The following is a 56598-nucleotide window of genomic DNA, read 5'->3' on the forward strand; positions in this document are numbered from 1 at the left end:
GGGATGTCGCCCAGCTTGCGGATGCGCTCCAGAAGTCCATCGCCCGGCCGATCCGGATCGGCGATCACGTCGCATCCGTGGATGCGAGCATCGGCATCGCCTTCGGCGTTGGCCACGACGACCCCGAGTCGTTGCTGCGGAACGCGGACCAGGCCATGTACCTGGCGAAGGACCGCGGGCGCGCTCGGTTCGAGGTTTTCGACGACGATCTGCGTGGTCGGATCGACCGGCGGCTGGACACCGAGATCGCCCTGCGCAGTGCGGTCGAACTGGGGCAGATCGAGACCTGGTACCAGCCGATCGTGGACCTGCGGGAGCGGANGACCTGCGGGAGCGGAGGGTTGTGGCCACCGAAGCGCTGGCGCGTTGGCGTCGGCCCGATCGCGGGCTGGTGATGCCGGGCGAATTCATCCCGATCGCCGAGGAGGTTGGCCTGATCAAGCAGATCGGGAGCACGGTCCTGGGCCAGGCGTGCCTGGCGGCCACCGTGCTGGAGCGCGGTATGGCTGTCAGCGTCAACGTGTCTCCGCACCAGTTCGTGCGCGACGACTTCGGTGCGGTGGTCAAGCGGGCGCTCAGCAGCTCCGGGCTGGCTCCGAACCAACTCTGGCTGGAGCTGACCGAAAGCGCCGTGATGGACGCGATCGGCTCGGCCGCCCGGACGTTCCAGGAACTCCGCGGCATCGGTGTGCGCCTGGCCATCGACGACTTCGGCACGGGCTACTCGTCGTTCACCCACCTCCGGGAATTCGATGTCGACCTGTTGAAGATCGATCTGACGTTCGTGCGCGATATCGAAACCTCCGCGCACGATCGGGCGATCGTGGAGGGCGTCGTGCGGTTGGCGGACTCCTTGAAGCTGGACGTCGTCGCCGAGGGCATCGAAACGACCGGCCAACTGGAGCTGTTGCAGGCCATGGGTTGCCGCTTCGGCCAGGGGTACCTCTTCTCGAGGCCCGCTCCCGACGCGTCACCGGTCGTGCACTTCGAGGATTTCCTGGCGCCGTCGGCCACAGGTTAGGCGCCGGCGGCCCGGCTGCACCAGCATCGGCCGCTTTCGCCAGCAGGGGCTGGATGGCGAAAGCGGCCGACATGTCCGGATCAGGTCCCGGGCTACCCGGTGGGACCGGCCCACAGGTCGTCATAGGAAACGACGACGGGGGTGGGGAGAGCGGTCCGGCTGAGGTAGCTGTACAGGCCGACCGAGCCGGCTGCCTGGAGTGCGGCGGTCGCGTCGGTCGCCGCAACCTGCCACGTCGAGGGCTCTGTCGTTCCCACCTTCCAGACCTTTGCCCGGAGGGTGGTCGGCGAGGTGCCCACCACCTGCAGGCGGAACTGGAGGGTGTCGCCTGAGGCGAAGGTGAGCCCGGAAACCGTCGCTGCGTTCAGGATCGTGTCGGTGTCGCGCTGCAGTTGCAGCACCACGCTCCCGCTCGACCCGATGACGACGCGGGCCCCGTACTCCGAGGTTCCCACGCGGCGACCGACGAGGCCGACATAGATGCTGCTGGTCGTCGGCCGGGCGAAGCTCGCCGTCGCGCGGAGCTCGGTGTCACTCGAGGACACGCCGCTGAGGTAGGCGTTCCGCTTGCTCCCCGCGGACGAGGTCACCCGAGCGGCGCCGCTGGAAACCGCGTAGGCGGGTCCGCTGGTCGTCGTCCAGGCCCCACCGACCTCGGCCGAGCCGAGGCCGCCGGTGACGGTTCGGGTGAACGAATCCTGGGCCAGGACGTCGCCTGCCGGCGGCGGTGGCGGAGGCGAGGTGGCGACGGTGACGGTGTTGCTGGTTGTGCCGATCGCGCCGGCGTTGTCCGTCACCGTCAGGGTCACCGTGTACGTTCCGGCGGCGGCGTAGGTGTGGCTGGCGCTCACGCCGGCCGCAGTCGCGCCATCGCCGAAATTCCAGGCGTACGAGGCAATGGTGCCGTCCGGATCTGAGGAACCCGACCCACTGACGCTGACCGTGAGCAGGTTGGCCGTGGTCGTGAACGCCGCGGTCGGAGCGGCGTTGACCGGCCCTCCGCCCGTGGTGTTGGCCAGGCCGGGCGTGCCGCCTGTGGTCGAGAGTGCCCGCCAGTTGGACGGTACCGAGTTGTCGGCCGTGGGCGACGCCAGCTCGAGCGACGGCCCGGTGCCGTCGGCCGCGGTCGGCCACGGCGCCACGTTCGAGTAACTGACGGAGTCGACTACGCGGGTACCCTGCTCCAACACGACGGCTTCGCCGGAGTCGTCGAGCGTTCCGGTGAACTCACCGCCGACGAACCGGTTGGCGGCGGTGTAGCGCTGGCGGAACGCCGCGTCATTGGCCACGAAGACCACGCGGCCGCCGGCCGGGATGACGGTGCCGGCCTGAATCGTGAGGCCGACGGCGTTGATCGTCCAGCCCGAGATATCGACCGCCGTCGTGCCCGGGTTGGCGAGTTCGATGTACTCCCCGCCGGTGCCGGTCGGGTGGTACTGGATCTCATTGATCACGACGTTGGCGGTGCTGGACTGGGACGTGGGCACGGGCTTGCCGGAGCCGGAGCCGGTGTTGTTGTTGATGGCGTTGCGCCGGTCTGCCAGGCCCGCGATGAACGCGCTCCGGGCCGAGGACGGGGTATATCCGCCCCACTTGGTCCTGTCCAGGTTCCAGTCCGGCGTCGTGCGGGACGAGATCGCGTCCCACTGGGCTTCGTATTTCCCGGTCGTCAGGAACTGGTCGGACAGGGTGCGAAGCCGCCGGAAGAACATGGCGCGGATCTCCGGGTACTTGAGCATGGCCTGGGTGAACCTGTTGCTCGTGTCCGGCGTGAGGAAGAGACCCTTGCCGTCCCTCGCCGGAGTGGTGAAGATCCAGTTCAGGTCCCAGTGCCACATCTCCCAGCGCCCGGTCCCTTCGGTGTCCCTGGCGATGAACCAGTTGTACCAGCCGCTGTCCGAGTGGCGGATGATCGAGTTGATCGCCATGTAGTTGACGAGTTCGGGGATGTTGACGTTTTGGTAGATCCACGCCTGTTGCGCGGCGGAGGCCGACGCATCCACTGCATTGGTCAGCGCCCAGGCGTCGGAGAAGTCCTCGTCCTTGCGGGCCTTCTTGTCGAGCCAGAGGGACGCCTCGAGGGCCGCCGGAGACGACGTCCGGGAGAGGCTGCCGCCGTCACCCTTGTAGATGGCCCAATTGTCGACGCCCTGGGCGTCGCGCCACGAGCCGTCTTCGGTCTCCATGATCCGTCCGAGGCTCCAGAAGGAGCCGTTGCGCTGCGTGCGCACCGGGATGATGTTCAGGCCGCGCGCTCCGGCCGCGTTGACGGTGGCCCAGCCGACATCGGCGAAGTTGTCGGAGTAGTTCTGCAGCGCGAACTCGTCGAGGGGATAGGGCAGCTGACCGCCGAGGTTGAAGTCGTAACCCTTGGGCAGCTCGACCTTCCAGTTGACCTTCGCCGCGGTGCGCGAGGAGTTGCCGCGGATGTTCATCAGCACGCCGTCGATGACCTGGCCGTTGTAGGCCCAGACGGCCGCGCCCTGGAAATCGTCCTGGCGGTGGTTGGCGAGGATGTTGTCGTAAACGGAATCCTCCATGAACCACTCGATCACCGGCAGCTGGCTGGTCACGCCCGAGTTCAGGACGACCACCCCGCGGTAGCGGACGGAGTCACCCGTCGCCGGGGCCGAGTAGGCCTTGCCTCCGGAGGCGGCGTCGACGCGGTAGCGGATCAGCTTGCCGGCGGTCTGGCCGGGGATCGTGGCCGTGTAGACGCCGTCGCCGGCGCCCCCGGGGCTCGCCGCGTTGTCCAGGAAGTCGACGGCGACGTCGCTCCCGAACATGACCTTGTAGGTGAGCGAGGCTGTGGAGCCGACCTGGAGCCGGGCCGAGACGACGACTGCCTGGTTCGCGGCGGGCCGGGCCGGGTTGGCCGCCAGCTCCGTCACGACCGGTGCCGGTCCGGTGCCGTTGATCGAGTTGAGGGCGCCGGGCGTGCCGCCGGCGACCAGGCTTGCGCCCCAGGCTGCGGCGATGGTGTTCTCAGAGAGGAGGTCCCGCAGCTCGAGCGAAGGGCCGGTGCCGTCCGGGGTCGAGGGCCAGGGGGCCACATCGGCGTAGGTAACGGTGTCGATCGTGGCCAGTGCGCCGTCGACGAGGGTGACCGTTTCACCGCCGTTGCTCAGGTTGCCGCCATACACAGCGTCGGGGGCGAAGCCGTAGGTGGCCTGGAACTGCACCGCATCCTTGGCCAGGACGTAGCGCCCGCCGGCCGGGACGGTGCTGCCCGCAGCGAGTATCGCCGTGATGCCGGCGCTGAAGGACCAGCCCGACAGGTCGATTCCGGTGGTCGACGTGTTAGTCAACTCCAGGTAGTCGTCGGTGTCGAGGTCGGAGCCGGCGTGATAGTTGAGCTCAGAGACTACGATGCCGCCGGGGTCTGCGCTGGCCGGTGGCGCCTCGGCGACCGTCAGGACGCCGGTCACCGCCACCACCAATGCCGTGACGGACGCAATGCGTCGGTTGTGTGCAGAGGCCAATTTCGGGTTCGCAAAAGTCACAATTTTTCCTTCGAAGAAGGTGAGCGCCTGGGATGGGTGGCCGGGGCGCTCGCGCCGTTCGGGTACGACGCAACGCAAGGCTAGCCGGATGTGCGGAAGGCGCGCACCCCCAAACAGGGGGCAAAATATTGGGCCCGATTGGCACCTTGACAGGCCCCTGCATGGGGCCAATGTGGTCACTACGTGAAGTCCCTCATTCGCCTCGTGCGCTGCGCGTGACGAGAGATCGGGACGGTGTGCCGGGATCCATGCGTGTGCGATCCAGGCGTGTGTGATCCAGGCCTGTGTGATCCAGGCGTGTGTGATCCACATGTGGGAGATCCGTGCTGAGCCCCAGGCATCCTGCTGAGGCTCAGGCCGGGAGGCATGAGGAGAGCCCCGGGTCACACAGAGTCGATTCTCATCTCCTTTGCCGCCGGGGCTCTCGCTATCATTTTAATCCCGACTGTCGGTCTTCGCTAGGGCCCGCGGAACCAGACCTATCGACCCCGCGGCGCCGGGTTTAATATCGGGCACACGGGGTTCAGCGCAGAGGAGTGATGCCGTGCTTGCGGTCAAGGTCGACAGGCTTCGAAAGCAGTATGCGGGGTGACGGTGGTCGATGACCTGTCGTTCACGATCGAACAGGGAGAGATCTTCGCTCTTCTCGGCCCGAACGGTGCCGGCAAGACCACAGCCATGGAAATCATGGAGGGACACCACCGCCCCGACGGCGGCACCGTTCGCGTGCTGGGCTTCGATCCGCAGACCGGCGGGCGAGATTTCCGGGAACGGATCGGAATCGTGCTCCAGGAGGCGGGATTCGACGAGGATTTCACGGTGCGGGAGCTCGTGAGCCTGTACCGAGGCATGTATCCCCGGCGCCTGGGAGTGGAGACGGTGATCGCACAGGTCGGCTTGACCGACAAGCAGAACGCGCGCGTCAAGACGCTGTCCGGTGGGCAGCGCCGACGACTGGATCTCGCCCTGGGACTCGTGGGGGACCCGGAAATGCTGTTCCTGGACGAACCGACGACCGGCTTCGATCCGTCGGCGCGTCGACGTGCCTGGGGCCTCGTCGAAGGGCTGCGAGACCTGGGCAAGACGGTGTTGCTGACCACGCACAACCTGGACGAGGCCGAACACCTCGCCGACCGAGTTGCCGTGATCGTGCGGACGGCTGGTGGCGCTGGGCACGCCCGACGAACTCGCCGCCGAGCATCACGCCGCCGTGGTCTCCTTCCGACTGCCGGATGACGTGGGCATCGGGGAACTCCCGCCGCTGGGGGCGGCCCCCGCCGCGGATGGCGCAGGATGGGCCATGGAAACAAACCGTCCGGCCTTCGTGCTCCACACCCTGACGGGGTGGGCCCTGGACCGCGGGGTGGAACTGCCCGCGCTGAGCGTGCGCCGCCCGTCCCTTGAGGACGCCTACCTGGCGCTGATCGGGGGCGAGGGCACCGGGGAGGACGTCTCAGCACCGGCTTCGTCGCGGCAGCCATGACCGGGCCGGCCGCGACGGCCCAGGCGATCCAGGCGGGGCGTCCGGCCGCGGCTCGACTGGCCCTGGACCAGATCGGTTATGCGGTCAGGGCTCTCTGGCGAACCAGGATGGTTCTCATCTTCACGTTCGCGATGCCCATCGTGTGGCTTGTGGTCATCGGCATCGTGGCCGGGAATGAGACCGTCGACGCGGTATCCGGCGTTCGCGTGATGCAGTTCGCCACGCCGGTTGCGGTGGCGATGGGCACCTTTTTCGCCACCTTTCCCACCCTGGCGACCTCGCTGTCCGAGGCCAGGGAGGGCGGCGTGCTCAAGCGCCTGCGCGGAACACCGCTGCCCGCCTGGGCCTACCTGGTCGGGCAGATCGGCGCCGCCCTCATCTTCGCCTTGGCCTCCCTCGCGGTCACCCTGACGGTCGCCGTCGTCGCCTACGGCGTGGAGGTGCGGGCGGAGACCGCACCGGCCCTGCTGGTAACCGTCCTGGTGGGCCTCGCGTCCTTCTCCGCGCTCGGCCTGGCCGTCGCCACCGTGTCCGCCACGGCCGCCATGGCACAAGCGATCGCTATCGGCGCATCCATCGTGCTGGCCTTCATCTCCGGCATGTTCGTCATCGGCGGCGAGCTTCCCGACTGGCTGTCGCGCGTCGCCTCCGTGTTCCCGCTCAAGCCCTACACGGATGCCTTGAAGGCACAGTTCGACCCGTTCGAGGACGGCTTCGGCTGGGACCTGGGCGCGTTGGCGATCATCGCGGGCTGGGGGGGTTGCCGGCACCCTCGTCGCAGCGTGGGCGTTTCGCCGGCAGCCGGGCGCCGTGCGCACGCGCGAACCGGGCGCCGCCCGAACCGTGCCGACCGGGCGTGGGAACGCCGGCGACACCAGCCCGCCCCGCACGGTCCGGCGACCTTCGGCGTCGCGGCTGGTCTTCGACCAGGCGCGTGCAGCGAACCGGGCAACCTGGCGCGATCCGGGATCCCTCCTCTTCGTCGTCATCCCGGTCGGGCAATACGCGCTGCTGCCGGGCGGGATGCCGTTCGCCACCTTCTTCGCCGCCAGCATGATCACCTGGGGGGCCGGCACGGCCGTGTTCATGAACCTGCCAGAGGCGGTCGCCCGCGCGCGCGACCGGGGCGGGCTCAAGCGCCTGCGCGGCACGCCGCTGTCGGCGAGCCAGTACCTCGTCGAGGTCACCGCCGCTGGGCTGGCCCTGACCTTCCTGATCGCCGTGCTCGTCGCGGCCACCGGGTACGTCTTCTTCGGACTGCGGATCCCGGCGGCGGGCCTGGCTCTCGGGGCGCTGGTCATCCTGATCGGGACGCTCGCACTGGCCGCCTGCGGATTCCTGCTGGCGGCACTGGTGCCCAACGCTCGCGCCGTCGGAGCGGTGGGACTGATGTTCCTGTTCGTGCTCTCCTTCGCCTCCGACGTGTTCATCGGCGGCGGAGGACCGGACTGGCTCGGCACCTTCGGCTCGCTGTTCCCGCTCAAGCACCTCCAGAACGCCCTGGCCGACGCCTGGGATCCGGGCGGGCCGGTGCTGGACTGGGTCCACTACGCGGTGCTCCTCGCCTGGGCGGCCGGCGCCGCTGCGCTGGCGGTGCGATTCTTCCGCTGGGAGCCGCGCCGGGGATGAGCGGTGGGCCAGGCCCCGGTGGGCTAAGTCCCGGTCGGTGCAGACGCCAGTTCCCGGGCGATGCCTGCCGCCCACGCGTCGATCGCCGGCCAGTCCCGGAAGTCTCCGTCTGGAAGGATCTTCTCGACCGCCGGAATCTTGCTGACCAGGCGGTCGCGCCCCCGGAGCTTCGAGAGGTCCATCGCGCCAGAGAACACCTGCACGTTGCGGGGCTCGATGCTCTCCGCGAATTCCGCGAACTGCTTCGGTTGTGACTCCACGAGCATGTCCCGGCCCTCGGAATCCGTATGATCCGTGCCGAGCGGGCCGCTGCTGAACAGCCACACCGCGCGGGCGGCGAGCAGGTCGCGGTGTCGCCGCACGAACCTGGTCGCGTCCTTGCGCCACGAGCCCATGTAGGCCGCCGCGCCGATCACGAAGGCATCGTAGGCGCCGGGGTCGCCCACGGTCGCCAGCGGACGCGCATCCGCTTCCAGGCCGGCGGCCCGCAGCGTGGCCGCGATTCGTTCGGCGATGCCCTCGGTGGCGCCGTATTTGCTCGAGTACCCGACGAGTACCGTCATGGGGGCTCCTCCCTGTCTCTTCGCGACAGTACACTCGGTCCCCGTCCGAGCATCAGTCAGGTGTCATCAGTCAGGGGTCATGAGTCAGGTGTCCTGCTCGGCGTAGAGCGCCACGAGCAGGTGCACGTCGACGGGTTCCGTGCGCCCCTTCACCGGGATCCGTCCGAGCGGGGTCGTTTCGGCGCCGGACAGGCCGGCCAGGGTTTCGCTGCTCACCACGGCGCCGCCGACCGGGGCGAGCGCCTCGAGCCGGGAGGCCACGTTCACGACGTCGCCGATCGCCGTGTAGGTGCGTCCGCCTGCGGCTCCGACGACTCCCACTGTCGCAACCCCCGTGTTGACCCCCGCACGGAACCGAGGCCAGCCCGGGTGCGCCTCCGCGACGGCCGAGGCCGCGGCCTGCAGGGCCAGCGCCGCGCCGGATGCCCGCTGGGCGTGGTCGGGCTGGTCCCCGTGGGTGTTGAACGTCACCATGATCGCGTCGCCGATGATCCGGTCGATCTGGCCGCCGAACCGCGCCACGATCGGCGGGATCGCCACGGTGAAGTACTGGTTGAGCATCTCGGTGACCTGCGCCGGCGAGTGCTTCTCGGAGAACGTCGTGAAGCCCTGCAGGTCGGCGAAGACTACCGATATGGGTCGTTCGGAGGAGGCTGTCTCGGCGCGGTACAGTCCGGCCCACCGTTCCTCGCGCCAGGACCGCTGCGCGGCAATGGCGATCACGACGAAGGCGGCCAGCATGAGCAGATGCCATTCCCACCAGGACGCATGCCAGTTCGGGCCCCAGATGATGGCGATCTCCGCCTCGGCCAGCAGCGTGAACGCCGCAGCCATGGCCAGGGGAAGTGGTGATCCCGCGGAACGGAGCAGGCGCAGGTAGTTGTAGACCGCCGTGGCGTACAGGGCGAAGCCCGCCACGGCAAGCCAGACCAGCGGCCCGGATGCACTCTCGGCGACGGCCTGGCCTTGCGGACCGACGCCGGCCAGCGAGGCGACGCCCCAGACAAGCATCAGGGCCACGAGCCCCCAGAGCAGCCAGGGACCCCGCCGCACGATGGCGAGGGCGCGATCATTGCCGAGGCGCAGGCTCGAGGCGGCGGCGAACCCGGCCGCGACGAGCAGGCCGACGGGCGTCGCGAGCACGAACCCGGGGTTGGGCGCGTCGAGAAGCACCCCGGGTGTGGCGAGGGCGTGCAAGGCGAGGAAGCCCGCGGCGGCGAGGAACGCGAGCGACACGAGCAGCAGCCGGGCGTCACCGCGCAGCCGGGCCGCGGATCCGGTCGCGTAGGCCAGCGCCGCGTTGATTCCGCCGATCCCCAGGACGAGCCAGAAGTGTGCCGGGTGGTGCTCCCAGGTGCCGTCCAGGTCGGGCCGGAAGACGAGCAGGGCGAGCCCGCCCAGGGGCGCGAGCAGGAGGGCCGCCGTCGGGACGGCCCGTGCCAGGGGCGGGGCGCCCGTGCCGCGGCTCATGTGTGTCGTGGTGGGTCGCCGGCGCCGGCGCGCGCCAGGTACTCGTGCACGGCGGACACGACGACCGAACCTTCGCCGACCGCGGACGCGACCCGTTTGACCGAGCCTCGGCGAACATCCCCGACCGCGAACACGCCCGGCAGCGAGGACTCCAGGGCGCCGGGCTCTCGTTCGTGCGGCCAGGCCCGGCGGCCGCCTTCGGCCAGCACGTCGTCGCCGGTGAGGATGTACCCCCAGCGGTCGCGGACGACGCTCTCCGGCAGCCACTCCGTGTGGGGCGCGGCCCCGATCAGCACGAAGAGGGCGTCGCTGGGCACGACGCGGTCGACGCCGGTCGCGCGGTCGCGCAGCACCAGGTGATCGAGGCGGCCGGACGGGCCGCCGCCGACGACCTCCACATTCGTCTCCACCCGGACGCCGGCGGCCTCGAGCTGGTCGATGAGGTACCGGGACATGCTCTCGGCAAGGGTCAGGCCTCGCACGAGCAGGGTGACCGACCTGGCATAGCGCGCCAGGTGAAGCGCGGCCTGGCCGGCGGAGTTGCCTCCGCCGACGACGTGTACGGCCTTCCCGGCCTGCGCCCGGGCCTCGACCGCCGACGCCCCGTAGAAAACCGAGACGCCGACGTGCTCGGCCAGCTCGGGCACCGCCAGCCGGCGGTACGACACCCCGGCGGCGATCACGACCGACCGCGCGCGAAGAACCTCCCCTGGTGCGACGGTGATCCGGAATGCGACGTCGTCGGCCTGGAGGCCGACGACGTCGCGCGAGTGGGCGAAGCCGGCGCCGAATACCCACGCCTGCTGGTAGGCGCGCGCGGCCAGCTCCGAGCCCGAGATGCCGCGGGCGAAGCCGAGGTAATTGCGAATGAGCGAGCTGGAACCGGCCTGGCCGCCGATCGATTCGCGTTCAATCACGAAGGTCCGGAGTCCCTCGGATGCCGCGTAGACGGCCGCCGCCAGTCCGGCCGGCCCGGCGCCGACAATCGCGACGTCGACCTCGGCGGCCTCCGGCAGCTCGGTGGTCAGCCCGTAAGCCTGCGCCAATTCCGCGTAGCTCGGGTCGCTCAGGATCCGACCGCCCCGCACCCACACCAGGGGGACTCCGGCGTACTGCGCTCCGGATTCGGCCAGCATCCTCCTGCCGTCGTCGGAGTCGGGGGCAGCGTAGGCGTGCGGGACGCCTCCGCGGGCGAGGACACTGCGCAGGTCGTGGACTCGCGGTTGCGCGTCGTCTCCGATCACGGTGACCTCGCGGGGCCGCAGGCCGATCGCCCGCTCCCACTCGAGGAGGAACTCGGTGACGGTGCGGTGGAAGTATTCGTCGGGCGATTGCCACGGCCTGATGACGTAGTAGTCGATCTGGCCCGTCGCCATGAGCTGGAGGACACTCTCCGCCGTTTCCCGATCCGCCCAGGCGCCCCAATTGATCAGGAGCCCGCGCCGGATGTCCGGGAACAGGCGTCGCGCCTCGGCGAAAACCGTCTCGCCGCCGGGCAGGAGCCTCGGGTCGTCCGCCAGCAGCAGAGCCACCTGTTCGCCGCGGTTGGCGGCCTCGCGCAAGGCCTCGCCGGCCCGGGCGGCGGTGCTAGACTCCGTGATCCGGTAATCGGCTGAGTAGCGGCGTTCCAGCTCGCCACGCACGCTGGCCCTGGCGCCGGCCTCCCCGATGGACAACAGGATGACGGGCCGCTGCGGTGACCCGCGCTTCGGCGACCCGGTGACCGCAACCATTTTCGCTCCTCCACCCCGGGCTGACACCCCTGGCTGAGCCGACCGGACAGGCCGGCGGAGCCGAGTGTACTCTCGGCCAGTCGCCCCGGCCATCGGGTCGGAGTCGGCGGCCGGGGCCGGGAACCGCGGCAGTGGCGAGGCTCAGCGGGCGGCGCCGCCGGCCGCCTCGAGGAGGCTCCTGACCGCGGCCAGGGGGATCGGCAGCCACGCGGGCCGGTTGCGGGTCTCGTACACCGTCTCGTAGACGGCCTTGTCCAGCTCGAATGCGTCGAGGAGGGCCGCGTCGCCCCGCGCGTCCCGCCCGGAGCGTGCCGCGTAGCCATCGAGGAACGCCCGGCGGCAGGCCGCGGCCCACTCCGCTGCCCGGGCAGGATCGCGTTCCGGGTGGGCCATGATGATGGTGCCCGCCGCGTAGGAGAACGACCGGAGCATGCCCGCGACATCGCGCAGGGCGACATCCGGCTGGTCGCGTTCGTGCATGGGCCGCAGGGGCTCACCCTCGAAGTCCACCAGGACCCAGCCTCGCCCCGGGGCATGCAGGACCTGGCCGAGGTGGTAGTCGCCGTGGATGCGCTGAAGCCTGGGCCAGGGAGCCGACCGCACCCGGCCGAAGACGGCCTCGATCGCCGAGCCGTGGGCGGCGAGGGCGGGCACCTCCTGGGCGGCCGCGCGCAGGCGCTCGCGCATGCCCTCCAACACGCCCTGGATGAACTCGGGCGTGGCCTCGCGGGTCGGCATGGCGCGCGCGAGGTCTGCATGCACGGAGGCGGTGGCCTCGCCGAGCGTGCGTGCCTCGGCGCTGAAATCTTCGCCGGCCTCGGCGGCGCCGAGCGCCACCCGCCAGGCATCCTCCACACCCGGCAGGAACTCCTGGGCGAATGCCAGGTGGCCACGAGCGCGCCCCCCAGGCTGCCCGGGGTCGTCCCACTCACCCACCACACAGCCGAGCGGGGCCGGCACGAACCGGGAACCGGCCTCGGCCAGGGCGGGCTGCAGGACGACATCGGGATTCTCGCCGTGGTGGACGGCCCGGAACACCTTGCAGATGATCGGACGGGAGGGATTCCCGTGAGCATCGGCGGTGTCGACGATGATCGAGGTGTTGGACTGTTCACCGCTGACCACCCGGCTGGCCACGACGGTCGCCGCGTCCGCGTGCGCCGACAGCGTCTCGCCGTGGGCGGACGCGTCGTGATCCCGGGCGGCTGGGGAGGCTGCCCGGCCCAGGATGAAGCTCATCAGCGCCGGCGCATACGCCGGGTCGTGCGGGGCGTCGTAGACGAATACGTCCCCGGTGCCCCTGCCCACGAGGGCCGCTTGTCCCTGCGCCAGGGGCGATCCGCGCTCGGTGAGCGGCAGCTGGAACAGCGGCAGCTCCGGGCTTGCCGTGTCGAGCACGAGGTGGGTGCGGATGCTCACCCCGGGTTCGGTCGCCGGCAGGGTCCACTCGCCGATGCTCCGCAGGGCGGGGACGCGCCCCGTGCCCCCGTACCAGCGCTGCCGCGAGACCCACAGGTTGACGTACTCCGGGAGAGCGGTGCCGCGGCCTGCAGCGAGGCGGCCCATCGCCTCTGTGTCCCGGCCGGACCCTCGCTCACCCATATCGGTCACAGTTCGCCAGCCCGGCCCGGCTACAGGCGCGCCAGCAGCTCGGACTTCTTGGCCTCGAACTCGTCCTCGGTCACCACTCCGGCGTCCCGGAGCTGCCCGAGCTGGAGCAGGTGGCCCGCGGCCGCCGATCCCAGCGCGGGGTTCGCGTGGTGCGGTGCGTCCAGGGCCAGGCGCGGCGTCGGTCCCGCGGCCAGGACGGGTGCGGCGGCGGACGGGGAGGCCGCCGGCGCGTGCCCGGCCGACTGGGACATCCGGTCGATCCAGGCCAGGGCGATGGCGGAAAGGATGAAGACCATGTGGATGATGACCTGCCAGAGCACCCCGTCCCAGGTGTAGGTCTCGCCGGTGACGTTGTCCTGGCCTGCGCTTGGTGTGGCGCCTCGGGCCGCCAGGTCGCCGACTTCGATGAACGTCTTGAGCAGGTGGATCGACGAGATGCCGACGATGGCCATCGCGAGCTTGACTTTGAGCACGTTGGCGTTGACGTGGGAAAGCCATTCCGGCTGGTCGGGGTGGCCCTCGATGCGGATCCTGGACACGAACGTTTCGTAGCCGCCGATGATGACCATGATCAGGAGATTCGCGATCATGACGACGTCGATCAGGCCGAGGACCGCGAGCATGATCTTGGCTTCGTCGATCTCGATCCCGTGCGACCCGGGGTTCAGGAGGGAGTCCACCACGCCGGAGCCGAGGTGGAACAGCTCAACCATGAACACGACGACGTAGATGATCTGCGCGAGGATCAGGCCGATGTAGAGCGGTGCCTGCAGCCAGCGGCTGAAGAAGATCATGAATCCGACACCCTGCACCCAACGGGATTGCTCACGGAAAAGGCGCGGTTCGGGTGTTTGGGTCACCGTCCGAGTTTAGGCCACGGTGGGATGGGAGCCTGCTGTGACCGGACTCAGCTCGAACGAGGGCTGTCGACCCCCTTGACCGAAGCCGACGTCCGGATGATGCTGGATTGCCGATGGCGAGTTCGCCGTCGGCCGCTTGCGGGTGGATGAGGCTTCCAGTTTGGGGGTAGTCGGGTGATGTCCAGACGGTCACGGAATTCGATGTTCGATGAGCACCGAACGCCCGGCGGCGTGCTCGGCGGATTCATCGGGCTCGTGATCGTGAGCGCCATGGCGGGCGTGCTTGTCACGGCGGGCATCGCCCCGGTCCTGGCAGTGACGGGGATGGCCGCGACGAACACGATCACCGTGTTCGAAAACCTGCCCGACTACGTGGCCATCGACCAGCTCGCCCAGAAAAGCAACATCTACGCCACCGAGGCCAACGGGACGAAGGTGCTCCTCGCGTCGTTCTACGACCAGAACCGGGTCGAGGTTCCGTTCGATTCGATGAGCCAGTACGTGAAGGATGCGGCCGTCGCAGGCGAAGATCCCCGCTTCTTCGAGCACAGCGGAGTCGACCTCCAGGGCACCGTGCGAGCGACCGTGAAGACCGCCGCCGGCGGACAGACCCAGGGCGGGTCATCCATCACCCAGCAGTATGTGAAGAACGTCCTCGTGCAGAAGTGCGAGGCCATTGCCGATGCCAGGAAACACGACGCCTGCTATTTCGCGGCGACCGAGACGACGCCGGAACGCAAACTCAAGGAGATGCGACTCGCGATCGGCGTCGAGAAACGGTACTCCAAGAACGAGATCCTTCGGCAGTACCTCAACATCACCGGCTTCGGCGGAACGGTGTACGGCATCGAGGCGGCCGCAAACTACTACTACGGGACGACGGCGGCGAAGGTGACCCTGCCGCAGGCCGCGAGCCTGGTGGCGATCGTGAACAACCCGGTCAAGTTCCAGCTCGACTACCCGACCAGCGCAAGCAACGGAACGGCGAACGGGTATGCGGCCAATCGGGAACGCCGCGACTACATCCTCACGGAGATGTACAAGCAGGACAAGATCACGAGGGCGGCGTACACGGAGGCGGTCGCCACGCCGGTCGAGCCGAAGATCACGGAGCCGAGCACCGGCTGCCAGAGCGCCGGTTCCAGCGCCTACTTCTGCGACTACGTCACGAAGAAGCTGCTGAACGATCCCGTCTTCGGCGAGGATGCGGAAGAGCGCAGGCTCAAATTCCGCCGCGGCGGCTACAACGTCTACACGACCCTGGACCTCGACCTGCAGCGAGCCGCGATCACCACGATGAACAAGAACATCCCCAAGGTCTTCGCGCGGGGCGACGTCGGGGGCGTTATCTCCAGCGTGCAGGTCGGCACGGGCCGCGTGCTCGCGATGGTGCAGAACAAGGACTACAGCCAGGACCCGGCCGTGCAGGCGAAGGGCCGCAATTACACCGGCATCAACTACAACACGGACTTCACCGAAGGCGGCTCGAGCGGGTTCCAGCCGGGGTCCACCTACAAGGTCTTCACGCTCGCCGAGTGGCTCAAGGAGGGGCACACCCTCAACGAACGGTCCGACACCCGCCGCAAGTCGAACTGGGGAACGTTCCGGGACAGCTGCCTCGGGCCGCAGAACTACGACTCCCAGGAGTTCAACCCGCGAAACGACCAGAACGAGTCCGGGTCGAACTACTCCGCGCTGCAGGCGACGATCGGCTCCATCAACACCGGCTTCATCGGGATGGCGAAGAAGCTCGACCTCTGCGGCATCCGCAAGACGGCCGAGTCGTTCGGGGTGCACCGCGCCAACGGGAAGCCGCTCGATCAGGGCGCCAGCTCGGTGATTGGGACGAACGAGATCGCGCCGCTGACGATGGCCGTCGCCTTCGCCGGGATCGCCAACAGGGGCACCACCTGCTCACCGGTCGCCATTGACCGGGTCGTCGGGGTCGACGGCACCGAAATTCCGGTGCCGAAGACCACCTGTAAGCGCTCCCTGGACCCGAAGCTGATCGCCGGCATGACCTACGCCATGCAGCGGGTGATGACGAACGGCACCGCCCAGCAGTCCTACGCCGACACGTCCCCCCGGGTGCCGATGATCGGCAAGACGGGAACCACTGACGGTGCGAAAGACACCTGGATGAGCGGGGCAACCACCAAGGTCGCCACGGTCGTCGGGGTCGTTGCCGTCACCGGCACCCTCAACCAGCGGCAATTCTCCTTCGATAGCGGCTACGCCGCCACCGCCCGCCACCGGATGTGGCCGGCCGTGATGTCGGTCGCGAACGCGAAGTACGGGGGCGGTTCCTTCCCGGAGGCCTCCGGCTCGGTCATCGGCAAGGTGGAGGCGCCGAAGCCGAAACCGACCCCGAAGCCGGCGATCCCGAAGCCGGCGGCGCCGAAACCGGATGCGACGCCGTCCAAGCCGAAGCCGGAGGCGCCGCCCGCCGAGCCGGAGCCCGCCACACCGCCGGTCGAGAAGCCGAAGCCCGACCAGAATGGGCGGGGGAAGAACCCGAAGGGCGGGTAGGCGACTCGGCTCACGCGCGCCGCGTCGCCGGCCACAGGTGGTGCACGTTGTGGTGCGGCTCCGCTGTGCGCAGGGCGCCCGCGGTCTCCGCGGCCTGTGCCGCATCGGCTTTCGCGGTCGCCAGCCGATCCGCCGCCTGGCGCTGGGCGACCTGACGGGCCACCTCGAACAGGTCCCAGAGGTTCTCACCGGTGACGGAAACGCCCTTCGCGCCGGACCGGCGGGTGCGGCCGCGAACGAGCATGTAGTTCGTCGAGAACACCTGCCCGCCGACGCGTTCCTGGGCGTCGTGGAAGAAGACCACGTTGGAGACCGGGCCGGTGCCGTCGTCGAGGCTGACGAAGACGACCCGTCGTCCGCCCCGCATCGGCGGCGTATTGGTGGCGCGTCGGACTCCGGCGATGAGCACCTCGGTGCCGCCGGGCAGCGACCCGAGCGCCGACGCCGGGGTCACGCCGAGCTCGGCGAAGAGGGAATGGAAGCGTTCCATCTGGTGGTGGCCGATGGCCAGGTGGAGGTCTCGCAGTTCCAGGTCGGTCTGCGTGCGGCCCCGCAGGTCGAGTGAGGTGACGGCGCCGAGGTAGTCGGGAACGGGCAGGTCCACATCGAAGGCGAGCTGGTCGTCGTCGATGGCGACGGCGGTGCCCTGCAGCCCCTGGATGTGGGCGAGGAGTTCGTGGCGGCGATCACGGTCGTACCCGATGAAACTGTCGAGCGCACCGACCCGGGCCAGGGCCTCGAACGACCTGCGCCTCGGCCGCACGCGGTCCCGGAAGTCCTGCAGCGAGGTGAAGGGCTGATGCCGGGCGATCCTGGCGCGCTCGGTCTCGCTGCTGCCGGCCAGTTCCGGCAGCGCCAGCCGGATGCCCTGCCGTCCGTCGACGAGTTCTTCCACCCGGTAATCGAGGGCGCTGTGCTGCACGTCGAGCCCCAGCACGGGGACACCGAGCGTGCGCGCCTCGGCGACGAGCAGGTCCTTGGGCCACATGCCGGGGTCGTGGGTGAGGAGGCCGGCCAGGAACACGGCCGGATGGTGGGTCTTCAACCACGCGGACTGGTAGGTGGGCAGGGCGAATGCGGCGCCGTGGGCCTTGGCGAACCCGAAGCTGCCGAACCCGGCGAGCACCTTCCAGACCCGGCTGATGACCGCGGGCGGGAACCCGCGCTCGAGGGCGCGTTCCCGAAGCCAGGCTTCGATCTCGGGGAGCTGGTCGGGCTTGCCCAGGTGGCGGCGGAAGACATCCGCCTTGCCCAGGCCGCAGCCGGTCAGTTCGTCGAAGAGGCGCATCACCTGCTCGTGGAAGATGACGACACCCTTGGTTTCCCGCAGGATCGCTTCGAACCGGGGGTGCAGGTAATCGGGGGCGACCTCGCCGTGCCGCGCCTGCAGGTAGAGCAGCGGCATGTTGTTCTGCATCGGCCCGGGCCGGAAGAGCGAGATCTCGACGGTGAGGTCGTTGAACACCTCGGGCTGCAGCTTGCCGACCAGCTCCATCTGGCCGGGGGACTCCAGCTGGAAGATCCCGAGCGTGCGGGTGGAGCGGATGAGCTCATAGGTCTCCGGGTCATCCAGCGGCACCCGGTCGAGGTCGATGGTTTCCCCGGTGAGCCGGCGGTGCTCGGCGACGGCGTGGGCCATCGCGGACTGCATGCGCACGCCGAGGATGTCGAGCTTGATCAGGCCCATCGGGTCCATGTCGTGCTTGTCGAACTGGGACATCGGCAGGCCCATCCCGGATGCCTGCACCGGGGTGCGGTCCAGCAGCGAGGTGTCGGACAGGATGACGCCGCAGGGGTGCACCGAGATGTGCCGGGGGAGCCGGTCGAGTTTCGCGGTCAGGTCGACGAGCAGGTCGAGCTGCTGCGACTCGCGCACCTCGGCGGCCAGCGCCTCGAGCTCCGGTTTCTCGTCGAGGGCGCGCCGGAAGTCGCGGGCGTTGAAGCGCCACATCTGTTTCGCGATCGCGGCAACCTGGTCGTCGGGCAGCCCCAGGGCCAGGCCCGCATCGCGCACGGCGCCGCGCCCCCGGTAGGCGTTGGTCATCGACATCAGGCTGACCCGGTCGCTGCCGAAGGTGGCGAAGATGGCCCGGTAGATGTCGTGCCGCCTGGCCGACTCCACGTCCAGGTCGATGTCAGGCAGGGTCTGGCGTTCGGGGGAGAGGAATCGCTCCCAGAGCAGCCCATTGGAAAGGGGTTCCACCGACGAGGTGTGGAGGGCGTAATTGAGCACGGAGCCCACGCCGGAGCCGCGTGCCTGGATGCGGACGCCCATGTCCCGGATGAGGTCCGCGACCCGGGCCACGGTGAGGAAGTAGCTGGCGAAACCGAGGTGTTCGACGGTCTCCATCTCGTGGGCCAGGCGGTCGTGCGCGGCCTCGACCTGGCCGGTTCCGGCGTACCGGGTGTCGATGCCGTGCCGCGCGCGCCGCCACAACTCGGCGACCGGGTCGCCGGTGACGCCGATGACGCTCGCCTCCGGCATGCGCGGCCGGCCCAGGCCGATGTCGGCGACCGGGTCGAGAGAGCACCGTTCCGCGAGCAGTTCGGTGTCCCGGAGCAGACGCTCGAGGGCTCCACCCTCGTGGGTGCCGGCGTCGACCACCATCCGGGCGACCTGCCGCATCAGCGCTGCCGGCTTCAGCCACGCCTGCCCGTTGGACTGCAGCTGCTCCAGCTGGGCGAGCGGGGTGAGTGCGCGGGCGGCGTCGGCGAGGTCGGCCGTGACCGCCTCTTCCGGGGTGCCGTAGCGAACGGCGTTGGTGAGCACGGCCGGCAGCCCCGTGTGTTCGGCGAGGCCGAGCATCCGGGTGGCCGGGGCCACGCTGCCGGGTCGGCCGGAGTCGGCGAGGTGGCAGACCACCTCGAGGACCAGCGACCCGGGAGGCATCGCCCGAAGCCACGACGCCAGGCGGGTGCGCGCCTCGGCGGTGTCGCGGCGGAGCAGGGCGGCGCCCACGTCGGAATCGGGACCGATGAGCACGGTGAGGGCGCGGAGGCCGGCCAGCTCGGCGAGGCGGGCCCGGTTGATCGACGGCGTCTTGCCGGCCCGGTGGGCGGAGCCGGATTCATGACAAGCAGAGACTTCATGACAAGCAGAGACCGCGCGGCAGAGGGCGGCGTAGCCGCGGCCGGACGTGGTGCCGTGCGCGAGCACCACCACCCGCCCGATGGACCGGTGCTCGTCGTCATGCACGGCCAGGTCGGCGCCGAGCCCCGGACGGATGCCCGCCGCCACGCACGCGCGCACGTGCTTGATCGCGCCGTAGAGGCCGTCCCGGTCGGTCACGGCGAGGAATCCGGCGCCCTGCGCCGCGGCCTGCTCGGCGAGGGCCTCCGGGAGTGTCACGCCGTAGTGCGGGGAGTACGCACTGGCGACGTGGAGGTGCGGGAAGGCCATGCCCGGTGTCATCCCCAGCGTCATGCCCGGTGTCATCCCCAGTCGAGAGCCAGCACCCAGGACCCGTCGACGTCGTGTCGCAGGTCGTAACGGTGCTGTTCCTCGCCTCCGCGTGACGCATCGAGGCGCCACAGCTCGGTGTCGATGCGGGTGGGCACCCCGTCGTTCTCCCACCAGCTGGTGCGGGAGAAGACCGCCTGGGGCTGCCCGATGACGGTGTGTTCGAATCGATTCCAGATGAACGCGCGCGGATCGCCGTCTGCGGAGAGCTCCACGTCGACCCGCGCGTCGATGATCCGTGGAAATGAGATTTGTGGAGATGCGACCTGCGACATGGCCCGACCTCTCTGACTGCCTCGTGCAGCGTCATATACTCGGCTTCGTGCAACGTTCATGCACCCGCATGAACTCGAACGTATGTTCGATAGTAAAAGTGTACGCCACACCTCCGACACCCGCTATTCCCGGCGGAGTTGCGGCATCTCCCTTGTCGAGGCGGCTGACAAAGGACCGACCATGCCCTTGACACCGCAGTCTTCACTCGGCAAGTATTCGCAAATACAGCCGCTTCGATGTTGGGGGGGAATCCGAATGCGCAATCGAAACATTCGTTGGCCAGGTCGCGGCCAACGGGCCGCCGGGATGGCCATTGCAGCCATGGTCCTGGCCATTCCCACACTGACCGCGTGCAGCGAGAGCGGGAGCGACAGCGAAACGGGGTGCCCTGACTCGGTAGCCGAACTCGGAGACCTCACGCTGGGCGCAGCACGATCGCTGGTCGGCTCGACGGTGTTGACGTGCACGACGCCATCCGCAGGAGAAACCCCGGAGCCCACGCAACTCACGGTGACCGCGCCGTGGGAAGGCCTGCTCGCCGTCGATGGGACGACGTTGCCGGCACCCGTCGATCTTCCCGGTGGAAATCGACCCGCCGACTGCGCAGAAGATCCGTCGACTCACACATATCTGTACGTTGGCGAACGGTGGGTGCGCGCACGAACGGTCACCTGCACCCAACTGGACTGACGCGACCCACCGCGGCGGGGGTTAGTCTCGAGGTATGACCAGCGTCGACGTCTTCGCCCCGGTACCGGGCGATTCCGCGCACGCCCAATTGCCGAACCGTGAAATGCCGGACACGGAAATGCCGGACGCACAGTTGCGGGACAGCGTGACGGACACCCACGGTCGCCGTTTGCGCGACCTGCGCATCTCGGTGACCGACCGGTGCAATTTCCGCTGCGTCTACTGCATGCCCAAGGAGATCTTCGGCCGGGACTTCGCCTTCATGGACCGAGACGAGCTGCTCAGCTTCGAGGAGATCACCCGGCTCGCCCGGATCTCCGTCGCCCACGGTGTCGAGAAGATCCGCCTCACCGGGGGAGAGCCGCTCCTGCGCAAGGGGCTCGAGGAACTCGTGGGCTCGCTCGCCGCGCTCCGCACGCCCGACGGGCGCAAGATCGACATCGCCCTGACGACGAACGGCTCCGCGCTGGCGGTGCGGGCACAGGCGCTCAGGGACGCCGGGCTCGACCGGGTGACGGTGTCGCTCGATTCCCTCGACGACGCCACGTTCCAGGCCATGAACGACGTGAAGTTCCCCGTCGCGAAGGTCCTGGGCGGCATCGACGCGGCCCACGAGGCCGGCCTCGGCCCGATCAAGATCAACATGGTGGTCAAGCGCGGCCAGAACGACCAGGACATCGTCGCGATGGCCCGCCACTTCAAGGGTTCGCCCTACATCCTCCGGTTCATCGAGTTCATGGATGTCGGCACGAGCAACGGCTGGAAGATGGACGAGGTCGTCCCCTCCGCCGAGGTGATCAGCCGGATCACCGCCGAGCTCCCGCTGGAGGCGATCGCGCCCAACTACGACGGCGAGACATCCGCCCGGTGGCGGTACCTCGACGGGAGCGGCGAGATCGGGGTCATCTCCAGCGTCACCCAGTCGTTCTGCCGCTCCTGCTCCCGGGCGAGGGTCTCGACCGACGGCAAGCTGTTCACCTGCCTGTTCGCCACCGAGGGCCACGACCTGCGGGCACTGATGCGGGCCGGATGCTCGGACGAGGCGCTGACCGAGGTCATGGCCACCATCTGGCGCGAGCGCACGGATCGCTACTCGGACCTGCGCAGCTCGAAAACCCGGGAGCTGCGCACGACCGGCAAGAAGAAGATCGAGATGTCCTACATTGGCGGGTGAGCGGGGTTGAGCCGGATCACCTCCCGCCGCCAGACCATCCGGGTGACCGTCGGCGATTCCGCGGCGTCCCGGGTCGCGCGGGAAGACACGCTCGCCGTCGAGGAGCCGCTGGAAATGCGCGTGAACGGCCGCGCCCTCGCGGTGACGATGCGCACCCCGGGCAACGACTTCGACCTCGTCGCCGGGTTCCTGGTCTCCGAGGGCGTCATCACCCGTGGTGAGCACTTCGCGATGGCGCGCTACTGCGCCGGGGCGACGGACGAGGGCGTGAACACCTACAACGTCCTCGAGGTGACCCTGGCGCCCGGGGTCGCCGCGCCCGATCCGAGCGCGGAAAGGTCGTTCCTGACCACGAGTTCCTGCGGGCTCTGCGGCAAGGCCAGCATCGACGCCGTGCGCACCCGGTCGGCCTGGGACATCCGCGATGACTCGGTGCGAATCGACCCGGAACTCCTCGTCACCTTCCCGGACACCCTGCGCGCGGCCCAGGCGGTCTTCGACAAGACCGGCGGGCTACACGCGGCGGCCCTGTTCGACGGGACGACGGGGGAGATGCTCGTGCTCAGGGAGGATGTCGGCCGGCACAATGCGGTCGACAAGGTCATCGGCTGGGCGCTCAAGGAGGACCGGCTGCCGCTGCGCGGCACGGTTCTGATGGTCTCCAGCCGGGCGAGTTTCGAGCTGGCCCAGAAAGCGCTGATGGCCGGCATCCCGGTGCTGGCGGCCGTTTCGGCGCCGTCGTCGCTGGCCGCCGAGTTCGCGGCCGAGGTCGGGATGACGCTCGTCGGGTTCCTGCGCGGCAACTCGATGGTGGTCTACGCCGGCGGAGAGCGCATCGAGCAGGGCGAGCTGAGCCCCGCGAGCTGAGACATGGCGCTGAGCTCCGCGAGCTGAGCCATGCGCGCTGACCCGCGACGATGCTGGTTGAGTTGCGGAGAAAGTACCTTCATTTCGCGCGGGAAGGTGCTTTCTCCGCAAGTCAATGCTGCGGGCGTCGCTGTGGGCGGGTCGGGCGCGCGCCCTAACTCATTTGCGGGGTGTCCTCAGCGCGCGGCACGAAGCGAACGGCCATCGCCTTGTAGCCGGGCGTGTTCGACTCGCGGGCGACGAGTTCGCGGTGCATCAGGGCGTTCGCCTCGGGGAAGTACGCCGCCGCGCAGCCGCGCGGGGTCGGGTAGAACACGAGACGGAAGCTGTCCGCCCGACGTTCCTCGCCCTGGAAGGTGCTGATCACGTCCACGAGGTCGCGGTCCGCGAATCCCATGTCGGCGGCGTCGTCCTTGTTGATCAGGATGACCCGGCGGCCGCCCGAGATGCCGCGGTAGCGGTCATCCAGCCCGTAGAACGTCGTGTTGTACTGGTCGTGGCTGCGCATGGTCTGCAGGATCAGATGCCCGGGCGGCGGGGTCAGGTATTCCAGCGGGCTGACCGTGAACCGGGCCAGGCCGATGTCGGTGGCGAAGCTGCGCGAGTCTCGCGGCGGGTTGGGCAGCACGAAGCCGTTCTTCGTGCGCAGGCGCCGGTTGAAGTCCTCGAAGCCCGGCAGCACGCGCGAGATGTGGTCGCGGATGACGTCGTAGTCCTCGGCCATCGCCTTCCAGTCGATGCGGTGGTCCTCGCCGAGGGTCGCCGTGGCCATCCGGGCCACGATCACGGGCTCGGCCAGGAGGTGCTCCGACACCGGCTCCAGCCGCCCCTGCGTGGTGCGGACCACGGACATGGAGTCCTCGACCGAGAGCACCTGCCGGCCACCCGGATGCTTGTCGTCGGTGTCCGTGCGGCCGAGCGTCGGCAGGATCAACGAGGTCCGGCCGTGCACCACGTGAGAACGGTTCGGTTTGGTGGACACGTGCACGGTCAGGCCGACGCGCTGCAGCGCGGCCCCCAGCGCCTCGGTGTCCGAGGCAGCGAGGGCGAAGTTGCCGCCCATCGACACGAACACGTCGACGTCGTCGTTCTCGAACGCCTCGACCGTGTCGACGGAATCCAGGCCGTGCGCGCGCGGGGCGTCGATCCCGAATTCCTTGTCCAGGGCATCCAGCATCCACTCGTGCGGCTTCTCCCAGACGCCCATCGTGCGGTCTCCCTGCACGTTCGAGTGGCCGCGCACAGGGCAGGCGCCTGCGCCGGGCTTGCCGAAGTTGCCCTGCAGCAGCAGCAGGTTGATGATCTCCTTGAGCGTGTTGACCGAGTGCGGTTGCTGGGTCAGTCCCAGCGCCCAGCAGATGATCGTGGCCCTGGATTTCACCATCATTCCGGCGACCGTGGCGATCTGCAGCCGGGACAGGCCGGTCGCCGCTTCGGTTTCGTCCCAGTCGATGGTCTTGCGGGCGGCCCGGTACGCGTCGATGCCGTCGGTGTTGGAGGCGACGAACTCGTGGTCGACGACGGAGCCCGGCACGCGCTCCTCCTCCTCGAGGAGCAGGTGGCCGAGCGCCTGGAACAGGGCCAGGTCGGCGCCGACCTTGATCTGCAGGAACTCGTCGGCGAGGTCGGTGCCCTTGCCGACGAGTCCGGAGGGGGTCTGCGGGTCCCTGAAATTGAACAGCCCGGCCTCCGGCAGCGGGTTCACGGCGACGATCTTGCCGCCGTTGTCCTTGCACTCGGCCAGGGCCGAGAGCATCCGGGGGTGGTTCGTGCCCGGATTCTGGCCGATCACGAAGATCAGTTCGGCATCGTGGATGTCCTCGAGCGAGACGGTGCCCTTGCCGATGCCGATCGTGGGGTTCAGCGCGGAGCCGGATGATTCGTGGCACATGTTCGAGCAGTCCGGCAGGTTATTGGTGCCGATGGACCGGGCGAACAGCTGGTACATGAACGCCGACTCGTTGGCGGTGCGGCCCGAGGTGTAGAACACGGTGCGCTCGGGCGTCGTCGCCCGGATCTGCTCCCCGATGAGCTCGAAGGCGTCGTTCCAGGAAATCTGCGAGTAGTGCGTGTCGCCGGGGCGGATGACGACCGGATGCGTGATGCGCCCCTGGTTGCCCAGCCAGTACTCGGTCTTCTCGGACAACTCGGCGATGGAATGCTCCGCCCAGAAGGCCGGGGTCACCGTGCGCAGCGTGCTCTCCTCGGCGACGGCCTTGGCGCCGTTCTCGCAGAACTCCGCGGTCTTGCGGTGGCCCTGCGACTCGGGCCAGGCGCAGCCGGGGCAGTCGGTGCCGTTCCGCTGGTTCAGCCGCAGCAGCGACCGGGCCGTGCGGGCCACGCCGGCCTGGGCGATCCCGCGGTCCAGGGCCACGATCACGGCTTCGAGCCCGGCCGCGGACGTCTTGGGCTTCTTGACGACGAGGTTGTTCTCGTTGATGTCCTCTACCGGGGCTTTATGTGTCATGAACCCCATCCTGCCCCCAGCGGGGCCGGATGCCCAATGCCGCGCCCATCCGGACGTTGCGCTGGAGCACGATAGGCTGTGCGTTACGGCGTTTTTGCCGATGGCAATGGAGCTGTGGGAACCAGCTCTCCTGTGATGAGGGAATCACCATGAGTTGGCTTGATCGAGAGCGCACGATCGCACCTCCCGGATTCAACCGCTGGCTCATTCCGCCGGCGGCGCTCGCCGTTCACCTGTGCATCGGCCAGGCCTACGCGACGAGCGTCTACAAGACCGCACTTGTCGCGCATTTCGGCGTCAGCCTGACCCAGATCGGCCTGATCTTCTCCATTGCGATCGTCATGCTCGGGCTCTCGGCCGCGGTGATGGGAACCTGGGTCGACACGAACGGCCCGCGAAAGGCGATGTTCGTGTCGGCGCTGTTCTGGTCGGGCGGCTTCCTCGTCGGCTCGCTCGGCATCTTCTCCGGCCAGCTCTGGCTCGTCTACCTCGGGTACGGATTCATCGGCGGGATCGGACTGGGCATCGGCTATATTTCCCCCGTTTCGACCCTGATCAAGTGGTTCCCGGACCGTCCGGGCCTGGCCACCGGCATGGCCATCATGGGCTTCGGCGGCGGCGCACTGATTGCCAGCCCGGTCTCCACGGCTCTGCTGGGTCTCTACGACCCGAACTCGGGGGCGGAGGGCTGGGTGGCCAGCGGCGACGCGGTCGGCAAGCTCTTCCTCACCCTCGCGGTCGTCTACCTCGCCTACATGATGTTCGGCGCGTTCACGATCCGGGTTCCCGCCGCCGGCTGGAAGCCGGCAGGCTTTGACCCGGCCACGATCGCGGCGAAGCCGCTCGTCACGAGCAACAATGTCTCTGCGGCCAACGCGATCCGGACCCGGCAGTTCTGGCTGGTCTGGATCGTGCTCTTCTGCAACGTAACGGCAGGCATCGGGATCCTCGAACAGGCGGCGCCGATGATCCAGGACTTCTTCCGCCAGCCGGACGGCAGCTCCCTCGTGTCGGCCGTCGTGGCCGGCGGCTTCGTCGGCCTGCTCTCCATCGCCAACATGGGCGGCCGGTTCGTCTGGTCAGCCACGTCGGACAAGACCGGGCGCCGGAACATCTACATGGTCTACCTGGGGGTGGGCACGGTGCTCTACCTCCTGCTCGCCCTCGTCGGTTCCTCAACAACGGCGCTCTACGTGCTGCTGGCCTTCGTCATCATCTCCTTCTACGGAGGCGGTTTCGCGACCGTGCCGGCCTATCTGCGCGACCTCTTCGGCACCTTCCAGGTCGGCGCCATCCACGGCCGGCTTCTCACCGCGTGGTCCGCCGCCGGGATCGCAGGGCCACTGATCGTCAACGGCTTCCTGGACGCCCAGGGAACCCCGGGGGAGCTCACCGCCCAGGCGTACCAGCCGGCGCTGCTCACGATGGTGGGGCTGCTGGTGATCGGTTTCATCGCGAACCTGTTCGTCCGGCCGGTCCATTCCACCTTCCACGAAACCGTCGCGGCGCCGTCGACGGTGCGCGAAACAGCATTGGAGTCCTGACATGACGAGGACAAAACTCACGCTCGCCTGGGCGCTGGTCGGGATTCCGCTGGCCTACGGGGTGTTCCAGACCCTCACCAAAGTCTCGGCGCTCTTCGGCTAGGCGTGCCGCCGGCGGTGTCAGGCCGTCAGACGTCGATCGCGTGCACCAGCGACTCCTGCACCATGCCCAGCCATTCGTAGACGTTGGCCAGGAACGGGGCCTCCTCGCCGGTGAGGTGCTGCACGCCGTCCGGGGAGACCTCGAGCCGTTCGGCGAGGGTCAGCCGCAGGTCGGTGAGGGTGCGCAGCCAGGACTGAACGGCCGCGTCGTCGAGCTCGATCGTCACCGGCGGCTGGTCGTCCACGTCGTCCCCACGGTCACTCTCGTCTTCGTTACCGTCGTCTCCGCCGCCCGGGTAGTCGTCGCCCTGGTATTCGTCGTCGCCGAGCGAGGCCAGCACCGCGCGCGCGTTGCGCTCCTTGCGGTCGAGGATGCCGTCGGCCGTGAACCGCCGGAACTCCGCCGCCGCCTCCGCGTCCTCGCGGTAGGCGTCGGGCAGCAGGCGGCGCACCGCGGGGTCGGCGGATGCCCCCAGCGCGTGGCTGGCCGCGGCATCCAGCAGGCCGACCAGCTGGGACACCGCGAGGCGCAGGAGCTCGACCTCCACCGGAACGAACTGCGCGGACACGGCGCCGGTTTCGTCGCGCACGAACCGCATCATCCTTCGGCCCTGGCCAGGGTGGCCCAGAGGCCGTAGTCGTGCATCGCTTCCACGTGACGTTCCATTTCTTCGCGGTTGCCGGTGGCCACCACGGCTCGGCCGTTGTTGTGCACCTGGAGCATGAGCCGTTCGGCCTCGTGCGCCGAAATGGCGAAGTAGCTGCGGAACACGTAGGCCACATAGGACATGAGATTGACCGGGTCGTCCCAGACAATAGTGACCCACGGACGCGCCAGCATCGGGGCGTCGCGAAGGTCCGGGAGCGGGGCGGGAAGGGACACGCCCCCAGCTTCACACGGTCCGGCGCGCAGTGCCACCCGCCGCCGCGTGGGAGGATGGCGGGATGCCTCGCGTGAGCCCTCGATGACCCGCCGGCGGAGAACTTCGAAGGGGTCCCTGGCGAGCGCAGGGCTCATCGCGGCGGTCATTCTGGCCGCGTTCCTCTACTTCACGGATGCGCCTGCTTCTGCACCCGCCCCGCCCCCGGGCGCGTCCGCGGGTGCCACCGTGCCGGCCCCGGCCGGTCCGACGCTGGATTCCGCGGCCGCGGTCGCCGCCGTTGCCGCACTTCCCGACGCCGCATACCGGGACGACGGGAGCTATGCCGGCCACCGGGACGACCTGTTCGGTGACTCCTGGTCCTTCGACTTCGACCGGAATGGCTGCGACGCGCGCAACGACATCCTGAGCCGCGACTTCACGGCCGTCAGCCTCAAACCGGCCCGCTGTGTCGTCGAGACCGGCACGCTCGCCGACCCGTACAGCGGCGAGAGCATCGGCTTCGTGCACGGCGCCGACACGTCGGATGACGTGCAGATCGACCACCTGCTGCCGCTCAAGGCCGTGTATGCCACCGGGGGAGCGGCCTGGACCTTCGAGAAGCGCCGGGCGCTCGCGAACGACCCGGTGAACCTGCTGGCGGTGAAGGGCTCCGAGAACGGCTCGAAGTCCGACTCCCTCCCCAGCGAGTGGCTGCCCGGGGTCTACCCGGATGTCTCGGACCGGCACGATGCCGGCCAGCGGGTCGTCTGGGACGATCTGCCCTCCGACACGGCGCTGCAGTGCTGGTATGTGAAGAAGTTGGTTCCGGTGTTCGTGGCGTACGAGCTCGGGGTGACTCCGGAGGACCGGGCGGCCATGTCAGCCGTGCTCAGAACCTGCTAGGGACATCCTTCCAGCAGCTGGATTCCGTGCTCGGTCTGCCGGTTGACCAGGACCGAGCCCTGGGAGTCGCAGATCGCATTCACGAGAAGCGCGTAGCCTTCACCGTTCTGGAAGTTGCCCTTCTCACCGGCGAGGCCGAAGCCCTGGATGGTTCCGGGGGGTACGAAGGCCCAGACTTCAGGGGCCCCGGGGAACACGCTGGGCAGCCAGGCCCAGTTGCCGTGGATGATCGGCCCGCTGGTGCAGTTGGAGCCGCACGCGGCTGGTGGCTTCGAGACATTGACACAGTCCAAAGCCTGCGCGGCCGTGGGGACGAGCGCAAAGGCAGCCGCGAGAGCGGCTGCGGCGAGGGTTTTTCTCAACACGATTACTCCTTCGGAATGGTTGACAGTGCATAAGAGCCGCAACCGCGTGCTGATGCCGCCCCCGATCCGGCTGCATAGAAAACCCTACTCAGAAGCGGCCGCCCGTCAACAGCGTTGGGCCTCCCGTCCTAATCCAGTTGGCAGGCCTGCGCGCGGAACTGCTACTCCAGGTCGTCCCAGTCGTACGCCGTGCTGAAGCCGACCTCCGTGTCGATCACCGGCCTGGGGGAGGACAGGGCCAGGGTGCGCTTGTGCAGCTCGGAGACGAAGTCGACGGTGTTCGGCTCCTCGAGGACCGATTCCTCCGGAACGCCGACCAGCTCGCTGGCGGGACCGACGACCATGCGCACAAGCACGGCCTTCCCGTCATCCGCGAAGGCGGGGATCTCCAGGGACTCGGCCTCATGGTTCTCCCCAAGCGCTGCCACGAACCGGAACAGCCCGTTCGCGATGTCGTCGCTCGTGAGGAACGACGCCCCGGCATAGCTCACCCTCATCATGCGACCACTCTTTACTCGTCGTCGGCCGAGCACAACCCATTGCATGCCCAAGGCGCAGTGGTACAGTCGCGGGGAATTCCGCTGCAGGGAGGGGAGTGTCCATGGGCACGCAGGCTGAACTGGACGCGGTGCGGACCGCGGGCTCCATCCTCGAGGCCATGCGGGGTGCCGACGACCTGGCCGAAGCCGTGCGCCGGCACGGCGGGGCGCGGGACGTGCGGCTCCTCCTGCGCGCGGCGACCGACCCCGAGGATCAGCTCACCGCCATCGCCGCGATCCACGCCCTCGCGCCGCTGCCCGACGAGTCGGCCGGGAGCGCGCTCGTGTCCCTGCTCGCCAGGGACGAACCCTTTCTCCGTGAGCATGCGGCGTGGGCGCTCGGCGGGCGGCCGCCCCGTGCCGACGCGATCTCCGGGCTTGTGGCCCTGGTCGCCGCCGGTGGCTTCTCCGGGATGATCGCGCAACGCAGCCTCGAGCGCTGGGGCGCGTCGGCACCGGAACGAGTGGCGCTCGCGCTCGACGGCGCGCTCTTGGGGCTCAGCGAACCCGGGGCGAGGGCGCGGCTGGTTGAGACCGCCGGGCTCGTGCCCGGACGAATCCCCGGGCGGCTCATCCGTCGGGTGGCCCTCGACCCGGCCGAGGCCACCGAGGTGCGTGCGGCGGCGATCGCCGCGCTCGGCGATCTCGGGGCGAACCAGGCCGGGACTCGGATCGTGACCGACCTCGCCCGCGGGACCGACTCGCTGGCCGATGTCGCGAGGCTCGCGCTGGCCGACCTGGCCGACCTGGCCGACCCGGCCGAGTCGAGCGGGCCGGCCGCACACTCCGACATCGTGGGGCCGAGGAGGCCCGGCGTGACGATCGCGCAGGTGTTCCTGCCCGCCGACATCGACCGGGAGCTCTCCCAGGTGGGCTCGGGTGACAACGGCGGCATCGCGACGCTGCTCGTGCGGCTCGGGGACGCGCTGGTCGAAGCGGGCGCGTCGACCGGCCGCGCAGCCGATGCGCACGCCCCCGCGCCGGTCTCACGGGTGCTGACCCTCTCCAGGGGGAACCACGCCGACGCCCTGCGCGGCTTGGCCGACCTCGCCTCCTCCCGGCCCGGGCACGTCTTCGCGACGGTTCCGTTCCTCGGCGAACCGGTGGCCTCGGTGGACGCGTGGCCGCGTCGCGTCGAGGCGCAGCGCGGGATCCGCCGGATTCTTCGCGCGGCCGGGACGGTCGACGCGATCCATCTCCGGATGGCCGATGTCGGCACCCTCGCCGCGGCGACTGTCGCGCGCGAACTCCGGATCCCGGTGGTCTTCACGCTGGCGCCTGATCCCCACGCGGCGATCCACGCCCTCGAGGCGGCGGGGGAGCTGACGCGGCAGGACTTCGGCGCTGCCGACGTGCAGGAGCACTTCTGGTTCCGGACGCGCCTGGCGCAGCGCGTGACCGCCGAATCCGCGCGCGTCGTGCTCTTCCCCCGGCCGGAGCTGCGGCGGGACCTCCGGCAACTGGTGGGGGTCGACATCGACCTGGACCCTGAGCGTTTCGCCGTGGTGCCCGAAGGCATCGACCTCGGAGTGATCGAGCGGGCCGGTGCCGACGCGCTCGCCGCATCCGAGCCGGGAGGCGCCGGGCATCCTGACTTCGACGCCCTGGACGCTGTGCTCGGCGGGCTCCCGGCGAATCGGCGGGGCCTGCCCCTGGTCGTCACGGTCGGCCGGCTGCACACGGTGAAGGGCATGGCGACCCTCGTGGAGGCCTGGCTGGGTGACCCCGCGCTGCGCGCACGCTGCAACCTGCTCCTCGTCGGGGGCGACCTGGAACATCCGTCGGGCGAGGAACGACGCCAGCTGGACCGGATCGACGCGGCCGTGCCGCGAGCTGAGGCGGCCGCCCGCGGCCTGCTGCTCGCGGGGCACCGGGCGAACGGCACCGTCGCGCACTGGCTCGCCGCCGCCCGCTACGGGCGCCCGGGCCTGGCCGCCCCGCATGGCGCGTACGTGTGTGCGAGCGTCAAGGAGGAATTCGGCCTCGCCCTGCTCGAGGCGCTGGCGACCGGGCTGCCGGTGGTCGCGCCCGCCGGTGGGGGCCCGGCGACGTTCGTCGAGGACGGCGTGACCGGGTTCCTCGTCGACACCCGCGACGCCCGCGCGCTGGCCGGCGGCATCACGCGCGCCCTGGACCTGTCCGGCGGGGCGCGCGACGCCGAGAACGCGGAGCGGGCGCACGCCATGGTGGCGCGGGACTTCGCCATCCAGACGATGGCGGATGCCCTCTCCCTGGTCTACCGCGCCGCCGCCGCGCGGGCGGACCCGACGGCCGGTAAGCTGAGCGCCTCATGAGCGTGCTTGTCATCAGCCCCGACTACGCCTCCCACCTCTACCCGCTCGCCGCCCTGGCGACCGCGTGGCGGGACGCAGGCGAGCGGGTGGTGGTGGCCACGGGCGAAGCCACCGCCGGGATCGTCCGGTCTTTCGGCTACGACCACGTTCCGCTGCAACTGGGGCGAGGCTCCAATCCGGGGGTGATCAGGGCCGAACAGCAACCCACCGGGGAAGATGACGCGTTGCGCGGCTTCTTCGCGGCCACCCGCCGCGGCATGGTCGAGACGCTGCGGTTCCAGGCCGAGGCGCGCAGCAGCGACCTCCTCTGGAACCCGGTCGAAGTGGCCAGGGACGTGCAGCGCGTCGTCGAGCGCGTCCGACCCGACCACGTGATTGTCGACCACCTCGCGTTCAGCGCGCGGCTTGCCCTGAAGAGCGCGGGGATCAGCCATGCGGACGTCGTGCTCGGACATCCTTCGGCCCTCCCGGTCGGCACGGAGGTCTACGGGTTCGTGTCAACCTGGCCGGAGGCATTCACGCCGGGCCACGACGAGCTGGACTCGCTGCGGAGGCTGTGCGGGAGGGTGCGCGACTCGTTCACGGTGCAGTGGAACGACGCGCTCATCCGCCTCGACCCCGGAGCGACGCCGGCGGCCGACGCGTTCACCGAGTCAGGCGATGTGCTCCTGCTCAACTATCCCGCCGAACTCCACCCCGCGGCCCGGGGGCTGCTGCTTCCGTCGCACGTCTTCCTGGGCTCTGCGGTGCGTGACGACGTGCCGGATGCCGAAACGCGGGAGTGGCTCGCCCGGGACGCCGCCCCCGTTGTCTACGTCAGTTTCGGCAGCTTCCTCTCGGTGCGCGGGGATGTGCTCGCCCGCGTGGTGGAGGCGCTGCGCCCACTGGACGTGCGGGTGGCGCTGGCGGCGGGATCGACCGACCCGGCCGAGCTGGGTCCGATTCCCGGCTCGTGGCTGGTGCGCGAGTTCCTGCCGCAGGTCAGCCTGCTGCGCGGCTCGGCCCTGGCCGTGTCCCACGGCGGCAACAACAGCGTCACCGAGGCGATGACCCACGGCGTCCCGATGCTGCTGCTGCCCTTCTCGACCGACCAATTCGCGGGTGCCGCCGCCGTCGAGGCAGCCGGACTCGGCGAGGCGCTCGACCCGAACGCCGCGCCGCCCGAGAAGATCAGGGAGGTTGCCATCCGGTTGCTCGCCCTGCACGGCGAGGCGCGGGAGCGCCTCGACCGCCTGTCCGCGTCCCTTGCGGCCGATGCGGGCCCGGCCCGAGCCTTCGACGCGCTCCGGGTGGTGCCGGACCTGCGCTGATTCGGCCGAGGGACCCGGCGGGCCTCAGTCGTCGTCGTCGGCGCCCGTTCCCAGGTCGCCGCAGTCGACCATCCGCACCCCGTGTTCGACCAGGTAGGGGCGGGCCCCGGTGTCGCCGGCGAGACGCTCGCCGAGCGGCGCCCAGTGCCGGCGCCCGATCACGACCGGGTGACCGGGGCGGCCGCCGAAGCCCGCCTGGCGGAGGGTGTCGGGGCCCACGGATGTCGCGTCGTCGTCGTCCCCGGCCCCGATGAGCCGGGCCACGACCCTGCCGTCCAGGTCGGGCACGTCGACCGGGACCACCGCGACGGCTGCCGGGGCGGGTTCGAGGGCGGCCGCCGCAGCGAGGCCGGCCCGCAGCGAGGCGGAGACGCCCTGGGCCCAGTCGACGGCGTGCACCACGATGAGGTCGCCGCCGCGTTCAGGTGTCTCGCCCCGGCCGGGCAGCAGCCGTTCCGCCTCGTCGCCCCGCGCGCCGAGCACGACGATGATCGGCGAGCATCCGCCCTCGCGAAGCGCGTCGATGGCACGCAGCAGCCACGGCTCCCCGTCGTCGCCCCGGCGGAGCGCCTTCGGGCTGCCGTGCCGCGATCCGGCTCCCGCGGCGAGCAGGAGCCCGGCGACCGGGGGCTGGGCCGTCGGTGCCGGGGCGATCGGTGCCGGGGCGTTGTCCATGCCTGCCATCGTACGCAGCCGGCGACGAACGGCTTAGTGGTCTGCGCTCACCAGCGAGGCGCGGGTCTCGAGCCATTCCTGGTGCTGGCGGAGCCCCTTCCGCACGGCGAGCCGGATCACCGTGTAGAGCAGCCAGAAGCCGAGGGCGATGAGCGCGGGATAGACCAGGAAGATGATGACATGCCAGGCCGAGAGGTTATTGAGCATGGGGCCAGTGTCACAGCCGCAGCCGCCGCGCCGGTGCAGGCGCGCGGCGCGCGGAACGACGTTCCGCCGAGCGCGATCAGCGGCCAACTGAGTTGCGGAAAAAGTACCTTCGTGGCGCGCGGGAAGGTACTTTGTCCGCAACTCAGCCGACTACGCCGTAGCGCGGTCGAGCCGGGCGACGCCGATCTTCGAGTCGGCCATGCCGTAGAAGACATAGTGCCGGCCGTCGATCTCCTCGATCGCGGTAGGGAACACGACGTTGGGCACGATGCCGCTGATCTCGTCGGGCGTCTCCGCCTTCAGCAGCGGCTCGCTGGTGCGGCGGACGACCCTCGTCGGGTCGTCCGCGTCGAGGATCATCGCGCCGGCCGAGTAGTTGACCTTCTGCTGCTGGGAGAAGGCGCCGTCGATCGTGCCGGTCACGCCGTGGTGCATGAGCAGCCAGCCCTCGGGCACGCGCAGGGGAGCGGGGCCGCCGCCGATCTTCAGCTCCTCGAATGGGAACTCCGGTCCGGCCAGGAAGCGGTGGCCCTTCCAGTAGGTCAGCAGGGTGAGATCGGCCAGCACGTCGGCGACGGGCAGGTAGCTGATCCAGATGCTCTGGCGGGTGTCGGTGACGCCGGCCGGGACGCGAACGCCCTCACCGGGCCTGACCTCGCCGAGGTCCCACATCGGGCGGTGCAGCACGGCGAAGCTCTCCACACCGTCGGGTGCGGTGACCGGCTCGGGGAAGAAGACGGTGTCCTTGTTGTGGAACAGGTTCAGGTCCATGTCGAGTGCGTCGTCGTAGGCGAACAGCGCGGGGCCGAGCCGGCGCCACTCGCGCAGGTCGGTCGACACGGCGACCGCGGTGCGCGGGCCCAGAGGGCCGTAGGCGACGTAGGTCATCACGTGCATGCCCAGACGGTCGATGTAGGTGACCCGCGGATCCTCGACGCCGGCGTTGTTCGCGCCGCGCTCCCAGCCGCGATCGGGTTCGAGCACGACGCCCTCACGCTCGACGCCGGTGGGGACGCCATCCGTGATGATCACCTTCGCCAGCCCGACGCGGGAGACATTGCCGGCGGCCACGAGCCGGGGCAGGAGGTAGAGGGTGCCGTCGGCGCTGCGCCCGGTCGCCGGATTGAGCACGCCCTCCGCCTCATTGGCGTTGCCCTCTTCCGGCGTCATGATGACGCCCATCCGGGTCAGTGTGTACGGGAAATCTGTGGTCGTTGGCATTGTTAACCTTTCACGCCGGAGCCGATATTGGTGGACACGAAGTGTCGCTGGAACAAGATGAAAATCAGCACGGCCGGTGCCGCGAGAACGCAGGCGCCGGCGAGGATTGCGCCGAAGGGGTTCGCCGCGGAAGCGGCGACGGTGCTGAGGTAATTGGCCAGGGACACCGCCAGGGGTTGCAGGGATGCCTCCTTCGTCACCAGGAAGGGCCAGAGGAACTCGTTCCACGGGCCGATGAAGGTGAGCAGCACCACGGTGAGGAGCGCCGGCCGAACCAGCGGGAGGGCGATGTTCCAGAGCAGTTTGAGCTCGCCGGCGCCGTCGATGCGGGCCGCGTCGAAGAGCTCCCGCGGAACCTGGAGGAAGTACTGCCTGAAGATGATCACGGCCGTCGAGTTGATCGCGAACGGAAGGATCATGCCGAGGTAGTTGTCCGCCAGACCGTAGTCACGGGCGATGAGCACGTACAGCGGGATCATCAGGAGCTGGAACGGAACGACCTGCACGAGCAGGGCGAGGGCGAAGGTCACCCCTCGGCCGCGCCACTGCAACTGGGCGAGGGCGTAGCCCACGAGCACCCCGAACACCACGGTGCAGAGGATCACGCCGCCGGCGAAGATTCCGGAGTTGACGAGGCCCTGCACCAGGCCGATGCGGCTGTTGATGGCCGCGTAGTTGTCGAGCGTGAGGTTGGCCGGGTTTGGGAAGGCGCCCCCCAGACTCGGGTCCGGAGAGGCCTGCAGCGAGCCGATGATCATGTAATAGAACGGGAACAGGAACACGAACGCGCCCAGCGCCAGGACGATTCCGCGGAGGATGTGCTGACCGCGATTCATGATTCATCACCTCCCGCGAGCTTGCGCTGGATGAAAGCGAGGATGAGGACGCCGATCACGAGAATCACTCCGATTGCGGCCGCCACGTCCGGCGAGCCCTGTTCGATGCCGCGCTGGTACATGAGCAGCACGGGGGAGGCGGAGGCGCCGTTGGGGCCGCCGCCACCGGTGAGCAGATACGGCTCCGTGAAGAGGTTGGCGCCGGTGACCGTCGCGAGCAGCAGCACCAGCACGGTGGCGGGACGTACGCCCGGGATGGTCACGGAGAAGAAGCTCCGCACCTTGCCGGCTCCGTCGGTCGCCGCGGCCTCGTAGAGCTCCTCGGAGACGTTCTGCAGTGCGGCGAGGTAGAGCAGGATGAAGAATCCGAGCTGTTTCCAGGTCACGAAGAGGGCGATCGTCGGCATCGCCCAGGTCGAGTTGATCAGCCAGGACGGCGACGGTGCGAGCGGCCCGAGCAGCTGGTTGATCAGTCCGCTCCCGCTGAAGAGGAACAACCACACGCCGACGACCGCGACGCTCGCGGTCACGTACGGCACGAAGTAGGACACCCGGAGGAAGGTGCGGAACCGCACGACCTTGTTGAGTGCCGTGGCGAGCACGAGCGAGAGCACCACCGTCAGGGGCACGTTGATCAGGAGGAAAATGCCCACGTTCCCGAACGACCGGATCACGGCGGGGTCGGTAAGGACCTCCTGGAAGTTCTCGAGGCCGACAAACTGCCGCTCGATCTGGGCGCCGGGTGCGGCGAAGAAGTAGTCGTGGAATGACATCCAGACCGCGAACACGAGCGGATACGCGAAGACGGCCAGGACGAAGATGAGGTACGGCGCGCTGAACAGGATCCCGATGGGGTTCTTCCCGAGGAGCGGGCGGCGCCTCCGGCGGGCGGGGGCCCCGCCGGCCGCGAGCGTGGATCTCCCGGCCGGCGGCGTGCTTGTTGCCACGGTTGACATGGCGGTGTTAATCCTTCGCGACCAGTGAGTCGATCTTCTCCGCGGCTCCCTCGAGCGCCGAGGAAATCTCGCCCTCACCGAAGATGACAGCCTTCGAGTACGCGTCGCGGAAGGCCTGCCAGGATGCGACAGAGTTGCTGACGCTCGGAACTTCGACCGTGCGCGAAGCCTGGTCGCCGAACTGCTCGTAGGTCGGGTTGGCCGCGAAGTAGTCGGCGTAGGTGGTGGTCAGGTCCTTGCGGAGCGGCATCTGCCCGGTCAGCTCGAGAAGCGCTCCATCCTGTGCCTCGCTGGTTGCGAACTTCAGAACGTCCCAGGCCGTGCCCTTGTTTTCGCAGGCGCTGAAGAGCCCGACGTTCTTGGCGTCGCTGAACGTGTAGGTCTCGTCAGCCGGCGTGCCGGTGCTGGTCGGAACGGGAACGGCTCCCCAGTTCACGGCATTCTTGTAGACCGAGACGGCCCACGGTCCGACGATCGACATGGCGGCCTGGCCGTCAGCGAACGAGTCGCCCTGGTACTGCTCCTTGCCGGCGAGTCCTTCGTCGTACATCGTCTTCCAGAACTCGGCGACCTTCTGGCCGTCCTCGGTGGCGAACGTGGACTTGCCGTCCTCGACGAGCAGCTTGCCGCCGGTCTCGGCCGCGTACAGCGGGTAGAAGTCGAACCAGCTCTGGAAGAACTCGCTCGTCGGCGCCGGGTGGATGGCGTTCTCGGCGGCGCCGCTCTTGACGATCGTGCGCGCGGTGGCGAGGAACTCGTCGTAGGTCGCGAGCGCCGGGTTCTCCGGGTCGAGGCCGGCCTTTGTGAAGAGATCCTTGTTGTAGAAGATCATCACCGGGTTGGACTTCCAGGGCATCTGGAAGTACTTTCCGTCGGCGTTCCGGTACTGCTCCGCCGTGTCGCCGCTGCGCTCCTCAATGTAGGAGACGCCGTCCTCGAAGGTGCCCAGGTCGACGAGACCGCCCTGCTTCTCGAACTGCGGGACCGCTACGGGAGCGGTGTTGAACACGAGGCAGGGGGCGTTGCCGGCGGTAATGGCGGCGCCGATGACTTCTTCGCTGCTCTTGCCCGCCGGGATCTCCTGGGCCTTGACCAACTCGCCCGGGTGATCGGCGTTCCACGCTTCGACCATTTGCTTGCCCCACGCGATCTCGGACTCGTTGTTCGAATACCAGATCGTGATGTCGCCGCGCGCGTCGGCGCCCGGAGCTGCCTTGTCGTCGCCGCCGCCGGCGCAGGCGCCCAGCGCGAGCACCATCGTGGCGGACACCGCCGTCGCGGCGAGGATCCGCCTTTTCTTCGTTGAACTCATCGTTCTCTCCATTTCGTGATCGCAGCGGCTCTGCTGCGGGCTCTCTCCTGGGCAGGTGAGTCTTCAGGTGGCCGATTTTCGCGTGTGGGCCGGGGCCGCGGCGGAACCGCGGATGATCAGCCGTGCGGCGGGCAGGTTCACGTCGTCGGCGGCGCCGGTCTCGATCAGGGCGAGCAGGGTGGTGGCGGCCGCCCGGCCCCACACCACGGGCGTCGCGCTGACCGTCGTGAGGGGCGGGTAGACGTAGCGCGAGAAGTCGATGTCATCAAAGCCGGTGATCGACAACTCGTCCGGTACGCGGATGCCCAGTTCGTGGGCGACTCCGAGCCCGGCGATGGCCATGGGGTCGTTGGCGTAGACAATGGCGGTCGGCGCATCCTCCTGGGTGAGGAGCCGGCGGGTCGCGTCGGAACCGGCTGCCACGGAGAAATCCGTCTCGATGGTCTGGCCGAGGGGGAGCCCGGCGGTGCGCAGCGCCGCTTCGAAGGCGTCGCGACGGCGGGTGCCGTGCAGCATGGTGGAGCTCCCGGCGATGTGGGCGATGCGGCGGTGTCCGAGCCGCGCGAGGTAGGCCACCGACTCGGCGATGCCCGGAGTGTCGTCGATCGACACGGCGGGGAACGGGCTTGGACCGTCCGGACGACCGAGGGTGACGGCCGGCAGGCCCAGTTCTGTGAGCAGGGGAATGCGCGGATCGTCGTGCCGGAGGTCGGTCAGGAAGACCCCGTCTACCCGGCCGTCGTCGACCAGCTGCCGGTAGCTTCGGATTTCCGCTTCTTCGCTCGGCACGACGCTGAGCACGAGGGCCCGGCCGCGATCGGAGAGGATGCTCTCGACGCCGGCGATGAACGACGGGAAGAAGGGGTCCGAGCCGAGGACCTCAGGGTTCCTGGCGACGACGAGGCCGAGCGCGAAGGATCGGCGGGTCGAGAGGGAGCGGGCGCGAAGGGACGGCTTCCAGCCGAGGTCTCCGGCTACGGCCAGGATTCGCGTCCGGGTCTCGGGGGAGACGCCCGGCCGATCGTTGAGGGCGAAGGACACCAGGCCCTTGCTCACGCCGGCCCGTTTCGCGACATCGGCGATGGTCACCTTCTGCGTATTCACGCGGCCTCCTCGCCGATTGCCATTCGGGCCGGTGCGGCCCCGGGCGACTGAACCGGTTTAGACAACCTATACCGGTTTAGTCCCGGCCGTCAACCGACGATGTCGATCTGCAGCGGCAGGGTACGTCGTCGTGGATGCGGCGCCGAGCTTGATGGCGCGGTGGCGCGGGCCTATGGTGACTGCACGATGGACTGGTTTGCTGCGGGCGACTACGAATTCGCGCGGCAGGTGCTGCAGCGCGGGGTAGCCGCCTGCTACCTGGTTGGCTTCGTCGGGGCAATCAACCAGTTCCCGGCGCTGCTGGGCGAGCACGGCCTGCTGCCGGTCCCGCGCTTCGTGGCGCGGATCCGCTTTCGGCAGTCACCGAGCGTGTTCCATTGGCGATATTCCGACCGGATGCTCCTGGCCGTCGCCTGGGCCGGAACGGCCGTGTCTGCGTCCCTGGTGGCCGGCCTGCCCCAGCTGGGGCCGCCCTGGCTGCCGATGCTGCTCTTCCTGCTGCTCTGGGCCGGATACCTCTCGATCGTCAACGTGGGGCAGACGTTCTACTCCTTCGGCTGGGAGAGCCTCCTGATCGAAGCCGGATTCGTCGTCGCCTTCCTCGGCTCCAACGAGGTCGCCCCGCCGGTGACGATCATCTTCTTCCTCCGCTGGCTCGTCTTCCGCCTGGAGTTCGGCGCCGGCCTGATCAAGATCCGCGGAGGTGCGGAGTGGCGCGACCTGACCGCCCTTTACTACCACCACGAAACCCAGCCGATGCCCAACCCGGTGAGCTGGTTCGTGCACCACCTGCCCAAATGGTTCCACCGCGGCGAGGTGCTCGGCAACCACTTCGTGCAGCTGGTCGTGCCGTTCTTCCTGTTCGCGCCGCAGCCGGTGGCGTCCGTCGCCGCGGCGATCGTCATCCTCAGCCAGCTCTGGCTCGTGCTCACCGGTAATTTCGCCTGGCTGAACTGGATCACGATCGTGCTTGCCTTCGCCGCCGTCGACGACAATGCATTCAGGTTCGTGTTCCGGTGGCTGCCGTCCGCCGGGGCCAGGCCGGACACGGCGATCTGGTTCGTCGTGGTGGTGCTGGCCGCGACCGTGTTCCTGCTCGCGCTCAGCTACCAGCCGGCCCGCAATCTGATCTCGCGGCGCCAGCTGATGAATGCCAGCTTCAACCGGTACCACCTGGTGAACGCCTACGGCGCGTTCGGCACGGTGACGAAGGACCGGTTCGAGGTGGTGGTGGAGGGCAGCGACGCCGAGGATCCCTTCGAGGAGTCCGCCTGGCGCGCGTACGAGTTCCGCGGGAAGCCGGGCGACCCGCGCCGGATGCCTCGTCAATTCGCGCCCTACCACCTGCGCCTCGACTGGCTGATGTGGTTCCTCGCCCTCGGCGCGCGGGACACGAGGTGGTTCGAGACGTTCATCGTGCGCCTGCTCGAGGGGGACGGCCCGACCCTTCGGATGCTCCGGGTCAACCCGTTCCCGCAGGCCCCGCCCCGCCGCCTCCGGGCCCGGGTCTTTCTCTACCGGTATACGACCCCGGCCGAACGGCGGGCGACGGGGGACTGGTGGGTGCGCACGGAGGTCGGCCTGCTGGTCGCCCCGGTCGGCCTGGCTGGTCACGCCCGTGCTTGACGTCAACATCGTCGGCTCCGGACCCAACGGCCTGGCCGCGGCGGTCGTGTTCGCCCGTGCCGGGCTGTCGGTGCGGGTCACCGAGCGGGCCGATACCCCGGGCGGCGGGCTGCGGACCGAGCAGCTGACCCTCCCCGGCTACCGGCACGACAGCTGCTCCGCGGTGCACCCGGCCGCGCTCGCCTCGCCGTTCTTCCGTGCGTTCGAACTGACCGCCCGGGTGCCGTTCGTGGTTCCCGACGTGTCCTACGCGCATCCGCTGGGCGGCGGGCGTGCCGCGATTGCGTACCGCGACCTCGACCGCACGGCCGAAGGCCTCGGGCGTGGCGGGCAGGCCTGGGCACGCCTGTTCCAGCCCCTGGTCACCCGGCTCGAGGGGATCGTTGCGTTCACCGGCAACCAGCTCCTGCGCTGGCCCGACGACCCCCTCGCCGTGCTCCGGTACGGGGCCGACGTTCTGGAGCTCGGCACGGCGCTCGGCCGGGCCCGGCTGCGCGGAGCGGATGCCGCGGCCCTCTTCGCCGGGGTGGCCGCCCACGTGGCGGGACGGCAGCCGTCCCTCGCGGCCGCGGGGGCCGGCCTCCTGCTCGCCGCGCACGCCCATGCGGGAGGGTGGGGCTACCCGCGGGGCGGCTCCCAGGCCATCGCCGACGCGCTGGTCGACGACCTCACGGCTCACGGAGGCAGCCTGCTCCTCGGGACGGAGGTGCACTCGATCGGCGAGCTCGAGCCCGCGCGCGTCACCATGCTCGACACCTCGCCCGCGTTCCTCGCGAGCTTCGCCAGCCGGTCCCTTCCGGTGCGCTACCGGCGCGCGCTCGAGGGCTACCGCTACGGCTCCGGGGTGGCCAAGGTCGACTTCGCCCTGTCCGGCCCGGTTCCCTGGGCGAACCCGGAGGTCGCCCTCGCCCCCACCGTGCACCTGGGCGGCAGCCGGGCGGAGGTGGCCGCGGCCGAACGGGAGGTGTCCCGCGGCCGGGTGGGGGAGTATCCGTTCGTGCTGGTGACCCAGCCGAGCGTGCTCGACGACTCGCGGGCGCCGGCCGGCCACCACGTGCTCTGGGCGTACACGCACGTGCCCCGGGGCTCGAACATCGACATGACGGATGCCGTCGTGCGCCGGATCGAGGGGTTCGCGCCGGGCTTCCGGGACACCATCCTGGCCTCGGCCTCGCTCACGGCCCAGGGGATGGCCGAGCACGACCCGAACTTCGTCGGCGGCGACATCCTGGGTGGGGAGGTGACCGTGCGGCAGCTGGTCAGGAGACCCGTCGTGTCGAGGCGGCCGTGGCAGACCCCGGTGCCGGGCCTCTACCTCTGTTCGGCCTCGACGCCGCCGGGCCCCGCGGTGCACGGGATGAACGGCTGGTACGCGGCGACGCTCGCCCTCCGCGACGAGTTCGGCATCACCGTGCCGCCGTCGCTGGCGCCCTGACCGCGGCCTGTCTGAGCTAGTCGTCGTCGGGAAGGTCGGTGCGCTCCAGGCCGCGCAGCTTATCGATGTCGCGGCGTTCACGTTTGGTCGGCCGGCCGGCCCCGCGGTCGCGCATGGGGACGAGCGCGACCTCCTCACGGGGCGGGGGAGGCGGGGTCTTGTCCACGTAGCATTCGGCCGCCACCGGGGCGCCGACGCGCTTGGAGACGATCCGGGCCACGACGAGCACCCGGTCGAAGCCGGCGCTGCGCACCCGCACCTCGTCGCCCACGCGCACGGCCTGGGCCGACTTGACCTTGTCACCGTTGACCCGAACGTGACCGGCCCGGCAGGCGGCCGTGGCCTGGGAACGGGTGCGGAACATCCGCACCGCCCAGGTCCAGCTGTCCACGCGCGCGGTGGTGACGGGGTCCATCCCTCGACTCTACGCGGGCGGGCTCAGCTTCCCCGGACGGCCACCCAGGCGATGAGCAGCATGGTCACGAGGAACCCGGTGAGGAAGTTGAGCCACAGGAAGAGCTTCCACCCGGCGTTGGCGGTCTCGGCCCGGTCGTCGGGGATCGACCGGTACGGCCAGGCGGCCAGGATGTAGGGCAGGGCGAGCACGGCGGCCAACGGTCCCGGCCAGCTGGTCGCCAGCATGAGCAGGCCGGCCAGGGCCCACCCGGTGATCGCGAGGCGCACCGTGCGGGCGGCGCCGAACGCGGTCGCGATCGACGCGATCCCGGCCTGCCGGTCGGGCGCGACATCCTGCACGGCGCCGAAGGCGTGGCTCGCCATGCCCCAGAGGAAGAACGCGGCCAGCAGCGCGAGCAGGGCGGGCGTGAAGACGGCCCCCGCGACGGCGAGGCCGTAGACGGCCGGGCTCACGAAGTGCGTGCTCGAGGTGATCGAGTCGAGCACCGGCCGCTCCTTGAAGCGCAGCCCGGGAATCGAGTAGGCGACGACCGCGAACAGGCTGAGGCCCAGGACGAGCCAGGCCGACGGATGCTCCGCGCCGGCGAGCAGGAGCATCAGGGCAAGCATCGGGGCCGCGGTCAGCACGCCGGCGGCCATCACCGTGCGGTGCAGCCCGGGGTCCAGCAACGCCCCCTCCGCGCCGCCCTTGCGCGGATTGCGCAGGTCGGACTCGTAATCGAAGACGTCATTGATGCCGTACATCAGGAGGTTGTAGGGCACGAGGAAGAAGACCGTGCCGACCACGAGCAGGGCGTCGACCCGGCCGGTGGTCACCACGTAGGCGGCGGCGAACGGGAAGGCGGTATTGATCCAGCTGAGCGGCCGGGACGACAGGAGCACCTGGCGCGCCTTCCAGCCCGCCGACGTGCGCGCCTCACTCATGTTCTCTCCCCAGCAGCGTCCACAGCGCGGGCAGCAGGAGCGCCGCCGCGACCGGATAGGCGAAATCCTCCAGCGGGGCCAGGCCCACCCGGAACCCGATCAGCAGCGCAGGATCGTATGCGACGAGCCCGACCGCGATCATGACGGTGTCGAAGACGGCGGTGAGCACCAGCAGGGCAGCGAGGGCGATCCCGACGGCGGCCACCCCGGTCCGGCCCGGGCGCCGCTGCCGCAGCGCGAACACGGCTACGGCGGCAGCGGCGGTCAGGAAGACGGCATCCAGCAGCAGGTAGCTCATTCGGTGCGCTCCCGGGTGCGCTCCCGGGTGCGGCCAGGCCGGGTGCGGGCAGGCCGGGTGCGCAGCAGCCGCGCGCCCTGGACCAGGTTCATGGTGAGGTAGCAGAGGAAGGCGAGGAAGAAGAGTTCCTCCACGGGGAGCTCCGGGGCCAGCTGCAGGCCCGTCATCAGGTTTGTTTCTCCGCGGTAGAAGATGCCCAAGCCGATGCCCAGAAGGTCCCAGGCGAGGAAGAAGAGCACGCCCGCGCCGAGAACCCAGGCGGCGCGGCGGGCATCCCGCCAGAAGAACAGGCGGAACCTCCGGTCCAGCACGACCATCGCGGCCAGGGATGCCACCAGGGTCAGCAGGTAGGCGGCGCTCACAACGGCTCCGGGAGCGGACCGGTCGACGTGTCTGAACGGATGCGTTTCAGCAGGATCTCGGCGCTGATCAAGCACATCGGCAGGCCGATGCCCGGGATGGTCGTGCCCCCGGCGTAATAGAGCCCGTCGACCCGGGCCGAGGCGTTGGAGCCGCGCAGGAAGGCGCTCTGCCGCAGGGTGTGCCCCGGCCCGAGCGCCCCGCCTCGCCAGGAGTTGAGGTCCTCGGCGAAGTCGCCCGGCCCGACGGTGCGCCGCACGACGATTCGCTCCATCAGGTCGGGGATGCCCGCCCACTCCGACAGCTGGCCGATCGCGGCATCCGCGATCGCCTCGATCGCGGCGTCACCGGCGCCGGCTATGCCGCCCCGCCCCAGCGACGGGTCGGCGGGGATCGGCACGAGCAGGAACAGGTTCGCCGTGCCGGACGGCGCCACCGTGGCGTCGGTCGCGCTGGGCATGCAGGCGTAGAAGGATGCCGGGGCCGGGACGCTCGGGTTCTTGCCGAAGATCCGGCCGAAGTTCTCCTTCCAGTCCGTGGTGAAGAACAGGGTGTGATGCTGGAGCTCGGGCAGCTCGCCCCGGACGCCGAGCATGACCAGCACCGCTCCGGGGCCGGAGACCCGGCGCCGCCACCACCGCTCCGGGTAGGTCCGCTGCTCCGCCGGTACCAGTTCGGTCTCCGTGTGATGGAGGTCGGCCGCCGAGACGACGACATCGCAGTCGAGCTCGACGGTGGTCCCGTCCGGGCCGAGGTAACTCACCCCGGCGACCGCGCTCGCCGGGGGTCGGGCGGCGCCGGTCCGGCGGGTCTTCCCGCGGCTTGTCGTCGGCGCCGCCGCGCGGATCCCGGTCACACGCGCCCCGGTGAGCACGCGAACACCCTCCGCCCGGGCGAGGTCGGCGATGCTGTCGATGACGCGGGTGAAGCCGCCCTGCGGGTAGAGCACGCCGTCGGCCAGGTCGAGGTAGCTCATCAGGTGGTACATCGACGGCGTGCGGCCCGGCGACGAGCCGAGGAAGACCGCCGGAAAACCGAGGATCTGCCGCAGCCGGGGATCACGGAAGTACCCCGCGGCGAACCGGTCGAGCGGCTGCAGCAGCAGCCGGGCCAGCCGGCCGAGGCGGCCGATGACCGCCCGGTCCAGGAACGGCCGGAAGGAGGCGAAGCTCGTGTAGAGGAAGCGCCCGACCGCCATCCGGTAGGTCTCCTCGGCCGAGTCGAGGTAGCGGTCGAGGGCGGCCCCAGCACCCGGCTCGATCCGCTCGAAGGTGCGCAGGTTCGCTTCACGGTCGGCCGCGATATCGACGGGCTCGGCCTGCGCCTCGAAGTAGACGCGGTAGCCGGGGTCGAGCCGGCTGAGGTCGAGCTGTTCGGCCGCGCTGGTTCCGAGCAGCCGGTAGAAGTGGTCGAAGACCTCGGGCATGAGGTACCACGACGGCCCGGTGTCGAACCGGAAACCGCCGGCGTCCCAGCTGCCCGCGCGGCCGCCGAGTTCCCCCCGGGCCTCGAGCAGGGTCACGTCGTGACCCTCCCGGGCGAGCAGGGCTGCGGTGGCCAGTCCGGCGATGCCGCCGCCGATGACGACGGTGCGGGTGCGCCTGGCGTGCCGCGTCAACGCTTCCACGTCCCGGAGCCGAGGGTCGCCGCGACGGCGATCACGAGTTTCTCGGCATCCGGAACCCGCACCCTGGCGCGCAGGAGCTGCCGGGCCGGAGTGGCCCGTAACCGGCTGGACAGGCGGGAGAAGAGGCGGTGGGCGAGGGTCACGGCGCGGCGGCTCCCGCCGGGCAGCATGGGCAGCACGTTCTCGGCGACGGCGAGGTCGGCGTCGATGTCGTCGAGGATCCGGTTCTTGTCGGCATCCGTCATGGCGGCGACGTCGACCCCGGGAAAGTAGTTGCGGCCCAGGGTGTCGCGGTCGCAGGCCAGGTCGCGGAGGAAGTTGACCTTCTGGAAGGCGGCGCCGAGGCGGCAGGCGCCATCTTCGAGCAGCGCCAGCTCCGTGGTCGACGACCGGGATTCCTGCATGAAGCAGCGCAGGCACATGAGCCCGATGACCTCCGCGGAGCCGTAGATGTACTCGGCCACGCCCGCCTCGGTGAACGGGGAGGGATCCAGGTCTCGCCGCATCGACGCGAAGAACGGCGCCGTGAGTCGAAAGTCGATGCCGACCTGTCGTGCGGTGGTGGCGAAGGCGTGCACGACGAGGTTGGTGCTGTACCCGCCGTGGATCGCCCGCTCGGTCTCCCGCTCGAGGTCGTCGAGCTGTTCGCGCTGGGCGGCCAGGTCCAGCCCGGCTCCGGTCGCCGCGCCGTCGACGATCTCGTCGGCGATGCGCACCAGCGCGTAGACGGTCCGCACCTGGCTGCGCACGCTCGGGGCCAGCAGCCGGGTGGCCAGCCCGAAGGAGGTGGAGTACGCGTCGATCACGGTGGCCGAACTCGACCGAGCCGCCGCGTTGTACCGGTCGATGTCGGTCGGCTCCGCCCGGTTTCGGCGCGTCATCGGAACCTGTTGACGGCGGAGCCGGCGAGCGTGGTGAGCGTGCCGCGCAGTTGGGCTGGGATGAGGGGCGTGTCCAGTGACTCCACGGCCTTCGCCGCGTGGTCCCGGGCCAGGTCGCCCACCGCCTGCAGGGCTCCGCAGGCGCGGATGTGGTCCCTGACCACATCGGCTTCCGGCGCGCTCAGGTCGGCTTTGCCGATGTACGGCGCGATCGCCGGCCACGCCATCGTCGCGCCGGCATGGGCGATCAGGGCGGTCTGCTTGCCCTCGCGCAGGTCGGCGACGACGCTCTTGCCGGTCCTCGCCGGGTCGCCGAAGACGCCGAGGATGTCATCGGTGAGCTGGAACGCCACGCCCACCAGGCGTCCGAACCGCCCGAGCACATCGATGGCCGCGTCGGTCGCCCCGGACAGGACCGCCCCGGCCTGGAGCGGCGCCTCGAAGGAGTAGACGGCCGTCTTCTGCTCGAGTGTCGCGAGCACCTCGGCGACGCCGAGCGGCTGGGGCCTGGCTGCGTTCGTCACATCGGCGAGCTCCCCGGCGGCGGAGACGAAGACCGCGCGATCGAGCAGGTCGAGCAGTCTCATCCGCCGGCCGGCCTCGACGGGCAGCCGGGCCAGGATGCGGTGGGCCTCGCTGAGCGCGAGGTCCCCGGCGAGAATGGACGCCGTCACCGCCCAGGCGCCGGCCTGCCCGCTCTCGGCTCCGTGGGCGAGGGCGCGGTCGTTGAACCGGCCGGCGATGTTAGCGATGCCCCGCCGGGCCAGGTCGCGGTCGATCACGTCGTCGTGGATCAGGAAGGCCGTGTGCAGCAGTTCGAAGCTCACCGCGACGGGGGTGACGAGGGCGAGGTCCCGACCCCCGAATCCGGCGTACGCGGCCAGGACCATCGCCGGGCGCACCCGCTTGCCGCCCGTGCTGGCTTGCTCGAGGCAGTCCCAGAGAGCAACGTAATGGTCGCCGTAGTCGCTCGCGCGGAGCCGGGCGGCCGCGAAGTAGCGCTGGAGTTCCGTCTCGACGCCCGCTGTGGCGATCTCACGCACGGAAACGATCCAACTCCTTCACCTGCAGGACCAGCCAGGGGCTGAACGCCCACGGTGCGTCGCGCACGGCACCGCGCAGGGTGGTTGGATCCGCCCAGCGGTACTCCATCACCTCGCGCGGGTTCGGCTCGGGTTCGGCCGAGGTCGTGGCCACATAGACCGGGCAGAGTTCGTTTTCCACCGTGCCGAAGCTGTCGGTCGCCCGGTAGCGGAACAAGGGGAGGGCGACGGAGATGGCGCTGATATCCAGGCCGAGTTCGAAGCGCGCTCGCCGCGTGACCGCCGCCGTGAGCGGTTCGGCCGGCAGCGGATGCCCGCAGAAGGAGTTGGTCCACACGCCGGGCCAGGCCCTCTTGCCGAGCGCGCGCCGGGTCATCAGCACCTCGCCGAGGTCGTTGAAGACGTAGCAGGAGAAGGCCAGATGGAACGACGTGTCCGCGCCGTGGACGCTCTCCTTCGGCGCCGTGCCTATCTCACGCCCATCCTGGTCGAGCAGGATGACGTGTTCCACGAGTGTGTCTGCGGTCTGCACGGCCGTACTCCCTCTTCTGTCGGCCAAGATACCCGAAAAAGTACCTAACCAAGTTAGCGATAGGTCACGTTAGCATGGGGCCATGCCTGAACGAAAAGAACCGGAAGAGCCATCGGCATCATTTTGGTATCGGGCCGACGATGACGAGATCGTCCGCGCCATGCGCGTGCTCGAGTCCCTGCGCCGCTTTCGCGCCGCCGACAGCGCCATGCGTCACCGCACCCAGGCCGAGATGGACATGAACGAGACCGACCTCCTGGCCATCCGGCACCTGATCGCCGCGGAGGCACGGGGGAGCGCCGTCGGCCCGAAGGATCTCAGCGCGGTGCTGGGCATTTCGTCCGCCGCGACGGCGAAATTGCTGTCCCGGCTCGTCGAATCCGGCCACATCCGGCGGGAGCCTCACCCGAGCGATCGCCGGGCTCAGCTGCTCCACGCGACGCCTGGCGCGCACAGGGAGGTGCGCGCGACGCTCTCGGCGATGCACGGGCGGATGCTGGACGTCGCCGAGGGTCTCAGCGTCGCCCAGCAGAAGGCCGTCATCCATTTTCTGGACACGCTCAGCCTTGCCGTGTCCGCGGCCGTCGTCACCCCGCGGACTCCTGGCCGCGGGCCAGCGCCTACGCTGGAACGGTGACTTCTCCCGCCGCCGCGCACGTTCGCTCCCTCCTCGCCTCGTACCCCGACTTCCCGCAGCCGGGGATCATGTTCCGGGACCTCAACCCGGTTTTCGCCAACGCCGCGGCGTTTCGCAGCATCGTCGATGAACTCGTCGACGGCCATCACGGCCAATTCGACGCCGTCGCGGGGATCGAGGCGCGCGGCTTCCTGCTCGCGGCGGCCGTCGGTTACGCGGCGGATGTGGCCGTGCTGGCCGTCCGCAAGGGCGGCAAACTGCCCGGCACCGTCCTGACCGAGGAGTACGACCTCGAGTATGGTTCGGCCCGGCTGGAACTCGAGGTGGGCCAGCTGCCGGCCGGTTCCCGCGTGCTCGTGCTCGACGACGTCCTGGCCACGGGAGGCACCGTCGCGGCGACGTCGCGCCTGATCGAGCGCGCGGGGTACGTCCTGGCCGGCGTGGGCGTCGTGGTGGAGCTCACGGACCTGGCCGGCCGAAGCCGACTCGGCGATGCGAGCGTGCACGCAGTCGTCTCGATCTGACCTGCCCAGCGAGCCGAGCGTCCGGTGAGGCATGCTTGAAGCATGAGCGGCAGCGGCGACAACTGGGTCTACGCGCCCGACGGCGCCAGGTTCTGGGGCCGCTTCGGAGCCGCGGGCCTGTTGGTGCACCACCACGAGCTCGGGGTTCTGCTGCAGCACCGGGCCGTCTGGAGCCACTTCGGCGGCTCCTGGGGTCTCCCGGGCGGCGCGCGCCACGAACACGAAACCGCGTTGGAAGCCGCCATTCGCGAGGCGGAGGAAGAGGCCGGTGTCCCGGCCCACCTGCTGCGCGTGCGATTCACCTCGGTGCTCGACCTCGGCTTCTGGTCCTACACGACGGTCGTCGTGCGCGCGACGGCGCGCTTCGAACCGGTGATCAGCGACCAGGAGAGCATCGCGCTGCGCTGGGTTGCCGTCCCCGACGTCGACGAGCTGCCGCTGCATCCCGGTTTCGCCGAGAGCTGGCCGCGAATTCGGGCCCGGCTCGAGTAACGGGCAAGACAGGCGCCTCACCCCGGTGCCGGCTCTTCCCGCACGACATCCGCGGGCGACTTGTCCGGCCGCCAGCCTCGCCACGACGGTTGCCGCAGCCGCCCTGAGGACGTCCACTCGGCAAACTCGACCTCCCCGACCAGGACCGGCCGCACCCAGGTGGCGCCCCGTGCGTCGATCGGCGGCACGTCGGCGAACGGGCTCGTGCTGCGCTCGAGCGGGGCCAGGCGCTTCAGCGCATCGGCCAGGTCGCGATCCCGGAATCCGGTGCCCACGCGCCCCACGTAGGCCAGGGAGCCTTCGTGCGGGATGCCGAGGAGCAGCGCCCCGAAGGTGCCCCCGCGGTGACCGTTGCCGGGGCGCCAGCCGCCGATGACGACCTCCTGGCTGCGGTGGTGCTTGAGCTTGAGCCACGTCCTGGAGCGGCGGCCCGTGAGGTAGTCGCCGTCGCGTTCCTTGGCGATCACCCCCTCGAGGCCGAGGTCGCGGCTGCTCCGGAAGGCCGCGGCGAAGTCCCCGTCGAACGCGGGCGGCACCTGCACGGTCCCGGCGGAGGCCACCGTCTCCTCGAGTGCCCGCCGGCGCTGGGCGTACGGCTCCCTGGTGAGCGCCTCGCCGCCGCGCTCCAGCAGGTCGAAGGCCATGAAATGCACGGGCGTGCCCGCCCTGGCCGCGCGCACGTCCCTGGCCGCGCTCAGCCCCATCCGGGTCTGCAGGAGGCCGAAATCCGGACGACCGCGGCGATTGAGCGCGACGACCTCCCCGTCGAGCACCGCCGAGTCCGCCCTGACCGCATCGAGGAGCCCTTCGACGATCTCGGGGTACGCGGCCGTGACGTCGTTGCCGTTCCGGGTGAGAAGCCTCACGCTGCGCTCGGGGCCCTCCGTCGCCAGGTACGCGATTGCGCGGATCCCGTCCCACTTCATCTCGAACGACCACTCGTCCTCGTCGCGGAGGTCGCTCGGTGAGCCGAGGGCTGCGAGCATCGGGGAGTACGAGCGCCCGCGGGCGGCCAGGGTGACGCCGGTGGCGGTGGCGGTGGCGGTGGCGGTGGCGGTGGCGGTGGCGGTGGCGTCCACGGTCGCGGTCGCGGCTGCCTGGGCGCAGGCGCCGGCGGCCCGCCTGGGGGGCGTCGCGGCCTTCATCAGGTGGATCAGCCAGTTCTTGTCATCACCGTCCCGGCCGGTGCGGATGAGGGCGATCCGGCGCGGCTCGCCGAGCCCGCCCCCCGGCTCGCCCCGGAGCGTCGCGATGACCTCGTCGTCGCGCCACTTCTCCAGTTCGTACTCGCCGCGGTCCCAGATCGTGACCTCGCCGGCCCCGTATTCCCCGGCCGGAATGGTCCCTTCGAACGAGCCGTATTCCAGCGGGTGGTCTTCCGTATGCACGGCGAGGTGATTCCGGGCCGGGTCCGTCGGCACGCCCTTCGGCAGCGCCCAGGAGACGAGCACCCCGCCGCGTTCGAGCCGCAGGTCGTGGTGCAGCCGGCGCGCGTGGTGCTCCTGGATCACGAAGGACCGGCCGGAGGATGCCGCGGCGGGGGCCTCCGGAACAGGCTCGGGTGTCCTGGCCCGGTCGCGTTTGCCCCGGTAGGCCGCCAGCTTGTCGTCGTCCGGCGCCGCCGGCGCACCGAGCAACGACTCGAGCGGATCCCGGCGATGCTTCATCCGGGCGATGACCTGTTCGAGATCGAGCTGCTCGAGCTGCGGTGACGCCAGCTCGCGCCAGGTGCGGGGCGCGGCGACCATCGGGCGGAACATCCCCCGCAGCGAGTAAGGCGTGATCGTCGTCTTCGCCGCGCTGTTCTGGCTCCAGTCCACCAGCACCTTGCCTGCGCGGCGGGCGATCTTCATGTCGCTGACGATGAGGTCCGGGTGGTCGGCCTCCAGCGCCCTGGCCAGCTCGTGCGCCACCCGGGACACCTCGTCCGAGGTGTGGCTGAGGTCGAGCGCGGCGTAGAGATGGATGCCCTTGCTCCCGCTCGTCACCGGCATCGGGTCGAGGTTCATGTCGCGCAGGATGACTCGGGCCAGCCGGGCGACCTCGGCGCACTCGGCGAGAGTCGCACCTTCGCCCGGGTCGAGGTCCAGCACGAGTCGGTCGGGGTTCCTCGGCTGGCCACCCCGGCCGAACCGCCACTGCGGGACGTGGATTTCGAGCGCGGCCATCTGTGCCAGCCAGGTCAGCGTGGCCCGGTCATTGACCAGCGGATAATCCACGGCGCGGTCGGTGTGCAGGATGCGCCCGCGCTTGACCCAGTCGGGCGTGGCGGCCGGGAGGTTCTTCTCGAAGAACATCTGCCCCGGCTCGCCTGGCGTTCCTACGCCGTGCACCCAGCGCTTGCGAGTGGCGGGGCGGTTCCGTGCGTGGGAGATCAGCAGGTCGGCCACGGCGGCGTAGTAGCCGAGGACATCCGCCTTGGTGGTGCCGGTTTCGGGGTACAGCACCTTGGCGAGGTTGGTCAGTTTGATCCGCCGACTGCCGACGAGCACGACCTGCGTGGTCTCGGCCATGCCCTCAGCATGCCCTTCCGGGCCTGGTATAGCTAGCCCGATCGGGCCTTGCGGTGTGTACTGGATTCATGAGATCGATCTGGAAGGGTGCGATCACCTTCGGTCTGGTCAACGTGCCGGTCAAGGTCTACAGCGCCACGGAAGACCACGACATCGCGCTGCACCAGGTGCACGACACCGACGGCGGGCGCATCAAGTACCAGCGGCGCTGCGAAGTCTGCGGCCGCGTCGTGGACTATGCGCACATTGCGAAGGCATTCGATGACGGCGACAAGACGGTGATCCTGACCGAGGAAGACATCAAATCCCTGCCGGAGGAGAGGAGCCGCGACATCGACGTGGTCGAGTTCGTACCGACCGAGCAGCTCGACCCGATCATGTTCGAGCGAAGTTACTACCTCGAGCCGGACGGCAAATCCTCCAAGGCCTACGTGCTCCTCCGGCAAACGCTCGAAGCGACCGACCGCACGGCGATCGTGCACTTCGCGCTCCGGCAGAAGTCCCGCCTCGGCGCCCTGCGCGTGCGCGGCGACGTCCTGCTGCTGCAGTCACTGCTCTGGGGCGATGAGATCCGCCAGGCGAGCTTCCCGGCACTGGAGCAGAAGGTCACGATCTCCGGCAAGGAACTCGACATGGCAGCGGCGCTCGTCGACTCGTTCTCGTCCGACTTCACCCCCCAGGATTTCACCGACGACTACCAGAAGCACCTGCGCGTGCTGATCGACGCGAAACTCGCCCAGGGTGACGCGGTCGACACCGCCGCGACCTTCGGCGAGGAGCCCACGGGCGAGGAGGCCGGCGGGGGAGCGGTGCTCGACCTGATGGAGGCGCTCAAGCGCAGCGTCGAACGCAGCCGCGGACCCGGCAAGAAGGACGATGCCTCCGAGTCCCCGCACACAGGGAAGGGCACGCGCAGAGCGAAGTCATCGGCGTAGACGTCCGGCGTTCGCCCCGGCCCTGCGGACGATCACTAGACTCGGGAACTGTGACAGGGGCAACGGGAAACCAGGTGAGTACGAGGGTATGGACGGTACCCAATCTGCTGAGCATGCTGCGCCTGCTTCTCGTGCCCGTCTTCCTGGTGCTGCTCGTCGTCGGGGAAGACGCCTGGGCGCTCCTGGTGCTGGCGGTCGCCAGCCTCACGGACTTCCTCGATGGCCTCATCGCCCGGAGGTGGGGACTCATCACCCGCCTTGGCCAGCTCCTCGACCCGGCGGCGGATCGGCTGTACATCTTCGCGGCGCTCCTCGGCCTGGCCTGGCGGGAAGTGGTGCCCTGGTGGTTCGTCGTGCTCGTCGTCGGGCGGGATGTCTTCATGCTCGTCCTCGGCGTGATCCTCGCCAACTTCGGCTTCGGTCCGCTCCCGGTGCACCAGCTCGGCAAAGCCGCCACGTTCTGTCTCTTTTACGCCCTGCCGATGATCATGCTCGGCCAGGCCTTTCCGGACCTTGCCTGGTGGTCCCAACCGGTGGGCTGGGCCTTCGGTCTCTGGGGCGTTTTCCTCTACTGGTGGGCCGGCGTCATCTACGCCGTCGAAACCGCCCGGGTGATTCGGATCCCGCGTGCCGATCCGGCCTCGCGATCCGATACGCTGGATGTCTAGGAGGTCTACGGTGGGCGATTTCGATCAGAAGAACGAACCCGAGCGCAGGCCTGCGCCCGAAAACACCGACACAACGCTGACTTTCAGCCAGGAGTTCGCAGCGCACCTTGCCGCGATCGACGGTGACGTCACGGCCGAAGAGCAGGAAGCCATCGCGGCACTGCCGTCCGGATCGGCACTTCTCGTCGTTCGTCGGGGCCCCAATTCGGGGGCACGCTTCCTCCTCGACGCCGATCTCACGAGCGTCGGCCGGCACCCCAACGCCGACATCTTCCTCGATGACGTGACCGTGTCGCGCCGTCACGCAGAGTTCCTCCGCAGCGGCACGGTCTTCGAGGTGAAAGACCTCGGCTCGCTCAACGGGACCTACTTCGATGGCACGCGGATCGAATCAGCACGCCTGACCGATGGCTCAGAGGTGCAGGTCGGCAAGTTCCGTCTCACGTTCTACGCCTCGCGGCTCGACCTCGCGCACCTGGCGAGCGAATAGTGCCCGCGACCGCCGCCCGGGCCAGAAACCCGGGTGCAGCGCCGCTATTGAGCATTGGCCAGGTCCTGGCTCGGTTGACGCCTGAATTCGGCGACCTGACGCCCTCGAAGCTGCGGTTCCTCGAGGAACAGGGCCTCGTGTCTCCGGCTCGCACCGAATCCGGCTACCGCAAGTTCTGCGCCGGCGACCTCGATCGACTGCGCCTCATTCTCTCCATGCAGCGCGACTACTACCTGCCGTTGAAGGTCATCCGGAGCTACCTCGACGACCTCGATGCCGGGCTCTCGCCGACGTTACCCGGCGGCGCCGTGCCCGGCCCGACGATGCTGAGCGCGATGCGCCGGTTCCAGCGCGACGAATTGGTGCGCGAAGCCGGGGCATCCGCCGCGCTCATGCACGACGCCGTGTCGGCGTCGATCATCATCCCGGCCGACTACTACAGCGAAGACGCGCTGCAGGTGCTGCGGGCGCTCGTCGAGTTACAGCGAAGCGGCATCGAACCTCGTCACCTGCGCGGCTTCCGGGGCGCCGCCGAACGCGAGCTCGGCCTGATCGAAAGCGCCCTTGTGCCGCTGTCCCGCCGCAAGGATCCCTCCAGCCGCGCCAAGGCGGCCGACACGGCCGTCGAGATCGCCGGCCAGCTGGAGATCATCCGCAGCAGCCTGATTCGCTCCGCACTGGGCCGACTGACGAAGTAGGCCGTACACTGGAAGACGGCGAGAGTGGAGAGCGTTTCCGCCCCGGCGCCGACCCTGACTTCGACACGCCCCGCCCCTTCGGGCGGATGGGCGGTCCGGCTCGATAACGTGGACACAGCGATCCGAATATCGCAGACAAAAACCCTCGAGAGGCGATCGAATGAGTGAACTCAATCCCCGTGATGACGCCTCACGCTACGGTCTTGGACTTCTCTTCACCGACGGAATGCCCGAACTCGACGAGAACTCGGGCTACCGAGGCGCCGTCGCCGCTCGCGCCGCCGGTATCAGCTACCGCCAGCTCGACTACTGGGCTCGCACCGAACTGGTCGAACCCACCGTGCGCGGGGCCGCAGGATCCGGGTCGCAGCGCCTCTACGGATTCCGCGACATCCTGGTCCTCAAGCTCGTGAAGCGCCTCCTCGACACCGGTATCTCGCTCCAGCAGATCCGCACCGCCGTCAACCAGCTTCGCGAATCCGGTGTGAGCGACCTGGCCCAGACCACCCTCATGAGCGACGGAGCCAGCGTGTACCTGTGCACCTCCAACGACGAGGTCATCGACCTCGTCAGCCGGGGTCAGGGCGTGTTCGGCATCGCCGTCGGCAAGGTGCTGCGCGAGGTCGAGAGCAGCCTGGTCGAACTGGACACCCAGACCGTCGACCCCACCGACGAACTCGCCCAGCGCCGCAGCACCCGCAAGATCTCCTGACCGCCCCCAGTCGCCCCGCGCCCCTGACCGTCGAGTTTGGCGGTTCCGGTCGAGCTTGCCTGGCACGCCCGTCAAGCTCGACCGCAAGGGTCAAGCTCGACCGCAAGCGTCAAGCTCGGCGAGAACTAGGTCGCGGGCTGTTCGGCGTATTCGCCGATGCGGGCGGTGCGCAGCACTCGTTCGAGCAGCTGATCGAAGTAGCCGGCCATCTCCTGCGCG

The 56598-nt window shown here is 69.6% G+C and carries 52 protein-coding genes and 1 pseudogene (1 of these 53 only partly in view); 23 read left to right on the forward strand and 30 right to left on the reverse strand.

Features of this window, described 5'->3' with window-relative positions; all coding sequences use genetic code 11:
• Both E3T54_RS16755 and E3T54_RS07360 read left to right on the forward strand, forming a co-directional pair.
• Nucleotides 1-395: diguanylate cyclase domain-containing protein (locus E3T54_RS16755; RefSeq protein ID WP_166804857.1), on the forward strand; the 395-nt coding region annotated here is incomplete at its 5' end.
• Nucleotides 344-1021 carry an EAL domain-containing protein gene (locus E3T54_RS07360; RefSeq protein ID WP_166804858.1) on the forward strand — a complete coding sequence of 226 codons (678 nt, stop codon included), beginning with the start codon at nucleotides 344-346 and terminating at the stop codon, nucleotides 1019-1021. The genes E3T54_RS16755 and E3T54_RS07360, both read left to right, overlap by 52 nt.
• A 92-nt stretch (nucleotides 1022-1113) precedes the next feature.
• Here the strand turns inward: E3T54_RS07360 and E3T54_RS07365 are convergent, their stop codons facing one another.
• Nucleotides 1114-4524, reverse strand: coding sequence for a lamin tail domain-containing protein (locus E3T54_RS07365; RefSeq protein ID WP_166804859.1), 3411 nt, complete (start codon nucleotides 4522-4524; stop codon nucleotides 1114-1116).
• Between the two features lie 588 nt (nucleotides 4525-5112).
• Between E3T54_RS07365 and E3T54_RS07370 the strand changes: the two genes are divergently transcribed.
• The 4 genes and pseudogenes from E3T54_RS07370 to E3T54_RS07380 all read left to right on the forward strand — a co-directional run bounded on the left by E3T54_RS07370 (nucleotide 5113) and on the right by E3T54_RS07380 (nucleotide 7636).
• Nucleotides 5113-5760, forward strand: a complete 648-nt coding sequence (locus E3T54_RS07370; RefSeq protein ID WP_198414445.1) for an ABC transporter ATP-binding protein — start codon at nucleotides 5113-5115, stop codon at nucleotides 5758-5760.
• 64 nt (nucleotides 5761-5824) lie between these two features.
• Nucleotides 5825-6007: a hypothetical protein gene (locus E3T54_RS17060; RefSeq protein ID WP_198414446.1), complete on the forward strand. Its 183-nt coding sequence runs from the start codon at nucleotides 5825-5827 to the stop codon at nucleotides 6005-6007.
• 131 nt (nucleotides 6008-6138) lie between these two features.
• Nucleotides 6139-6693: pseudogene (locus tag E3T54_RS17685) on the forward strand (ABC transporter permease); the annotation flags it as partial.
• Nucleotides 6694-6817: 124 nt separating this feature from the next.
• Nucleotides 6818-7636 carry an ABC transporter permease gene (locus E3T54_RS07380; RefSeq protein WP_134475162.1) on the forward strand — a complete coding sequence of 273 codons (819 nt, stop codon included), beginning with the start codon at nucleotides 6818-6820 and terminating at the stop codon, nucleotides 7634-7636.
• Nucleotides 7637-7659: 23 nt separating this feature from the next.
• Here the strand turns inward: E3T54_RS07380 and E3T54_RS07385 are convergent, their stop codons facing one another.
• The 5 genes from E3T54_RS07385 to E3T54_RS07405 all read right to left on the reverse strand — a co-directional run bounded on the left by E3T54_RS07385 (nucleotide 7660) and on the right by E3T54_RS07405 (nucleotide 13873).
• Complete coding sequence (locus tag E3T54_RS07385) at nucleotides 7660-8199, reverse strand: flavodoxin domain-containing protein (protein ID WP_134475163.1); 540 nt, start codon at nucleotides 8197-8199, stop codon at nucleotides 7660-7662.
• Nucleotides 8200-8283: 84 nt separating this feature from the next.
• The gene (locus E3T54_RS07390; RefSeq protein ID WP_134475164.1) at nucleotides 8284-9669 is read right to left on the reverse strand and encodes an adenylate/guanylate cyclase domain-containing protein; all 1386 of its coding nucleotides are present in this window, start codon (nucleotides 9667-9669) and stop codon (nucleotides 8284-8286) included.
• Nucleotides 9666-11402, reverse strand: a complete 1737-nt coding sequence (locus E3T54_RS07395) for an FAD-dependent oxidoreductase (protein WP_134475165.1) — start codon at nucleotides 11400-11402, stop codon at nucleotides 9666-9668. The genes E3T54_RS07390 and E3T54_RS07395 overlap by 4 nt, the downstream gene beginning before the upstream one ends.
• A gap of 141 nt (nucleotides 11403-11543) precedes the next feature.
• A complete protein-coding gene (locus E3T54_RS07400) occupies nucleotides 11544-13004 on the reverse strand; it encodes a phosphotransferase (RefSeq protein WP_241977108.1) in 1461 nt (486 codons plus the stop codon).
• A gap of 29 nt (nucleotides 13005-13033) precedes the next feature.
• Nucleotides 13034-13873, reverse strand: coding sequence for a TIGR00645 family protein (locus E3T54_RS07405; RefSeq protein WP_241977109.1), 840 nt, complete (start codon nucleotides 13871-13873; stop codon nucleotides 13034-13036).
• A 201-nt stretch (nucleotides 13874-14074) separates the two neighbouring features.
• On the opposite strand from E3T54_RS07405, the gene E3T54_RS07410 reads away from it, so the two are divergent.
• Complete coding sequence (locus tag E3T54_RS07410; RefSeq protein WP_166804860.1) at nucleotides 14075-16402, forward strand: transglycosylase domain-containing protein; 2328 nt, start codon at nucleotides 14075-14077, stop codon at nucleotides 16400-16402.
• A gap of 10 nt (nucleotides 16403-16412) precedes the next feature.
• On the opposite strand, the gene E3T54_RS07415 is transcribed toward E3T54_RS07410, so the two are convergent.
• Both E3T54_RS07415 and E3T54_RS07420 read right to left on the reverse strand, forming a co-directional pair.
• The gene (locus tag E3T54_RS07415) at nucleotides 16413-19826 is read right to left on the reverse strand and encodes a DNA polymerase III subunit alpha (protein WP_241977110.1); all 3414 of its coding nucleotides are present in this window, start codon (nucleotides 19824-19826) and stop codon (nucleotides 16413-16415) included.
• 8 nt (nucleotides 19827-19834) lie between these two features.
• Nucleotides 19835-20137 (reverse strand): hypothetical protein, encoded by a 303-nt coding sequence (locus tag E3T54_RS07420; RefSeq protein WP_134475167.1) that lies wholly within the window; start codon nucleotides 20135-20137, stop codon nucleotides 19835-19837.
• An 824-nt stretch (nucleotides 20138-20961) separates the two neighbouring features.
• Here E3T54_RS07420 and moaA point away from each other — a divergent pair.
• Complete coding sequence (moaA, locus tag E3T54_RS07430) at nucleotides 20962-22002, forward strand: GTP 3',8-cyclase MoaA (protein WP_370255180.1); 1041 nt, start codon at nucleotides 20962-20964, stop codon at nucleotides 22000-22002.
• 6 nt (nucleotides 22003-22008) lie between these two features.
• On the forward strand, nucleotides 22009-22869 hold the full coding sequence (gene fdhD / locus E3T54_RS07435) for a formate dehydrogenase accessory sulfurtransferase FdhD (protein ID WP_134475169.1): 861 nt from the start codon (nucleotides 22009-22011) through the stop codon (nucleotides 22867-22869).
• Nucleotides 22870-23023: 154 nt separating this feature from the next.
• Here the strand turns inward: fdhD and E3T54_RS07440 are convergent, their stop codons facing one another.
• On the reverse strand, nucleotides 23024-25336 hold the full coding sequence (locus E3T54_RS07440) for an FdhF/YdeP family oxidoreductase (protein ID WP_134475170.1): 2313 nt from the start codon (nucleotides 25334-25336) through the stop codon (nucleotides 23024-23026).
• 149 nt (nucleotides 25337-25485) lie between these two features.
• Between E3T54_RS07440 and E3T54_RS07445 the strand changes: the two genes are divergently transcribed.
• Nucleotides 25486-26880 (forward strand): OFA family MFS transporter, encoded by a 1395-nt coding sequence (locus E3T54_RS07445; protein WP_134475171.1) that lies wholly within the window; start codon nucleotides 25486-25488, stop codon nucleotides 26878-26880.
• A gap of 128 nt (nucleotides 26881-27008) precedes the next feature.
• Here E3T54_RS07445 and E3T54_RS07450 read toward each other — a convergent pair whose 3' ends face one another.
• Together E3T54_RS07450 and clpS are read right to left on the reverse strand one after the other, a co-directional pair.
• Complete coding sequence (locus tag E3T54_RS07450; protein ID WP_241977111.1) at nucleotides 27009-27572, reverse strand: DUF2017 family protein; 564 nt, start codon at nucleotides 27570-27572, stop codon at nucleotides 27009-27011.
• Between the two features lie 8 nt (nucleotides 27573-27580).
• Nucleotides 27581-27823 carry an ATP-dependent Clp protease adapter ClpS gene (gene clpS / locus E3T54_RS07455; protein ID WP_092321690.1) on the reverse strand — a complete coding sequence of 81 codons (243 nt, stop codon included), beginning with the start codon at nucleotides 27821-27823 and terminating at the stop codon, nucleotides 27581-27583.
• A 124-nt stretch (nucleotides 27824-27947) separates the two neighbouring features.
• Here clpS and E3T54_RS07460 point away from each other — a divergent pair, with 124 nt between their 5' ends.
• Entirely contained in the window at nucleotides 27948-28748 is an 801-nt protein-coding gene (locus tag E3T54_RS07460) for an HNH endonuclease family protein (protein WP_134475173.1), read from the forward strand.
• Here E3T54_RS07460 and E3T54_RS07465 read toward each other — a convergent pair.
• Nucleotides 28745-29113 (reverse strand): hypothetical protein, encoded by a 369-nt coding sequence (locus E3T54_RS07465; protein ID WP_134475174.1) that lies wholly within the window; start codon nucleotides 29111-29113, stop codon nucleotides 28745-28747. The two genes, E3T54_RS07460 and E3T54_RS07465, sit on opposite strands and share 4 nt — an antisense overlap.
• 161 nt (nucleotides 29114-29274) lie before the next feature.
• Nucleotides 29275-29613 (reverse strand): hypothetical protein, encoded by a 339-nt coding sequence (locus E3T54_RS07470; RefSeq protein WP_134475175.1) that lies wholly within the window; start codon nucleotides 29611-29613, stop codon nucleotides 29275-29277.
• Nucleotides 29614-29714: 101 nt separating this feature from the next.
• On the opposite strand from E3T54_RS07470, the gene E3T54_RS07475 reads away from it, so the two are divergent.
• The gene (locus tag E3T54_RS07475; RefSeq protein ID WP_134475176.1) at nucleotides 29715-31946 is read left to right on the forward strand and encodes a glycosyltransferase; all 2232 of its coding nucleotides are present in this window, start codon (nucleotides 29715-29717) and stop codon (nucleotides 31944-31946) included.
• The gene (locus tag E3T54_RS07480; protein WP_134475177.1) at nucleotides 31943-33256 is read left to right on the forward strand and encodes a glycosyltransferase; all 1314 of its coding nucleotides are present in this window, start codon (nucleotides 31943-31945) and stop codon (nucleotides 33254-33256) included. Before E3T54_RS07475 ends, E3T54_RS07480 begins: the two co-directional genes overlap by 4 nt.
• Before the next feature lie 24 nt (nucleotides 33257-33280).
• Here the strand turns inward: E3T54_RS07480 and E3T54_RS07485 are convergent, their stop codons facing one another.
• The 7 genes from E3T54_RS07485 to E3T54_RS07510 form a co-directional block, all read right to left on the reverse strand.
• The gene (locus E3T54_RS07485) at nucleotides 33281-33931 is read right to left on the reverse strand and encodes an NTP transferase domain-containing protein (RefSeq protein ID WP_134475178.1); all 651 of its coding nucleotides are present in this window, start codon (nucleotides 33929-33931) and stop codon (nucleotides 33281-33283) included.
• Nucleotides 33932-33964: 33 nt separating this feature from the next.
• Nucleotides 33965-34138, reverse strand: coding sequence for a hypothetical protein (locus tag E3T54_RS16760; protein WP_166804861.1), 174 nt, complete (start codon nucleotides 34136-34138; stop codon nucleotides 33965-33967).
• Nucleotides 34139-34288: 150 nt separating this feature from the next.
• Nucleotides 34289-35359 (reverse strand): glycosidase, encoded by a 1071-nt coding sequence (locus E3T54_RS07490; RefSeq protein ID WP_134475179.1) that lies wholly within the window; start codon nucleotides 35357-35359, stop codon nucleotides 34289-34291.
• 2 nt (nucleotides 35360-35361) lie between these two features.
• Nucleotides 35362-36195 (reverse strand): carbohydrate ABC transporter permease, encoded by an 834-nt coding sequence (locus E3T54_RS07495; RefSeq protein WP_092321444.1) that lies wholly within the window; start codon nucleotides 36193-36195, stop codon nucleotides 35362-35364.
• A complete protein-coding gene (locus E3T54_RS07500; RefSeq protein ID WP_134475180.1) occupies nucleotides 36192-37151 on the reverse strand; it encodes a carbohydrate ABC transporter permease in 960 nt (319 codons plus the stop codon). Before E3T54_RS07500 ends, E3T54_RS07495 begins: the two co-directional genes overlap by 4 nt.
• A gap of 7 nt (nucleotides 37152-37158) precedes the next feature.
• Nucleotides 37159-38463 carry an extracellular solute-binding protein gene (locus E3T54_RS07505; protein WP_134475181.1) on the reverse strand — a complete coding sequence of 435 codons (1305 nt, stop codon included), beginning with the start codon at nucleotides 38461-38463 and terminating at the stop codon, nucleotides 37159-37161.
• Nucleotides 38464-38526: 63 nt separating this feature from the next.
• Nucleotides 38527-39567, reverse strand: a complete 1041-nt coding sequence (locus tag E3T54_RS07510; RefSeq protein ID WP_134475182.1) for a LacI family DNA-binding transcriptional regulator — start codon at nucleotides 39565-39567, stop codon at nucleotides 38527-38529.
• 186 nt (nucleotides 39568-39753) lie between these two features.
• On the opposite strand from E3T54_RS07510, the gene E3T54_RS07515 reads away from it, so the two are divergent.
• Nucleotides 39754-41193, forward strand: coding sequence for a lipase maturation factor family protein (locus E3T54_RS07515; protein ID WP_134475183.1), 1440 nt, complete (start codon nucleotides 39754-39756; stop codon nucleotides 41191-41193).
• Complete coding sequence (locus tag E3T54_RS07520) at nucleotides 41186-42628, forward strand: NAD(P)/FAD-dependent oxidoreductase (protein WP_134475184.1); 1443 nt, start codon at nucleotides 41186-41188, stop codon at nucleotides 42626-42628. Before E3T54_RS07515 ends, E3T54_RS07520 begins: the two co-directional genes overlap by 8 nt.
• Before the next feature lie 16 nt (nucleotides 42629-42644).
• Here E3T54_RS07520 and E3T54_RS07525 read toward each other — a convergent pair whose 3' ends face one another.
• Genes E3T54_RS07525 through idi form a run of 8 tightly spaced genes read right to left on the reverse strand, consistent with a single transcriptional unit; the run spans nucleotide 42645 to nucleotide 48710 of the window.
• Complete coding sequence (locus E3T54_RS07525) at nucleotides 42645-43043, reverse strand: RNA-binding S4 domain-containing protein (RefSeq protein ID WP_092321449.1); 399 nt, start codon at nucleotides 43041-43043, stop codon at nucleotides 42645-42647.
• 23 nt (nucleotides 43044-43066) lie between these two features.
• The gene (locus E3T54_RS07530; protein WP_134475185.1) at nucleotides 43067-43969 is read right to left on the reverse strand and encodes a prenyltransferase; all 903 of its coding nucleotides are present in this window, start codon (nucleotides 43967-43969) and stop codon (nucleotides 43067-43069) included.
• A complete protein-coding gene (locus E3T54_RS07535; protein WP_134475186.1) occupies nucleotides 43962-44267 on the reverse strand; it encodes a lycopene cyclase domain-containing protein in 306 nt (101 codons plus the stop codon). Before E3T54_RS07535 ends, E3T54_RS07530 begins: the two co-directional genes overlap by 8 nt.
• A complete protein-coding gene (locus E3T54_RS07540) occupies nucleotides 44264-44629 on the reverse strand; it encodes a lycopene cyclase domain-containing protein (protein ID WP_134475187.1) in 366 nt (121 codons plus the stop codon). The genes E3T54_RS07535 and E3T54_RS07540 overlap by 4 nt, the downstream gene beginning before the upstream one ends.
• A complete protein-coding gene (crtI, locus tag E3T54_RS17285) occupies nucleotides 44626-46254 on the reverse strand; it encodes a phytoene desaturase family protein (RefSeq protein ID WP_241977112.1) in 1629 nt (542 codons plus the stop codon). Before crtI ends, E3T54_RS07540 begins: the two co-directional genes overlap by 4 nt.
• On the reverse strand, nucleotides 46242-47135 hold the full coding sequence (locus E3T54_RS17290; protein WP_241977113.1) for a squalene/phytoene synthase family protein: 894 nt from the start codon (nucleotides 47133-47135) through the stop codon (nucleotides 46242-46244). The genes crtI and E3T54_RS17290 overlap by 13 nt, the downstream gene beginning before the upstream one ends.
• Nucleotides 47132-48178: a polyprenyl synthetase family protein gene (locus E3T54_RS17295; RefSeq protein WP_134475188.1), complete on the reverse strand. Its 1047-nt coding sequence runs from the start codon at nucleotides 48176-48178 to the stop codon at nucleotides 47132-47134. Before E3T54_RS17295 ends, E3T54_RS17290 begins: the two co-directional genes overlap by 4 nt.
• A complete protein-coding gene (gene idi / locus E3T54_RS07555) occupies nucleotides 48171-48710 on the reverse strand; it encodes an isopentenyl-diphosphate Delta-isomerase (RefSeq protein WP_134475189.1) in 540 nt (179 codons plus the stop codon). Before idi ends, E3T54_RS17295 begins: the two co-directional genes overlap by 8 nt.
• 82 nt (nucleotides 48711-48792) lie before the next feature.
• Here idi and E3T54_RS07560 point away from each other — a divergent pair, with 82 nt between their 5' ends.
• From E3T54_RS07560 to E3T54_RS07570, 3 genes are read left to right on the forward strand one after another with little or no spacing between them, the layout of a single operon-like run.
• Nucleotides 48793-49347: a MarR family winged helix-turn-helix transcriptional regulator gene (locus E3T54_RS07560; RefSeq protein ID WP_134475190.1), complete on the forward strand. Its 555-nt coding sequence runs from the start codon at nucleotides 48793-48795 to the stop codon at nucleotides 49345-49347.
• Nucleotides 49344-49871: an adenine phosphoribosyltransferase gene (locus E3T54_RS07565; protein WP_134475191.1), complete on the forward strand. Its 528-nt coding sequence runs from the start codon at nucleotides 49344-49346 to the stop codon at nucleotides 49869-49871. Before E3T54_RS07560 ends, E3T54_RS07565 begins: the two co-directional genes overlap by 4 nt.
• Before the next feature lie 42 nt (nucleotides 49872-49913).
• The gene (locus E3T54_RS07570; RefSeq protein WP_092321457.1) at nucleotides 49914-50363 is read left to right on the forward strand and encodes an NUDIX domain-containing protein; all 450 of its coding nucleotides are present in this window, start codon (nucleotides 49914-49916) and stop codon (nucleotides 50361-50363) included.
• 17 nt (nucleotides 50364-50380) lie between these two features.
• Here E3T54_RS07570 and E3T54_RS07575 read toward each other — a convergent pair whose 3' ends face one another.
• Nucleotides 50381-52876 carry an ATP-dependent DNA ligase gene (locus E3T54_RS07575; protein WP_134475192.1) on the reverse strand — a complete coding sequence of 832 codons (2496 nt, stop codon included), beginning with the start codon at nucleotides 52874-52876 and terminating at the stop codon, nucleotides 50381-50383.
• Nucleotides 52877-52944: 68 nt separating this feature from the next.
• Here E3T54_RS07575 and E3T54_RS07580 point away from each other — a divergent pair, with 68 nt between their 5' ends.
• The 5 genes from E3T54_RS07580 to E3T54_RS07600 all read left to right on the forward strand — a co-directional run bounded on the left by E3T54_RS07580 (nucleotide 52945) and on the right by E3T54_RS07600 (nucleotide 56379).
• Nucleotides 52945-53811 carry a Ku protein gene (locus E3T54_RS07580; protein WP_134475193.1) on the forward strand — a complete coding sequence of 289 codons (867 nt, stop codon included), beginning with the start codon at nucleotides 52945-52947 and terminating at the stop codon, nucleotides 53809-53811.
• 74 nt (nucleotides 53812-53885) lie between these two features.
• A complete protein-coding gene (locus E3T54_RS07585) occupies nucleotides 53886-54479 on the forward strand; it encodes a CDP-alcohol phosphatidyltransferase family protein (protein ID WP_338419104.1) in 594 nt (197 codons plus the stop codon).
• Nucleotides 54472-54969, forward strand: a complete 498-nt coding sequence (locus tag E3T54_RS07590; protein ID WP_092321461.1) for an FHA domain-containing protein — start codon at nucleotides 54472-54474, stop codon at nucleotides 54967-54969. Before E3T54_RS07585 ends, E3T54_RS07590 begins: the two co-directional genes overlap by 8 nt.
• The gene (locus E3T54_RS07595) at nucleotides 54969-55667 is read left to right on the forward strand and encodes a MerR family transcriptional regulator (protein ID WP_092321462.1); all 699 of its coding nucleotides are present in this window, start codon (nucleotides 54969-54971) and stop codon (nucleotides 55665-55667) included. Before E3T54_RS07590 ends, E3T54_RS07595 begins: the two co-directional genes overlap by 1 nt.
• Before the next feature lie 160 nt (nucleotides 55668-55827).
• The gene (locus E3T54_RS07600; RefSeq protein ID WP_092321463.1) at nucleotides 55828-56379 is read left to right on the forward strand and encodes a MerR family transcriptional regulator; all 552 of its coding nucleotides are present in this window, start codon (nucleotides 55828-55830) and stop codon (nucleotides 56377-56379) included.
• Between the two features lie 125 nt (nucleotides 56380-56504).
• Here the strand turns inward: E3T54_RS07600 and E3T54_RS07605 are convergent, their stop codons facing one another.
• A protein-coding gene (locus tag E3T54_RS07605) for a ParA family protein (RefSeq protein ID WP_092321699.1) crosses the window boundary here: on the reverse strand, nucleotides 56505-56598 show its 3' end. It continues 719 nt past the right edge of the window; the window shows 94 of its 813 coding nt (coding positions 720-813); the start codon falls outside the window, past its right edge; the stop codon is at nucleotides 56505-56507.

The sequence above is a fragment of the Cryobacterium sp. Sr8 genome (genome assembly GCF_004403225.1).
In the GTDB taxonomy this organism is placed as follows: domain Bacteria; phylum Actinomycetota; class Actinomycetes; order Actinomycetales; family Microbacteriaceae; genus Cryobacterium; species Cryobacterium psychrotolerans.

Coding starts and splice junctions, on each gene's coding strand:
- E3T54_RS17060 (WP_198414446.1), top strand. CDS start 5,825: ATGGAAACAAACCGTCCGGCCTTCGTGCTCCACACCCTGACGGGGTGG.
- E3T54_RS07385 (WP_134475163.1), bottom strand. CDS start 8,199: ATGACGGTACTCGTCGGGTACTCGAGCAAATACGGCGCCACCGAGGGC.
- E3T54_RS07390 (WP_134475164.1), bottom strand. CDS start 9,669: ATGAGCCGCGGCACGGGCGCCCCGCCCCTGGCACGGGCCGTCCCGACG.
- E3T54_RS07395 (WP_134475165.1), bottom strand. CDS start 11,402: ATGGTTGCGGTCACCGGGTCGCCGAAGCGCGGGTCACCGCAGCGGCCC.
- E3T54_RS07400 (WP_241977108.1), bottom strand. CDS start 13,004: ATGGGTGAGCGAGGGTCCGGCCGGGACACAGAGGCGATGGGCCGCCTC.
- E3T54_RS07410 (WP_166804860.1), top strand. CDS start 14,075: ATGTTCGATGAGCACCGAACGCCCGGCGGCGTGCTCGGCGGATTCATC.
- E3T54_RS07415 (WP_241977110.1), bottom strand. CDS start 19,826: ATGACGCTGGGGATGACACCGGGCATGGCCTTCCCGCACCTCCACGTC.
- E3T54_RS07420 (WP_134475167.1), bottom strand. CDS start 20,137: ATGTCGCAGGTCGCATCTCCACAAATCTCATTTCCACGGATCATCGAC.
- E3T54_RS07440 (WP_134475170.1), bottom strand. CDS start 25,336: ATGACACATAAAGCCCCGGTAGAGGACATCAACGAGAACAACCTCGTC.
- E3T54_RS07445 (WP_134475171.1), top strand. CDS start 25,486: ATGAGTTGGCTTGATCGAGAGCGCACGATCGCACCTCCCGGATTCAAC.
- clpS (WP_092321690.1), bottom strand. CDS start 27,823: ATGCTGGCGCGTCCGTGGGTCACTATTGTCTGGGACGACCCGGTCAAT.
- E3T54_RS07460 (WP_134475173.1), top strand. CDS start 27,948: ATGACCCGCCGGCGGAGAACTTCGAAGGGGTCCCTGGCGAGCGCAGGG.
- E3T54_RS07470 (WP_134475175.1), bottom strand. CDS start 29,613: ATGATGAGGGTGAGCTATGCCGGGGCGTCGTTCCTCACGAGCGACGAC.
- E3T54_RS07475 (WP_134475176.1), top strand. CDS start 29,715: ATGGGCACGCAGGCTGAACTGGACGCGGTGCGGACCGCGGGCTCCATC.
- E3T54_RS07480 (WP_134475177.1), top strand. CDS start 31,943: ATGAGCGTGCTTGTCATCAGCCCCGACTACGCCTCCCACCTCTACCCG.
- E3T54_RS07485 (WP_134475178.1), bottom strand. CDS start 33,931: ATGGACAACGCCCCGGCACCGATCGCCCCGGCACCGACGGCCCAGCCC.
- E3T54_RS16760 (WP_166804861.1), bottom strand. CDS start 34,138: ATGCTCAATAACCTCTCGGCCTGGCATGTCATCATCTTCCTGGTCTAT.
- E3T54_RS07490 (WP_134475179.1), bottom strand. CDS start 35,359: ATGCCAACGACCACAGATTTCCCGTACACACTGACCCGGATGGGCGTC.
- E3T54_RS07495 (WP_092321444.1), bottom strand. CDS start 36,195: ATGAATCGCGGTCAGCACATCCTCCGCGGAATCGTCCTGGCGCTGGGC.
- E3T54_RS07500 (WP_134475180.1), bottom strand. CDS start 37,151: ATGTCAACCGTGGCAACAAGCACGCCGCCGGCCGGGAGATCCACGCTC.
- E3T54_RS07505 (WP_134475181.1), bottom strand. CDS start 38,463: ATGAGTTCAACGAAGAAAAGGCGGATCCTCGCCGCGACGGCGGTGTCC.
- E3T54_RS07515 (WP_134475183.1), top strand. CDS start 39,754: ATGGACTGGTTTGCTGCGGGCGACTACGAATTCGCGCGGCAGGTGCTG.
- E3T54_RS07525 (WP_092321449.1), bottom strand. CDS start 43,043: ATGGACCCCGTCACCACCGCGCGCGTGGACAGCTGGACCTGGGCGGTG.
- E3T54_RS07530 (WP_134475185.1), bottom strand. CDS start 43,969: ATGAGTGAGGCGCGCACGTCGGCGGGCTGGAAGGCGCGCCAGGTGCTC.
- E3T54_RS07535 (WP_134475186.1), bottom strand. CDS start 44,267: ATGAGCTACCTGCTGCTGGATGCCGTCTTCCTGACCGCCGCTGCCGCC.
- E3T54_RS17290 (WP_241977113.1), bottom strand. CDS start 47,135: ATGACGCGCCGAAACCGGGCGGAGCCGACCGACATCGACCGGTACAAC.
- E3T54_RS07560 (WP_134475190.1), top strand. CDS start 48,793: ATGCCTGAACGAAAAGAACCGGAAGAGCCATCGGCATCATTTTGGTAT.
- E3T54_RS07570 (WP_092321457.1), top strand. CDS start 49,914: ATGAGCGGCAGCGGCGACAACTGGGTCTACGCGCCCGACGGCGCCAGG.
- E3T54_RS07575 (WP_134475192.1), bottom strand. CDS start 52,876: ATGGCCGAGACCACGCAGGTCGTGCTCGTCGGCAGTCGGCGGATCAAA.
- E3T54_RS07580 (WP_134475193.1), top strand. CDS start 52,945: ATGAGATCGATCTGGAAGGGTGCGATCACCTTCGGTCTGGTCAACGTG.
- E3T54_RS07590 (WP_092321461.1), top strand. CDS start 54,472: ATGTCTAGGAGGTCTACGGTGGGCGATTTCGATCAGAAGAACGAACCC.
- E3T54_RS07600 (WP_092321463.1), top strand. CDS start 55,828: ATGAGTGAACTCAATCCCCGTGATGACGCCTCACGCTACGGTCTTGGA.